At 45.2% G+C, this 57,671-nt stretch carries 51 protein-coding genes and 1 tRNA gene (2 of these 52 cut by a window edge); 25 read left to right on the top strand and 27 right to left on the bottom strand.

Features of this window, described 5'->3' with window-relative positions:
* Nucleotides 1-106: the end of a sigma-54-dependent transcriptional regulator gene (locus AC4IE7_RS19130; RefSeq protein ID WP_490778471.1), read on the top strand. The gene continues 1,232 nt to the left of window position 1, outside the view; 106 of the gene's 1,338 nt are visible here — the last part of the coding sequence; its start codon lies beyond the left edge, outside the window; the stop codon is at nt 104-106.
* A 10-nt stretch (nt 107-116) separates the two neighbouring features.
* Here AC4IE7_RS19130 and AC4IE7_RS19125 read toward each other — a convergent pair whose 3' ends face one another.
* Together AC4IE7_RS19125 and AC4IE7_RS19120 are read right to left on the bottom strand one after the other, a co-directional pair.
* Nucleotides 117-1,511, bottom strand: a complete 1,395-nt coding sequence (locus tag AC4IE7_RS19125) for a response regulator (RefSeq protein ID WP_490778470.1) — start codon at nt 1,509-1,511, stop codon at nt 117-119.
* Between the two features lie 111 nt (nt 1,512-1,622).
* Nucleotides 1,623-2,084, bottom strand: a complete 462-nt coding sequence (locus AC4IE7_RS19120; RefSeq protein WP_490778469.1) for a tellurite resistance TerB family protein — start codon at nt 2,082-2,084, stop codon at nt 1,623-1,625.
* 513 nt (nt 2,085-2,597) lie between these two features.
* On the opposite strand from AC4IE7_RS19120, the gene AC4IE7_RS19115 reads away from it, so the two are divergent.
* From AC4IE7_RS19115 to AC4IE7_RS19090, 6 genes are all read left to right on the top strand, one after another.
* Nucleotides 2,598-2,852, top strand: coding sequence for a DUF4212 domain-containing protein (locus tag AC4IE7_RS19115; RefSeq protein ID WP_068995522.1), 255 nt, complete (start codon nt 2,598-2,600; stop codon nt 2,850-2,852).
* Between the two features lie 16 nt (nt 2,853-2,868).
* Nucleotides 2,869-4,653, top strand: coding sequence for a sodium:solute symporter family protein (locus tag AC4IE7_RS19110; protein WP_490778468.1), 1,785 nt, complete (start codon nt 2,869-2,871; stop codon nt 4,651-4,653).
* A 156-nt stretch (nt 4,654-4,809) separates the two neighbouring features.
* Nucleotides 4,810-6,678, top strand: coding sequence for a putative nucleotidyltransferase substrate binding domain-containing protein (locus AC4IE7_RS19105; protein ID WP_490778467.1), 1,869 nt, complete (start codon nt 4,810-4,812; stop codon nt 6,676-6,678).
* A 2-nt stretch (nt 6,679-6,680) separates the two neighbouring features.
* Nucleotides 6,681-7,373, top strand: a complete 693-nt coding sequence (locus tag AC4IE7_RS19100) for an exonuclease domain-containing protein (RefSeq protein WP_490778466.1) — start codon at nt 6,681-6,683, stop codon at nt 7,371-7,373.
* A gap of 120 nt (nt 7,374-7,493) precedes the next feature.
* Entirely contained in the window at nt 7,494-9,440 is a 1,947-nt protein-coding gene (acs, locus tag AC4IE7_RS19095; protein ID WP_490778465.1) for an acetate--CoA ligase, read from the top strand.
* An 89-nt stretch (nt 9,441-9,529) separates the two neighbouring features.
* A complete protein-coding gene (locus AC4IE7_RS19090; RefSeq protein WP_490778464.1) occupies nt 9,530-10,099 on the top strand; it encodes a hypothetical protein in 570 nt (189 codons plus the stop codon).
* 408 nt (nt 10,100-10,507) lie between these two features.
* On the opposite strand, the gene AC4IE7_RS19085 is transcribed toward AC4IE7_RS19090, so the two are convergent.
* Nucleotides 10,508-10,726: a hypothetical protein gene (locus AC4IE7_RS19085; RefSeq protein WP_490778463.1), complete on the bottom strand. Its 219-nt coding sequence runs from the start codon at nt 10,724-10,726 to the stop codon at nt 10,508-10,510.
* 23 nt (nt 10,727-10,749) lie between these two features.
* Between AC4IE7_RS19085 and AC4IE7_RS19080 the strand changes: the two genes are divergently transcribed.
* Together AC4IE7_RS19080 and AC4IE7_RS19075 are read left to right on the top strand one after the other, a co-directional pair.
* Nucleotides 10,750-11,334 (top strand): DUF1521 domain-containing protein, encoded by a 585-nt coding sequence (locus AC4IE7_RS19080; RefSeq protein WP_490778462.1) that lies wholly within the window; start codon nt 10,750-10,752, stop codon nt 11,332-11,334.
* Between the two features lie 417 nt (nt 11,335-11,751).
* Complete coding sequence (locus AC4IE7_RS19075) at nt 11,752-13,218, top strand: GGDEF domain-containing protein (RefSeq protein WP_490778461.1); 1,467 nt, start codon at nt 11,752-11,754, stop codon at nt 13,216-13,218.
* A 505-nt stretch (nt 13,219-13,723) separates the two neighbouring features.
* Here the strand turns inward: AC4IE7_RS19075 and AC4IE7_RS19070 are convergent.
* The 4 genes from AC4IE7_RS19070 to AC4IE7_RS19055 form a co-directional block, all read right to left on the bottom strand.
* The gene (locus tag AC4IE7_RS19070) at nt 13,724-14,122 is read right to left on the bottom strand and encodes a hypothetical protein (RefSeq protein WP_490778460.1); all 399 of its coding nucleotides are present in this window, start codon (nt 14,120-14,122) and stop codon (nt 13,724-13,726) included.
* A 190-nt stretch (nt 14,123-14,312) separates the two neighbouring features.
* Nucleotides 14,313-14,771 carry a GNAT family N-acetyltransferase gene (locus AC4IE7_RS19065; RefSeq protein WP_490778459.1) on the bottom strand — a complete coding sequence of 153 codons (459 nt, stop codon included), beginning with the start codon at nt 14,769-14,771 and terminating at the stop codon, nt 14,313-14,315.
* A 182-nt stretch (nt 14,772-14,953) separates the two neighbouring features.
* Nucleotides 14,954-15,391, bottom strand: a complete 438-nt coding sequence (locus AC4IE7_RS19060) for a protease complex subunit PrcB family protein (protein ID WP_490778458.1) — start codon at nt 15,389-15,391, stop codon at nt 14,954-14,956.
* A gap of 67 nt (nt 15,392-15,458) precedes the next feature.
* On the bottom strand, nt 15,459-18,053 hold the full coding sequence (locus tag AC4IE7_RS19055; RefSeq protein ID WP_490778457.1) for a S8 family serine peptidase: 2,595 nt from the start codon (nt 18,051-18,053) through the stop codon (nt 15,459-15,461).
* A gap of 167 nt (nt 18,054-18,220) precedes the next feature.
* On the opposite strand from AC4IE7_RS19055, the gene greB reads away from it, so the two are divergent.
* On the top strand, nt 18,221-18,775 hold the full coding sequence (gene greB, locus AC4IE7_RS19050; RefSeq protein WP_490778456.1) for a transcription elongation factor GreB: 555 nt from the start codon (nt 18,221-18,223) through the stop codon (nt 18,773-18,775).
* A 125-nt stretch (nt 18,776-18,900) separates the two neighbouring features.
* On the opposite strand, the gene AC4IE7_RS19045 is transcribed toward greB, so the two are convergent.
* The 4 genes from AC4IE7_RS19045 to mtoX form a co-directional block, all read right to left on the bottom strand.
* Nucleotides 18,901-19,476, bottom strand: a complete 576-nt coding sequence (locus tag AC4IE7_RS19045; RefSeq protein WP_490778455.1) for a TlpA disulfide reductase family protein — start codon at nt 19,474-19,476, stop codon at nt 18,901-18,903.
* A gap of 114 nt (nt 19,477-19,590) precedes the next feature.
* Nucleotides 19,591-20,142, bottom strand: a complete 552-nt coding sequence (locus tag AC4IE7_RS19040) for an SCO family protein (protein ID WP_490778454.1) — start codon at nt 20,140-20,142, stop codon at nt 19,591-19,593.
* A gap of 177 nt (nt 20,143-20,319) precedes the next feature.
* Entirely contained in the window at nt 20,320-22,278 is a 1,959-nt protein-coding gene (locus tag AC4IE7_RS19035; protein WP_490778453.1) for a cytochrome c peroxidase, read from the bottom strand.
* 94 nt (nt 22,279-22,372) lie between these two features.
* Nucleotides 22,373-23,761, bottom strand: a complete 1,389-nt coding sequence (gene mtoX / locus AC4IE7_RS19030; RefSeq protein ID WP_490778452.1) for a methanethiol oxidase — start codon at nt 23,759-23,761, stop codon at nt 22,373-22,375.
* Nucleotides 23,762-24,062: 301 nt separating this feature from the next.
* Between mtoX and AC4IE7_RS19025 the strand changes: the two genes are divergently transcribed.
* Nucleotides 24,063-24,680 carry a TetR/AcrR family transcriptional regulator gene (locus tag AC4IE7_RS19025; RefSeq protein ID WP_490778451.1) on the top strand — a complete coding sequence of 206 codons (618 nt, stop codon included), beginning with the start codon at nt 24,063-24,065 and terminating at the stop codon, nt 24,678-24,680.
* 128 nt (nt 24,681-24,808) lie between these two features.
* Here AC4IE7_RS19025 and AC4IE7_RS19020 read toward each other — a convergent pair whose 3' ends face one another.
* Nucleotides 24,809-25,807: a serine/threonine protein kinase gene (locus tag AC4IE7_RS19020; RefSeq protein ID WP_490778450.1), complete on the bottom strand. Its 999-nt coding sequence runs from the start codon at nt 25,805-25,807 to the stop codon at nt 24,809-24,811.
* Between the two features lie 253 nt (nt 25,808-26,060).
* On the bottom strand, nt 26,061-26,975 hold the full coding sequence (locus tag AC4IE7_RS19015; RefSeq protein ID WP_490778449.1) for a class I SAM-dependent methyltransferase: 915 nt from the start codon (nt 26,973-26,975) through the stop codon (nt 26,061-26,063).
* A gap of 265 nt (nt 26,976-27,240) precedes the next feature.
* Between AC4IE7_RS19015 and AC4IE7_RS19010 the strand changes: the two genes are divergently transcribed.
* The 6 genes from AC4IE7_RS19010 (at nt 27,241) to AC4IE7_RS18985 (ending at nt 34,881) form a co-directional block, all read left to right on the top strand.
* The gene (locus tag AC4IE7_RS19010) at nt 27,241-27,933 is read left to right on the top strand and encodes a thiopurine S-methyltransferase (protein ID WP_490778448.1); all 693 of its coding nucleotides are present in this window, start codon (nt 27,241-27,243) and stop codon (nt 27,931-27,933) included.
* 285 nt (nt 27,934-28,218) lie between these two features.
* Nucleotides 28,219-28,308 (top strand) — tRNA-Ser (locus tag AC4IE7_RS19005).
* Nucleotides 28,309-28,475: 167 nt separating this feature from the next.
* Nucleotides 28,476-29,156: a hypothetical protein gene (locus AC4IE7_RS19000; protein WP_490778447.1), complete on the top strand. Its 681-nt coding sequence runs from the start codon at nt 28,476-28,478 to the stop codon at nt 29,154-29,156.
* Nucleotides 29,157-29,892: 736 nt separating this feature from the next.
* Nucleotides 29,893-32,421, top strand: a complete 2,529-nt coding sequence (locus tag AC4IE7_RS18995; RefSeq protein WP_490778446.1) for a bifunctional diguanylate cyclase/phosphodiesterase — start codon at nt 29,893-29,895, stop codon at nt 32,419-32,421.
* Between the two features lie 79 nt (nt 32,422-32,500).
* The gene (locus AC4IE7_RS18990) at nt 32,501-33,685 is read left to right on the top strand and encodes an extracellular solute-binding protein (protein WP_490778445.1); all 1,185 of its coding nucleotides are present in this window, start codon (nt 32,501-32,503) and stop codon (nt 33,683-33,685) included.
* Nucleotides 33,686-34,293: 608 nt separating this feature from the next.
* Nucleotides 34,294-34,881, top strand: coding sequence for a hypothetical protein (locus tag AC4IE7_RS18985; RefSeq protein WP_490778444.1), 588 nt, complete (start codon nt 34,294-34,296; stop codon nt 34,879-34,881).
* Nucleotides 34,882-35,371: 490 nt separating this feature from the next.
* On the opposite strand, the gene AC4IE7_RS18980 is transcribed toward AC4IE7_RS18985, so the two are convergent.
* From AC4IE7_RS18980 to arfB, 7 genes are all read right to left on the bottom strand, one after another.
* Nucleotides 35,372-37,258: an ammonium transporter gene (locus AC4IE7_RS18980; protein ID WP_490778443.1), complete on the bottom strand. Its 1,887-nt coding sequence runs from the start codon at nt 37,256-37,258 to the stop codon at nt 35,372-35,374.
* Nucleotides 37,259-37,696: 438 nt separating this feature from the next.
* Entirely contained in the window at nt 37,697-38,650 is a 954-nt protein-coding gene (locus tag AC4IE7_RS18975) for a permease (protein WP_490778442.1), read from the bottom strand.
* Between the two features lie 72 nt (nt 38,651-38,722).
* Nucleotides 38,723-38,959 carry a thioredoxin family protein gene (locus AC4IE7_RS18970; protein WP_490778441.1) on the bottom strand — a complete coding sequence of 79 codons (237 nt, stop codon included), beginning with the start codon at nt 38,957-38,959 and terminating at the stop codon, nt 38,723-38,725.
* Between the two features lie 3 nt (nt 38,960-38,962).
* Nucleotides 38,963-39,889, bottom strand: a complete 927-nt coding sequence (locus tag AC4IE7_RS18965) for an MBL fold metallo-hydrolase (protein ID WP_490778440.1) — start codon at nt 39,887-39,889, stop codon at nt 38,963-38,965.
* 87 nt (nt 39,890-39,976) lie between these two features.
* Entirely contained in the window at nt 39,977-40,330 is a 354-nt protein-coding gene (locus AC4IE7_RS18960; protein ID WP_490778439.1) for a metalloregulator ArsR/SmtB family transcription factor, read from the bottom strand.
* 227 nt (nt 40,331-40,557) lie between these two features.
* Nucleotides 40,558-41,094, bottom strand: coding sequence for a YaeQ family protein (locus tag AC4IE7_RS18955; RefSeq protein WP_490778438.1), 537 nt, complete (start codon nt 41,092-41,094; stop codon nt 40,558-40,560).
* 150 nt (nt 41,095-41,244) lie between these two features.
* Nucleotides 41,245-41,661 (bottom strand): alternative ribosome rescue aminoacyl-tRNA hydrolase ArfB, encoded by a 417-nt coding sequence (gene arfB / locus AC4IE7_RS18950; protein ID WP_490778437.1) that lies wholly within the window; start codon nt 41,659-41,661, stop codon nt 41,245-41,247.
* 182 nt (nt 41,662-41,843) lie between these two features.
* On the opposite strand from arfB, the gene AC4IE7_RS18945 reads away from it, so the two are divergent.
* Entirely contained in the window at nt 41,844-42,989 is a 1,146-nt protein-coding gene (locus AC4IE7_RS18945; RefSeq protein WP_490778436.1) for a PQQ-dependent sugar dehydrogenase, read from the top strand.
* Nucleotides 42,990-43,189: 200 nt separating this feature from the next.
* Here AC4IE7_RS18945 and AC4IE7_RS18940 read toward each other — a convergent pair whose 3' ends face one another.
* The gene (locus AC4IE7_RS18940; protein WP_490778435.1) at nt 43,190-43,837 is read right to left on the bottom strand and encodes a YdbL family probable chaperone protein; all 648 of its coding nucleotides are present in this window, start codon (nt 43,835-43,837) and stop codon (nt 43,190-43,192) included.
* Nucleotides 43,838-43,925: 88 nt separating this feature from the next.
* On the bottom strand, nt 43,926-46,037 hold the full coding sequence (locus AC4IE7_RS18935; protein ID WP_490778434.1) for a hypothetical protein: 2,112 nt from the start codon (nt 46,035-46,037) through the stop codon (nt 43,926-43,928).
* A gap of 529 nt (nt 46,038-46,566) precedes the next feature.
* On the opposite strand from AC4IE7_RS18935, the gene AC4IE7_RS18930 reads away from it, so the two are divergent.
* Nucleotides 46,567-48,108 (top strand): SPOR domain-containing protein, encoded by a 1,542-nt coding sequence (locus AC4IE7_RS18930; RefSeq protein ID WP_490778433.1) that lies wholly within the window; start codon nt 46,567-46,569, stop codon nt 48,106-48,108.
* Between the two features lie 8 nt (nt 48,109-48,116).
* Here AC4IE7_RS18930 and AC4IE7_RS18925 read toward each other — a convergent pair whose 3' ends face one another.
* On the bottom strand, nt 48,117-48,299 hold the full coding sequence (locus tag AC4IE7_RS18925; RefSeq protein ID WP_490778432.1) for a hypothetical protein: 183 nt from the start codon (nt 48,297-48,299) through the stop codon (nt 48,117-48,119).
* 233 nt (nt 48,300-48,532) lie between these two features.
* Here AC4IE7_RS18925 and AC4IE7_RS18920 point away from each other — a divergent pair, with 233 nt between their 5' ends.
* Together AC4IE7_RS18920 and AC4IE7_RS18915 are read left to right on the top strand one after the other, a co-directional pair.
* Entirely contained in the window at nt 48,533-49,444 is a 912-nt protein-coding gene (locus tag AC4IE7_RS18920) for a sulfurtransferase (protein ID WP_490778431.1), read from the top strand.
* 695 nt (nt 49,445-50,139) lie between these two features.
* The gene (locus AC4IE7_RS18915) at nt 50,140-50,562 is read left to right on the top strand and encodes a hypothetical protein (RefSeq protein WP_490778430.1); all 423 of its coding nucleotides are present in this window, start codon (nt 50,140-50,142) and stop codon (nt 50,560-50,562) included.
* 65 nt (nt 50,563-50,627) lie between these two features.
* Here AC4IE7_RS18915 and AC4IE7_RS18910 read toward each other — a convergent pair whose 3' ends face one another.
* Nucleotides 50,628-51,017 carry a group II truncated hemoglobin gene (locus AC4IE7_RS18910; protein WP_490778429.1) on the bottom strand — a complete coding sequence of 130 codons (390 nt, stop codon included), beginning with the start codon at nt 51,015-51,017 and terminating at the stop codon, nt 50,628-50,630.
* 333 nt (nt 51,018-51,350) lie between these two features.
* Between AC4IE7_RS18910 and AC4IE7_RS18905 the strand changes: the two genes are divergently transcribed.
* Genes AC4IE7_RS18905 through AC4IE7_RS18895 form a run of 3 tightly spaced genes read left to right on the top strand, consistent with a single transcriptional unit; the run spans nt 51,351 to nt 54,717 of the window.
* A complete protein-coding gene (locus AC4IE7_RS18905; RefSeq protein ID WP_490778428.1) occupies nt 51,351-52,283 on the top strand; it encodes a MerR family transcriptional regulator in 933 nt (310 codons plus the stop codon).
* Complete coding sequence (locus AC4IE7_RS18900) at nt 52,280-53,758, top strand: cryptochrome/photolyase family protein (RefSeq protein WP_490778427.1); 1,479 nt, start codon at nt 52,280-52,282, stop codon at nt 53,756-53,758. The genes AC4IE7_RS18905 and AC4IE7_RS18900 overlap by 4 nt, the downstream gene beginning before the upstream one ends.
* Nucleotides 53,755-54,717, top strand: a complete 963-nt coding sequence (locus tag AC4IE7_RS18895; protein ID WP_490778426.1) for a YbgA family protein — start codon at nt 53,755-53,757, stop codon at nt 54,715-54,717. The genes AC4IE7_RS18900 and AC4IE7_RS18895 overlap by 4 nt, the downstream gene beginning before the upstream one ends.
* Before the next feature lie 486 nt (nt 54,718-55,203).
* Here AC4IE7_RS18895 and AC4IE7_RS18890 read toward each other — a convergent pair whose 3' ends face one another.
* From AC4IE7_RS18890 to AC4IE7_RS18880, 3 genes are all read right to left on the bottom strand, one after another.
* Nucleotides 55,204-55,707, bottom strand: coding sequence for a Crp/Fnr family transcriptional regulator (locus AC4IE7_RS18890; RefSeq protein WP_490778425.1), 504 nt, complete (start codon nt 55,705-55,707; stop codon nt 55,204-55,206).
* A gap of 106 nt (nt 55,708-55,813) precedes the next feature.
* On the bottom strand, nt 55,814-56,251 hold the full coding sequence (locus AC4IE7_RS18885) for a nuclear transport factor 2 family protein (RefSeq protein WP_490778424.1): 438 nt from the start codon (nt 56,249-56,251) through the stop codon (nt 55,814-55,816).
* A complete protein-coding gene (locus AC4IE7_RS18880; protein ID WP_490778423.1) occupies nt 56,248-57,024 on the bottom strand; it encodes an SDR family NAD(P)-dependent oxidoreductase in 777 nt (258 codons plus the stop codon). Before AC4IE7_RS18880 ends, AC4IE7_RS18885 begins: the two co-directional genes overlap by 4 nt.
* A 198-nt stretch (nt 57,025-57,222) precedes the next feature.
* Here AC4IE7_RS18880 and AC4IE7_RS18875 point away from each other — a divergent pair, with 198 nt between their 5' ends.
* On the top strand, nt 57,223-57,671 hold the 5' portion of the coding sequence (locus tag AC4IE7_RS18875; protein ID WP_490778422.1) for an NAD(P)/FAD-dependent oxidoreductase. 901 nt of this gene lie beyond the right edge of the window; only the first 449 of its 1,350 coding nucleotides appear in the window; it begins with the start codon at nt 57,223-57,225; its stop codon lies off the right edge, out of view.

The following is a 57,671-nucleotide window of genomic DNA, read 5'->3' as shown; positions in this document are numbered from 1 at the left end:
GACTGAAACCGAACTGGCAAAAAAGCTGGGCATCAGTCGAAAAGCCCTATGGGAAAGACGTCAGCGGTTCGGGATACCACGAGAGAAGAAAGGGAAAAAGAGTTAGTCCCTGGTTATCAGGACTGGGATTTAATCAACTTGATCCAGTTCGAATTATGCAGGAGATGACGCTGTTTCGACTGCGTATTGAAACCATGATTGGTTTGAGCAAAACGGAGGAGATCCTCGGTACTCTCTGCATCATTTGGATAGATTGAAGTGCCAATACTCAATTGAGGCGATAGAGTTTGACCATTGATCACAACAGGCTTGCTGAGGCCAACCCGAATCTTCTCTGAGATGTGGATTACCGATTTATCCTGTTTGATGTAGGGTAGCAGCACAACAAACTCACTGCCATCGACCCGCGCGATGATATCACCCTTACGAACCAGCTGCTTAAGCCTGCTCGCAAGTGCCTGAAGATATGTATCCCCTACCCCATGACCGTATGATTCATTCACCTGCTTGAGATCCACAATCACAATATTCAGCAAACTTAAAAGGCCACTCTCCTGCTTTGCCTGAGTAAATGCGAAATTGAGGTAGTCATCGAACAGCACTCTGTTTGGCAGGCCGGTGAGGCTGTCATGAAACTCCTGATACTTGTTCAGCTCCTCAAGTTTGTTGTATTGAGTAATATCCCGAGCCACACCATAGGTACCAAAAAAGACTCTTTTATCACCACTGCGGGAGTAGAGTCTTTTTGATTGCATGGCCACCAGGATGCTTTTTGATTTCATCTCGGATTGACCCTCTGTACTTTCGCTACAGCGTAACCTCATCTCAACCTCAGGGAACCGCTCAGGACTACTGCGACGCTCCTCGAAAACATGGTGCATACGCTTTACCTCATCGGCCTCCACCAGGGCGCTCCAGTGCTTACCTAGAATCTCCTGTTTGGTGTAGCCAGTGACCTTGGTGAAAACACCATTCACCATCCGAAATTTACCTTTGGTATCGAGTAAAAATTGAATATTCGGAGCGACGTTGAACATCATGCGATGAAGACTGGACTGAATCTCAGCCTTTTTCTTCACCCGGTCGAGTTGCTCGTCCTTGACCTGCTTGCGTAAACTCTCATCGATTGCCTGCAACAGATCCACAGGTGTAACCGGTTTACGGATAAAGTGATCTGCCCCTTTTTTAAGGGATTGAATAGCATCATCAAGAGAGGGATCACCTGAAATAGTGATTATGCGGGTTGACAGCTGGCGCTTGCGAACAAAATCCATAACCTGAAAACCGTCGGCTACAGGCATATGCAGATCAAGCAGGATTAAATCGAAGTTACGAGTGACCAGTAAACCTGCAGCTTTGGCACCATCAGAAGCAGTTTCAACATCATACCCCCAACTCTCCACCATTGTTGCAAGACTCTCAGCATGACGGGTTTCGTCATCTACGATCAGCAAACGACCTTTATTGGAGGAAGTACCTTTACGGCCACCAGATTTACTCGGGTTAGACATAGTATAAACATCTTCAGGGTAGTTATATTAGGGCCTGTTAACACTAAGAGGAATATACCATGAACTATCGGAGACAATAGGAAAGGGAGTCACCAATCCGCCAATATTACTTCAACCACGTTCAGCCATTACCCGGTGCTTTGCAGCCAGAAAATCACTGTGTGAGACATAGATCAGATCAGCCAGTCGCCTTATGACATGCTCTTCATAGTGGTGTAGATGTTGATCGGCATAAGCAACTTGCCATAAAGCCTCGATAATCTTGACTTTTTTCTCCTGAGAATAGCTTTTATTGATCAATGATGTGAATTGAAAGTAGTCAGTGGATTGGGCATGCTCCTGTTCAGCGAGTTGCATCAATCTCTTTGATTCACTGGGATCAAGCTGAAACTGTTGTTCAATGGCTTCCAGTATGGCTGCTTTTTCCTCTGCTGCCTTCTCGAAATCGGACTCCGCAATCTCTATCAGCAGCACAGCTACAGCTAAGCGGGTCTGGGTCTCAAGATCCCCTTCATTACCACCAGAGACTGGAACCAAGTGGGTATTAAAATAGTCGAGTATGCTTTTTAGCATGCATTTCAGCCTGAATTAAATAGGTTGGCAAAAAGCGGCCAACCGTCACGCATCATTACCCTATAGACAAGAAACTAAGCGATCCGCCAATTAGGTAACCTTTTTTCTGCTAAGCCTATTCCGTCATCCATTATCAAGGGAAGAGAGCTAAAGAATCCTTGGAAACTGAATTCATCTAAAAAAAATATTTCTTACCAATAGAAACGTAACACGATTCAATCGGTAACGCCTAGCCCCTACAATGTTACGTCCGGTAACACTCATGCTGCCATGCAACATAAAGGGTCACATCTTAACTTATTGTTTTATTTGACTTTATAGACCATTGCGCCACAAAATAGTGCGATGTGTAACCCGTTTTTTCTGCGGTAACACACAAGTGGGTGTCTGCCCCGAAAAACCTGCTCGAATGGAAATATAAGAGCGCAGGAAGGCTCTGACAGGATGTCGACCAGGGAGCCAGATGCTTTAAATGATAAATACTTGAATAAATTACGGCGGAGTGATCATGACATGAACAAAACTGCTGAACAGTATTGGAAGGCCAATATTCGCCTGGTATCCATTCTATTGGTGATTTGGTTTGCCTGCTCGTTTCTTTTCGGCATCATTTTGGTTGAGCCTCTCAATACCATCAAAATCGGTGGTGTAGGGTTGGGTTTCTGGTTTGCGCAGAACGGCTCTATCTATACCTTTCTGGTGCTGATCTATGTATATACAAAACGTATGAACGCTCTGGATGTCGAATTCGATGTCCATGAGGATTAACGGGGGTAACTGATCCATGGATCTGCAAACATTAACTTATATTGTGGTGGGTTTTACATTTACCCTCTACATCGGCATCGCCTTCTGGGCACGTGCCGCAACAACCGGCGAGTTCTATGCTGCCGGCCGAGGCATCCATCCCGTTGCAAACGGTATGGCCACCGCCGCAGACTGGATGTCCGCCGCGTCATTCATCTCAATGGCTGGTCTGATCGCATTCAACGGTTACGGTGCTTCCGTCTTTCTTATGGGCTGGACCGGTGGTTATGTGCTTCTGGCACTGCTGCTGGCGCCATACCTGCGTAAGTTCGGTAAGTTCACCGTGCCTGAATTCATCGGTGATCGCTACTACTCTCGTACTGCCCGAATCGTGGCGGTTATCTGTCTGATTCTGGCATCGGTAACCTACGTTATCGGTCAGATGAAAGGTATCGGTGTAGCTTTCTCCCGCTTCCTTGAGACTGATTACGACACCGGCCTCTACATGGGCATGGGTATCGTCTTCATCTATGCAGTTATGGGCGGCATGAAAGGTATCACCTATACCCAGATCGCTCAGTACTGTGTATTGATCTTCGCCTATACCGTACCTGCTGTATTCGTCTCCCTGAATATCACCGGTAACCCTATTCCTCAGTTGGGCATAGGCAGCGCTATGGCGGATGGCTCAGGTACGTTCATGCTGGACAGACTCGATCAGGTTGTAACCGAGCTGGGCTTTAAGGAGTACACGACTCAGGTCATGGGCAGCAAACTCAACATGTTTGTCTACACCCTATCCCTGATGATCGGTACTGCAGGTCTACCTCACGTTATCATCCGTTTCTTCACTGTACCTAAGGTAAAAGACGCACGTTCTTCTGCCGGTTGGGCACTAGTCTTCATTGCCATCCTCTACACCACTGCACCTGCAGTTGGTTCCATGGCTCGTCTGAACCTGATGAATACCATTCAGACTGGTGAAGTAGGATCTGTCGAAGGCAATATTGAAATCGCGAATGTCCCTCAATGGATGCTGAACTGGGAAAAAACCGGTCTGCTGCAGTGGGAAGACAAGAACGGTGACGGCCGCATCCAGTACTACAACGACAAAAACGCTGAGTTTTCTGCCAAGGCTGAAGCCTGGGGTTGGAAAGGCAACGAGATGACCAAGGTTGACCGTGACATCATGGTTCTGGCCAATCCGGAAATCGCTAAGTTACCTAACTGGGTAATCGCACTGGTAGTTGCCGGTGGACTTGCAGCGGCGCTCTCTACAGCTGCTGGCCTGTTGCTTGCTATCGCATCATCCATCTCACATGATCTCCTGAAGGGCGTATTCATGCCCGATATCTCAGAGAAGAATGAGCTGATGGCTGGACGTATAGCAATGGCAGGTGCCATCGGTATGGCGGGTTACTTCGGTCTTCATCCACCAGATTTCGCAGCGGGTACTGTGGCTATCGCCTTTGGTCTGGCCGCGAGCTCCATCTTCCCTGCGCTGATGATGGGCATCTTCTATAAGAAGATGAACCGTGCCGGTGCAATCTGGGGCATGATCTCAGGTATCGGTGTCACCATGCTGTATGTATTCCAGCACAAAGGCATCATGTTCATACCAGGCACTTCATTCCTGGGTGACATGGGTCCCAGCTGGTTCCTCGGCATTTCACCAAACGCCTTTGGTGCAGTGGGTGCGCTGGTCAACTTTGCAGTTGCCATTATCGTATCCAAGGTTACGGCTCCACCACCAGATCACATTCAGCATCTGGTAGAGGATATTCGTGTACCTAAGGGTGCAGGTACTGCTACCGATCATTAATAATAATAAAGCAAGTCTGCATTGTGGCCCCGCTTCGGCGGGGCCTTTTTGCCTTATGAAAGAATTTCAACGTATTGGCTTAAGAATAGGTTATATTATTATCCCAATACGTTGATGTTCTTTGAACCATATTCATAATCACATAGAGTCAAAGGCATGGAAATCGAACTGGTCGAGATACGTGACTTTCTGGCTGCACGCCCACCATTCGACGTACTCACTGAGGCGCAGCTCGATCTACTTCCAAAACAACTTGAAATTCGTTACCTGCGTCGAGGTAGTGCATTTCCTCCTGTGGGAGCAACCAAGAGTGAACTCTACATTGTCCGCAGTGGCGCTATTGAGTTGCGCGACGATGACGATAACCTGGTTGAAAAGCTGGCAGAGGGCGGAATCTATACCACCCAATGCCAATTACTAGATATCAGTCGGGCCAAACAAGGTATCGCCACTGAGGATACCCTGCTCTACGCAATGTCTTGCAGCAATTTATGGACACTCCGACAGTCCGAACCCTCCTTTGACCAACACTTCAGTGAATCAATGCGGGATCGTCTGAAGCAAGCTGTCAGCATGCTGAAGGATAACAGCGCCAATAACACAATGGAGGTTCTGACCGGTGAGATTGCCGATCTACTGACCAAGTCTCCTGTCACAGCAGACGTCGACAGCACCATTCGTGAGACAGCAATGGTGATGAGTGAAAAGAATATCTCTTCGATGATGCTGATGAAGGATGAGAAACTGGTTGGCATGATCACAGACCGCGATCTGCGCAAACGCTGCGTCGCGGCAGGACTTTCACCAGATGCCCCAGTCAGCAGTATCATGACCAGCGATCTGGAAACTGTCCAGGAGGAGACTCTGATCATCCAGGCGTTGATGATTATGACCAAATTGAGGGTCCACCATCTTCCTGTGATGCGGGGCGACAAGGTTGTAGGTATGGTTACTGCAACAGATCTGGCCAGACACCAATCGACCAACTCAGCCTTTTTTGCTGCCGACATTCGCAAGGCTGAAACACTGGATGACCTGGTTAACATCAGTAAGCGCTTACCTGAACTTCAGTATCAGCTTGCAATATCCAGTGCAACTGCGCTGCATATTGGCGACGCCATCTCCTCGCTGACTGACTCAATCACCATACAACTGATAGAGATGGCTGAGGCCAATCTCGGACCAGCTCCGGTGCCCTATGTATGGTTATGTGGTGGATCCCAGGCGCGTCGAGAACAGACTTCTCACTCTGACCAGGATAATGCACTGCTGATTTCTGATGAGATGAAACCTGAGCACGCCCCCTACTTCGAGTCATTGGCAAAGTGGGTATGTGATGGCTTGAATGCTTGTGGATACGTCTATTGCCCTGGAGATGCAATGGCGATGAATCCAAAATGGCGTCAAACACTACGAGGCTGGAAAAAGTACTTCAATACATGGATCAACAAACCAGATCCAATGGCCCTGATGTTATCAAGTATCTTTTTCGATCTCAGGGCGGTTCATGGTGATAAGGAGCTGTTTGAAGAGTTACAATCTGAGATTCTGGACAAAACCCGTGGCAACGGTATCTTCACAGCCTATATGGCTTCTAATGCGCTACAGCATCGCCCACCACTTGGTTTCTTCCGCACTTTTGTACTGATCCACGGTGGCGCACATGACGACACCTTTGACATTAAACACAGGGGCATAGTACCCATCACTGATATCGCCCGGGTTTTTGCCCTGTCCAAAGGACTGAAACAGGTCAACACCACAAATCGGCTGAGAGCTGCGGCTGAGACATCGATCCTCAGCGAAGATATGGGTGAAAACCTTATTGATGCTCTGGAATTTATTGCCAGTATGCGTAGCAACCACCAGGCAAGACAGATACGCCTTGGTGTTAAGATGGATAACTATGTCTCTCCAGATGACCTATCGGAATTGGAGCGGAAACACCTTAAAGATGCATTCCGTGTCATACAGGACATGCAGGAAACTTTAGATACCCGCTATCAAGGCGGTCGATTCAGATAACCATGTTTGAACGATTTCTTAGCAAAGAGTCACAACGCAAACGTGCCTTGAGAAAGGTTGAGAGCGGCATTTTGCACGACTATCTCTCAACACCCATGGTAAATAAGAATACAGTATGTGAAGAGTTGGTGATCGTTTCGCTGGATCTGGAAACCACCGGACTAAATCCTAAAAAGGATAAGATACTCAGCTATGGGTTTGTTGAAATACAACATATGACCGTGAAACTCAACAGCTCACAGCATCAACTGATCTCCATAGACGATGAGATCCCCGAAGAGTCTGCCGTCATACATCAGATAACCGATGATCAGGCGGCTACGGGAATACCACTGGAAGAGGCTATGCCAATTTTGCTGAACCAACTGGCTGGCAAGGTGATGCTGGTTCACTATGCCTCGATTGAGCAAAATTTTATCGATGCGGCCTGTCGCAATATCTACGGCGCCCCATTTGTGATCCCGATTATAGATACCCTTGTATTAGCACGGCGTCTCTTTGAACGACGAAATCACACTATCCAGCCAGGTAATCTTCGACTTTTTAATCTGAGGCCGCAATACAATCTACCTAACTACAAGGCACACAATGCATTGAGTGATGCTGTCGCTACTGCAGAACTGTTTCTTGCCATGGCAGCAGATATGTTTCCTAATCCCAGTCAATGTCAACTGGACAGTTTTATAACGCAGTGACTGAGAATAGAATAATGGGTTGATATAAAGCAATGCCTTCAATAATAAGACATGTTTTAAATAGTAAGCTTTGGCCAACCCGGCAGTTGATAACGAAAAACCACCATTGAGGAGAAATCAATGTCTGAAAACAAGGTCTACCCCGTACCGGCTGATTTTGCAGCACAGGCCAACGTCAACGAGGCCCAATATAAAGAGATGTACGAGCAGTCCATAAAAGATCCAGAAGGATTCTGGTCAGAACAAGCTGATCAATACATCAGCTGGTTCAAAAAGTGGGATAAAGCGCTGGACTGGAGCTTCGGTAAAGACGATCTGCATATTGAGTGGTTCAAGGGTGCAAAGCTGAATGTCTCTTACAACTGTCTCGATCGCCATCTGGAGAGCCGGGGAGACCAGGTTGCCATCATTTGGGAAGGAGATAATCCAGATGAATCGCGCAATATCACCTATCGCGAGCTGCATCAGGAGGTTTGTAAATTTTCAAACGTCCTGAAATCCCGTGGGGTCGAGAAAGGAGACCGGGTCTCCCTCTATCTCCCAATGATCCCTGAGGCGGCGGTAGCCATGTTGGCCTGTACCCGCATCGGTGCTGTTCACTCCATAGTTTTCGGTGGTTTCTCTCCAGATGCACTGCGTGATCGTATCCTTGACTCAAACTGTAAGGTCGTAATCACATCGGATCAATCCATGCGCGGCGGCAAGAAAGTGCCACTAAAGGCCAATGCCGACAAATCAGTGGCTCAATGCCCCAATGTTCATACCTGCATCGTGGTTCAACGTGGTGGTGACCCGGTTGAGTGGGACAACGATCGTGATGTCTGGTATCACGAGGCGATGGCCGACGCATCTGACGATTGCCCAGCCGAAGAGATGGATGCCGATGACCCATTGTTCATTCTCTATACCTCTGGCTCTACGGGAAAACCCAAAGGCGTACTCCACTCCACTGGCGGCTACCTGCTACAAGCGGCAATGACTCATAAGCTGGTATTCGACTACAAAGATGGCGAAGTCTACTGGTGTACCGCTGATGTGGGTTGGGTAACTGGCCATACCTATATCGTCTATGGCCCCCTTACCAATGGTGCGATAACACTGATGTTTGAGGGCATTCCTACCTACCCGGATATCTCTCGCTTCTGGCAGGTCTGTGACAAACATAATGTAGCCACCTTCTATACCGCGCCTACCGCAATCCGCTCTCTTATGGGCGCAGGTGAAGAACCGGTGAAGAAAACCAGCCGAAACAGCTTACGTCTGCTCGGTACTGTAGGTGAACCAATCAATCCTGAAGCCTGGGAGTGGTACTACCGAGTAGTCGGTGACGAGCGTTGCCCAATCGTGGACACATGGTGGCAGACTGAAACCGGAGCTCATATGCTGACCCCGCTGCCAGGTGCGACACCACTAAAACCGGGATCGGCAACACGCCCATTCTTCGGTGTTGACCCTGTATTGCTGGATGATCAAGGCATTGAGATTGAAGGCAACCCAGCTGAAGGCAACCTGGCTATCAAGCATCCATGGCCCTCCATGATGCGGACTGTGTATGGCGACCATAAGCGATTTTTTGAAACCTATTTCGCCATGTATCCAGGCTACTACTTCACCGGTGACGGCGCTCGCCGTGATGAGGATGGCTACTACTGGATCACCGGTCGGGTGGATGATGTTCTGAACGTCTCCGGCCATCGTCTGGGTACTGCTGAAATTGAGTCAGCCCTGGTATTACATGATTCGGTCGCTGAAGCAGCTGTGGTGGGTTATCCCCACGACCTTACCGGTCAAGGCATCTACGCCTACGTCACCCTCATGGCGGGTATAGAAGGCACTGATGAACTGAAAACCGAACTGGTTAAAACGGTACGTTCTGAAATTGGCCCCATCGCAAAGGTCAATCTGATTCAGTGGTCGCCAGGATTACCAAAAACCCGCTCTGGGAAGATCATGCGTCGTATATTGCGTAAGATTGCAGCCAATGAACTGGATACCCTTGGTGATACCTCTACCCTGGCTGATCCATCTGTAGTCGACAACCTGATAGATAACAGAGAAAACAAGTAAGCAGGTAGACTAAATGGAGGGCAGCAGTTAAACGCTGCCCTCTTTTCCCACCCCACTGTCAAGATTTCCTTGACTGAGCAAAAAACCTCATGAATTTAAAACTGCCACCGTTATATAAGCGCTTACTGGCATTTGTTGCTGTTATTGGGCCTATTTTTTGGTTGGTATTCACCGAAGATGGTCAACGCCGTACGGATACAGTAGTTCTCTCACTATGGGGCGAAGATGAAATCAAGTTAAATCTGCAAGCCCTTGACAATCAGGTGACAGAAAGCGAATTCATGCAAGTCTTTCCAGATATAACATGGCAATGTCAGGATGAAGTCGGCCCATTTGGCAACAGACTTTGCGCCTCACGCATCGGGATATTCAATGGAATTCCAGCCCAGTTCATTACGGTCTTCTTCCATGACAAGTGGGTCAATGGCGTAAAAATCGGCTATAGAAGAGAGTACCACGAACATCTGAAGCAGCAGCTTTGGCAACAAATGGGTAATCCTGTACCCAATAGCGTCACCCCTCAAACTACTGAGAACCGACCCTCTGTCCTGCACTGGACAACTGATAATGGACATGTGATTTTGAAGGACAGCCTGGAAACGAATGAGGAGGCCTCTTTGATGTGGCTCCCCTTCTCGATGCTACCCAGCAACCCTTAAGACAACCGACTCAGTGACTTAAGAAGCCTCTGATAACCGGCTGAGTGTTACCGAATTCAGCCAACGGTCTACTAGGGTTAACTCTAATAGGGAAATTCCCAGCTTGTTGGTATGAGTTAGAAATGTTCAATTAGGCGCATATTTTTTATGTTTCCTAACCAACAAGGAGTGTGGATATGACCTCATTACCCTCGATGAATGGAATCGTGAGCGCGGCTCTCAACCCCCTGTCGACAAAGAGTGGATCCGCCAAATGTTCCCTGCCATCTCTATTCAAAATACGCTGTAGCCAGCTTCCAATGCCAAGGCCACATATGCCTCAACTACCTGGTGGAAGGCCTGGAGGTCACTTTCTGCCACATCCACACATGCCTCAATTACCATTACCATTTCCATGCCCTCCTGGGCCTACCCCGCCATGTCCTCATGAGCCAGGGCCAGCGCCCTGTCCTCAAGAGCCAGCACCTCCAGAGCCTTGTCCGCCTGAACCAGCACCAGAGCCTTGTCCGCCTGAACCAGCACCAGAGCCTTGTCCTCCTGAGCCAGCACCGGAGCCTTGTCCTCCTGAACCAGCGCCAGAGCCATGCCCTCCTGAACCAGCGCCAGAGCCTTGTCCTCCCGAGCCATGTCCTGTAGACCAGGAGTGGACTGTGACGCAGCAATGCGATGGTAAAGCCACCATTGACCTTGGCGATAAGTATGAACTGGTGTTAAACGAGAATAAATCTCAGATCATCATCAAAAACAAGGAGACAGGAGAAGAGACAAACATTTGGGGTGACCCTCATGTTGACTGGAATGGTGATGGAAAAACAGACGTTAACTTCTGGGAGAAATCAACATTTCAACTGGAAGACGGCACTAAAATCACCATTGATACTGAAAAGTTCAAAAACAATGAGATGTATGTTGCCAATGACATAACCATTACTAAAGGCGACAAAGTGATCCAGGTAACTGGACTGAGCCAGAATGAAAAGGGTGACATGGAGATCAACCAGAGCAACCGTGGTGGATACCTGATGGATATGTTGGTCACCGATGGCTTCGTGGTTCAAGAAAATGGTGATGGAGAGGGTTGGATTAATCCTGAAACAGGTGAACAGGTAACTCAAGAGGAGTTTGATGTTACCAAGCCTGGCGCTGAGAAACCCTATGAGTTCTGCCAGGATTTTGGCCGCGCACTCGGTCTGTTTCTGACATCTGGTTTCATGAACTGGAATTGGGATCGTTAAAATTCAATGCCTCCTGTGACTTGAACAACCAGTTCAAGTCATCCTTTGATCTACTTAGGATACGTCAATGTTTTCGACGTATCCTAAGCCCCCTTCTATTTTCCACATCCGATGAATTTGTTGATCATTGGATATCACCTGACCTAAATTGCTAACCACTTTCCAGATACCAATCGACGGCATGTGGATATCAGATTCATGACTATGGGAATCTGTGGCAGAAACTTGGAAAATTATTAGTAATTAACCAATTTTCCTGGCCACTATCGCTAAGCATTCTACTAGGGCCTGTTTGCACTAATGATTACGATCCCTTTAAATTAAGGAAACAAATCTTTATTAAACAATGCTATTATCGGAGAGCATCCCAATATCGCTTAGTCTTTCTGAATAAGTTGAACAATTAAGCTGAACACTATGACCGACATAAAAGATACCAAGCCCACAACTCCTGCAATAACACTTGAAGAAATTAACTTTCAAACACTTGCTGAAGATGCCCCCGTCTCTCTCTGGCTTACTGATACCAGTGGCAATGTCATTTTCACAAGTAACCAATACAAGAACTTCATTGGCCGTGACAAAGTTGAAAAGTTAGGTGGCGATGCTTGGTTTAATGCGCTTCACCCTGATGACAGAGATTACTGTCTGACTGTATTTGAAGATGCGTTTATTGCTTATAAGCCCTTTAGCATGGAGTATCGACTCAGAAGGCGCGATGGCAAATATCGATATTTCATTGACCGCGGCATTCCTTATATCAACGATCAAGGTAAGTTTTCAGGTTTTGTAGGCTCATCAACCGACATCTCTGAGCAAAAATCATCAGAAGACCAGCTGATTAAATCTCATAAAGAGTTAACTCAATACAATTATGAGATGCATCTCATAAACCAACTGAACTCATATTTACAAGTATGTCGCACAACTGAAGAGACCTACCCTATTGTTTCCTACTATTCAGAACAAATATTCCCTGATTGCGCTGGTGCCCTCTACCTTTTTAACGATAAAAAGTCACTCGTCGAATCCAAAGCAACCTGGGGAAATATTGAACTAATGAGTTCACCCATTATTGTGCCTGATGACTGCTGGTCACTGCGACAGGGTAAAGAGCATGTTATTTTGCACAACGATGAGCGCCTGCGTTGCAAACACGTTGGTGAAGGTGTAAATAATTACATTTGTGAACCCATTATTGCCCAAGGTGATATGTTGGGTATGCTTCATATTGAATTCAAATCCTCTGACGAATCCACTGATGAGGAAAAAGAGCACTACATAAATTCCAGAAAACGGCTTATAAAAATCACAGCGGATAATTTGGCCCTCTCCCTGGTGAGCTTAAAATTACGTGAAGCCCTGCAATCACAATCGGTCCGGGATCCTTTAACACATCTATTCAACCGCCGACACATGGAAGAGAGTCTTGAGCGGGAGATACATCGTTGCGCAAGAGCAAAAAGTGGTCTTGGCATCATTATGTGTGATGCGGATCATTTTAAATCGATTAATGACAATTTTGGTCATGATGTCGGAGATGTTGTACTCCTAGAGTTTGCAAAATTATTCAAAAATAGTGTACGAACAAGCGACATTGTCTGTCGCTATGGCGGCGAAGAGTTCATCATCATCATGCCCGACACCACTAAGGAAGCCGTTATTTCACGGGCAGATAAAATATGCCGACAGATAGGGGAGTTAAAACTCATCCATGATGGCAAACCCTTACCACAAATCACTGCCTCATTCGGCGTTTCCTTTATGGATGGCGTATTAGTAGATAAATCCGCACTGATAAGAGCTGCAGATCTCGCACTCTATAAGGCTAAGGAAAGTGGGCGTAATCAGGTTGTATTGTCGGAAACCGAGTTCAAAAAGTAGTATCTCTTCCCACTGCTGCCCCATTAACTTTCAATCTTCTCAGAACAACTCTGAAAGCCCCTCTCCCTTTACGGGAGAGGGGTTGGGGAGAGGGTGTACGCGAAGCGTTTCATATCGTTGAAAGAGAAAAACTGCATTGATCGTTCATATTTATCTTGCTGATTGTTTGGAAAAAATAGGGCGTTCATTCTCCCCCCTCTCCCGCGAGGGGAGAGGGGAGTTTCTCTCCACACCTATTTAAGATACTGATGACTTGTAAGTTTTTTCTAGCCGTGACCCTCTTGCTTTACGATGCTTTTTCATGTCTCAAACAGTGATCTCTTCCATATAACCATCAAATAAGTGTTGGCCATCTAGATTAACCTCAAGGTATTTGTACCCAAGTATGGGCAAACATTTTGGCTGCTACTGTTGATCACCATTTTTTGGGAGAACAGTAGAGTTTAGCGAATAATATCGGCCCATAAACCATTCAATCCAGGAACAGTTTGGAAGCTCTCACATATCAGGCATTCATAGAGCCGGAAAAATCGCTGAACCCACTCAGCGATTCTGCGAGAAAACGTTGGAAGTGGCTCATAACCTGTTTTGGAACACGTCGTTCAGCATTCAATCGAAGATCACGTACTTTTTGAACCATTTGATTATCTCGTTGTAACCTGGCCTTTTCAATCGTCTGATGGACATCCCCACCAAAAATCAATCCAGGGCGATCTTTTACAACAGAGTAGATAGCCATCACAGCCAACTGATCTTCCAGACCCAGCTTGCAATGATTATCGAGGATGGCCAACATTTGTGCGGTTATACAATCAACCTGGAGTGGATCCAACGAGACACGCTCAACCCATAATGCGGCTGGGTGAGGGGCATTCAAGTCCACATGAGCATTTTTTAATAACATACCACTACCTTTAGAGTCCCTAGTAGTCTGGATTGAAATATTCCTGGCCAATTCTTAAGGGCACCTCTATTAACTGCTTGTGCTCTTAAGATCAGAATTGGGTCGAAATCCGTAAATCAAAACAGAGTGCATCCCTGCAAAAAAACAATTATCAACAACTATTGACAGTTGTGCAATAGATAACGTTTTTTTACTTTTGTCTAAATACCACTAATTTTGTTTTTAGCCAATTCTGCTGAGAGTAGAAATTCAGGGCAGGTTGATTACCCCTATCGGCCACCAATTGCAGCCTTTTAATCTCTCTAGCCTCAGCCCACTCCCTAATATGCTTTAGTAGAGAATGTCCTATCCCCTGCCCACGATGAGACTCATCAACAACAACATCCTCAAGCCACGCCACTAGTCCACCTTCGGCAGTGGAAACGACCATCTGCAGGCTTGCCATAGCAACGACTACTTTTTTGACATCTTCAACAACAAACAGCTGAGCATTCTCTGATTCCATAAGCAGTTCCAGGCCAGCTATCTGCTTGGCAGAATCAACTTCAAAATCCTCCTCAATTGAGAAAAGTTGTTCAAGAAGTTTCGCCATTTTCGCAAGATCTGAGATCATAGCGTAACGAATTGAATAGCACTTTGAATTGGTCATCTGCTAACCGCTGAGTTAAGGAGATTTAAATTGATAGCACAATGAATGGGGACGCAGAGTAGTTGGTGAGTAGTTTATCTCTGTTCTAAAAAACATCTAAAACAGGTTTAATGCGGTTCAATGGTGTAAATCTAAATTGTACTGACGGCACATCCAATGTGCCGTCAGTATCTACGCGCTGGTTAAGGAAGATCCAGGCCGAGTTTTACTGTCCCCTCTTCGTCTACGACTTCCAAACGAGCGTAGTCTCCCTTAGCAACCTTTAGATAGAGACAAGGGTATGTCAGCATCTGCATTTGAACCGAACCGGCTTCAGGTTTGGCCCATTGCAGTGCAAAACTAGCTGTCTGATCCTTGATTGCCAATTTGTCAGACATCAACTTTAAACCATATCCGCCACTGGGTTGTTGCCCCATATCCACTCTCACTAACCAGAATGAATCATCGTCACTCTTCTCATCATCCTTTGGGTCAAGGGACTTGCTACTCAAAATAACGCCCCCACCAGTGTTTTTGATCGAAGGACCTTTGACCAGGTGCATACCAGCCGCCTGATTCTGACTGCAAGCACCATCTTCAACAACTGAAACAGAATTTGAAACAGTATTACATGCACTCATAACAATACACAGTGAACATAGGCCAAGCCATTTTAATGGGTTAAGATTTTTCATACTAATACCTCACTTAATCCAAACGTGGATAGACCATCAATTCCTGCACACCTTCTGTAGAGAGTGAGCTGGGCGTTTGATACTCATAAGATGTTGAAAAGTCGAGACCACTGACAGCGCCTGAGCCAACTGTGATCACAACGGGTTGTGAAAGCGTCGAGTAGGCACCGCAGGATTCACCGGCATCACAAATCAGGTTATCCATATCCATGTCCGATCCAGCGACAACAACATAGTCACCTGACGGCACACTACTGAAGCTATAACTAGCAGTCCCAGTATTGGTATTCACAGCATCCTGCTGAACAGCAGCACCCGTTGCATTATTGACAAGCAACACATAATGACGGCCAGCATTCCCTGCAATAGAGGTATCCGTTACCTGCATGATAACTTCTACATTTGCACTGGAGGTACCAGCTGATACCTGAAAGGTTCCGCTATAGGTGGCAGGAGTCAGACCAGTTCGATCGACAGTGACTGTATAGCTACCCATGCCCGATGCATTGACCTGATTGGGTGCTACTGACAGCCAACTGATATTCTCGGTCACCTGCACAGTGCCGACAGTGCCTCCAACCTCTTCAATGTATAGCGTCGATGATTGAAGTGTATTTGAGAAGTTCAGATTCTGTGGGCTCACGCTCAGGGTTGGATCTGTGGGGGTATTGCCCCCTCCTCTCTGCTGTGCAGCTTGCACGGCCTTATAGGCATCAATCAGACCATGACCATAGAGATCATCCCGTCCGGTATTACCGATATCATTCGTCAAGTCACCTGCCGAGAGCATACTGTCGAATTCAGCTGGTGTCAGGCCGGAATAGACCGATTGCATAAGTGCGGCCACGCCAGCCACATGTGGTGCAGCCATCGAGGTGCCGTTATAGAAGTTATAACTGAACTCAATAGTTCCGGATGAGTCATCAGCGGCAGTACTCAGTACGCCATCAGGTCGTCCATCACCATTTAGGTCAGCTTGGGTATCACCGCCAGGCGCTGCAACATCGATCGCACTACCAAAATTGGAATAAGGCGCCCTTTCACGATTCAAATCAACGGCACTGACTGACACCACACCGTCGTATGAAGCAGGATAGGAGAGTTGTGAGGTATTCTCGTTCCCTGCTGCAGCAATTATAATCACGCCTGCACTGCGCGCTGCTGTAACGGCGTTAAGTGTTGCCTGATCGGGAGAACCGCCCCCAAGACTCATGTTGATGATATCTGCTCTTTGCGCAGGCAGTGTACCCGAGTCGTTGGTCAGACCGGCAGAATAGAGAATCCCTTGGGTGATATCGTAGGAGGTTCCACCACCCTTGCCCAGTACACGGATCGGCATAATTCTGGCGCCCCAGGCCACCCCTGCAACACCATTGGAATTATTACTTGCGGCTGCAATCGTTCCTGCCACATGGGAGCCGTGAAATGAAGAGCTGCCACCTTGAACCGCATCACCCACATCATCAGGATTGTTATCGATACCATCTCCATCTCCAGAGATATCGGTACTTGAGATGAAATCATAACCAGCCACCAGTTGACCTGCGAGATCAGGATGACTCAACAACACACCTGTATCGATAACCGAAACGATAACACTGTTATCACCTGTTGTTATATCCCAGGCTTGAGGCAGGTTGATCTGAGGATAGTGCCACTGATAGTTGTAGTACTGGTCGTTTGGCACCGCGCTGGGTTGATAGATATAGTTTGGTTGAGCATAGACCACATCACCACGACTGGAGAGGGATTTGATCGCCATCAATGTATCAAGCTTGAGCTGCTCATCATCGCTCAGGGGAACACTGGTGTCAGTGCGTGCAGCAACCTTTGCATACTGTTCGTTGATAGTCAGCAATTGAACACCGGCACCATTACCTGGTGTCTGCTGGAAATTGAACTGATTCAGTGTAGGATCCTGGGATTTAGCCTGAAATGAGTCAGTATCAAATTTGACTATTACCTCTCCAGGGACAAACTGATCTGACATCCGCAACGCACCTGGTGGCAATGCAGAAGATGGGGTTAAGCCCAGAGACAACAGATAGTTGGAGGCGCCACTGAAAGCGTAGACATTGACGTAATACTGTCCATCGCTAGGTACTATCAATGACTCAAATTGGGAGGTACCGATTGAACGATCAACCAATGCACCATTGGAGTCATAGAGATAGAGGTCCAGATCCACACCAGCAGTACCTATATCACCAATATTCAGCAACAGGGTCTGTCCAGCGGACATATCGACCAGAAAATAGTCATCCCGGTCTCCAGCACTAAAGGAGTTACCAGAATCACCTGCGCCAGCCACATTGACGTAGCCTCCAATATTCACAGGATTTGGGACAGTTTGAGCATTATTGGCAGGATGATTTGCAACCGATGAGGTTTCAGTGTCATTCACATCACTATCGGTGACCACATATGAAGGCACCGTTAAGCGGCCACTAACGCTGCCACTACCTGTTTGTGACCCATCACCGCCACCATCACCATCGTCTCCCCCATCATCACCACCACCACCACCTCCACAGGCAGCGATAATGCCTGCAAAGAATAAGGTCAATATTATTTTTGTTAGTTTTTCAGCAAACTTGAGCCTATTCACACCAATCTCCCTTTAAGAAATCTTAGTTTCACCGCGTTCAGATGATTCTAGAGTAATCGAAAACCTTTTCAACGGTGATATTTAACTAATTTTAAGGATTATACTTCTTTAAATGAGCTGTTAATTAGAATTAAGAGACTAGCCTAAATCACCATGAAATGCTGGATTTGGATTCTGTTACTGGTAATAATCCTTTCACAAAGCCACAATACCGCTCCATTATGGGACGCTACAGACCTCCATCACCCCCCAAATCGCCTTATATCACCGAATCCGGCTATGAGACCCTCAAGCAGGAGGCGCATGACTTATGGATTCGTCGACGGGATGTGACCAAAGCACTCGCTGCAGCTGCAGCAGAAGGTGACCGATCTGAGAATGCTGAATATATCTATCGTAAGAAAGAGTTGCGCGAAATTGACTATCGCATCAGATATTTACAGAAGAGGATTCCTATTCTAAAGGTCGTTAATCAACCTCCATCAAATCCAGATCAGGTCTTTTTCGCAGCCTGGGTACAACTTGAAACGGAGGACGGAGATGTGCGGGAGTATCGAATTGTTGGGCCGGATGAGTTAGACAGTGACCCCAAAAATATCAGTCTTGATTCACCTCTTGCCCAGGTTTTGCTCAAGCGCACTCTTGACGACCAGATAGAGGTTGAGACACCAGCAGGCATAACCCGATACTGGATTGTGGATGTACGGTATGAGCTACCCTGAATTAATCATGAAAAACCCAGCACCTTTGTAAAAGATTCAGACCAAAAAGATTGTAAATCAACGCTGAATAGTTAGTTTAAGGGCACCTCTGTTAATTGCTTGTGCCCTCTGGCTCTACGCCCAGTTCAGTATGAAATACCATCTCTGCTTAAGAGGCCCTCTATCTGTTTATGTATGACAGGATCATCCCACTCCCTTTCACCAACCACCTTGTATATAATTTTCCCTCGACGATTCAACACAAAGGTGGTGGGCATCCCTCTTACCCCCCAGCGTTGACTGATGCGTCCCTGGTAGTCCAAAAGCACTTGAAAATCGATGGGGTAGTCGTTTAGAAATGCATTAACTGCCTCTGCCTCCTCTCCAAGATTTATTGCCAACATAGCGACGCTTTTAGACTTTAATCGATCCCAGGCTCGATTCATTGAGGGTAACTCGTTTCTACAAGGATGACACCAACTCGCCCAGAAGTTGACGATAACAACCCTGCCCCGATAGTCATGGAGCTGGTGAAACTCTCCTTCAAGGTCTTTCAATCTAAAAGGTAGTGCGAGGAGCGGCTTCGCTTCAGACAAAAGCCTTTGATCTGCTGAAATCGCTTTCGGGAGTGATAGCCACAATATAAATAAAAACAGGATCGACCAAGCCAGGCTGGAACGACTGTACCCGAGGCGGTAAGCAGGTCTCAAACTTAAGTTCATAGCAGAGTTCCCACAGTCAGAAACCAGACAGCCCAATTGGTCGAACCCGAAAAACAGCATCGAAAGTAATACAATTTCCAAGCAGGTTTTGTGACATGACTTTGATTAAATATCTCACCCCTCCTCTGCCAACATGCCCTGAACCAGATCCAGTACATGCTCTGGCGGCATGCCATAAGGCACTACAGCAGTGAGTCTTCCTTCACCGTTTATCACGTAGAGGTTTGCTGAATGGTCAATACTATAACCTCCCCCCTTCTTTTCATGGCGCTGATATTGAACACGATATTGTCGGGCCACTTTGGCCACTTCATCTTTGCTTCCAGTTAAGCCGAGCAGTCCATCACTGAAGTAATCCACGTAGTTATGCAACACCTCAGGAGTATCTCGTTCAGGGTCCAGTGAGATAAACAAGCCTTGCACTCGATCTGCCTGAGACTTCAAGCCATCGAAAACCATAGCCAGATTCGCCAGTTCGGTGGGACAAATATCAGGACAATAGGTATAGCCGAAAAAAAGCAGTACCAGCTTACCTTTCAGTTGATCAAGTTTAAAAGTTGTATTGTTATGGTCAGTCAAACTGAAATCACCACCTATCTCCTCGCTACTGACTGTTGCCGTTGTTACAGCCAGTATGAAGAAAAGGATCAGAGTTAGTCGCTTCATATTCAGGGACACTTTAAATGAGTCTGAAACATACAGAGGAACGGACAAACAGCGATTCATTAAACTGCGGTTTCTGTTTAATGAACCGCCATGGCGAAAACCAGAAAAGTAAAAGCAGTCTATCTTGGTAGCACGATATTGATTCATGACTTTTCAGACATTTCCTCGCTTCACCATCTATTGCACTTCGACTTCAGTACCATGCACCCAACTGGGATCGCCCTTACCCACATCGCCAATGGGAGCAGCAAATGCATCGGCTACCAGAGTATCCACATTGCTGCCTGTCAGGGACTGCAAGAAGACAACTAGATCCTCCTTCTCCAATTCAGTCAGGCCCAGCGGCCTGATCAATGGATCCAACAGTTCATTTGGCACACCACCCAAGTCATAGAAATCAACCACATCCTTCAATGTGCTGAGTGATCCGTTGTGCATATAGGGTGCAGTCAGTGCTATGTTGCGCAGACTGGGTGTCTTGTATTTCCAGCGGTCGTAAGGATTCTCAGTCACCTCATATTGACCCACATCTGTGGGTGGCTTCTCCCCCACAGATTCGATCACAGAACGATCTATATCGAGTGTCACACCGGGAGCAATCGTTACCCGTTCTTTCTCAGGAAAGATACCCATCGACTCCCGAAAACCAATACCGGTATTGTGCATCTGATCATCAAAAAAGAGAGCGAAGCTATCTCCTATCAGGTGGCAGGAAGCACAGCCTGCTTTGCTGGTAAAGAGTGCAAAGCCCCGTTTTGCTGGTGTTGGTATTGCCACTTCATCTCTTCCGTAATACCAACGGTCGAATGGAGAATCTCCTGAAATCAGAGTTCTCTGATAACTGGCCAGCGCCATACCCAAAGTCTCCATCGAAACCCCCTTACCATCGAAAGCCCGCTCAAAAAGACCCTGGTACCCTTTGATCTGACGTATCTTACTCAACACCTGTCCAACTGAAGGATTACCCATCTCATTTTTAGCCAGTAGTGGGCCCCAAACCTGCTGCTCTAAACTCTCTTCACGTCCATCGTGAAAAAGAAGTGAAGCATAGGCAGCATTGTAAATGGTAGGTGAATTGCGGCGCACACTTCGACCTTCGATACCAACTGCCATGGCCAGTTCATTACTGGTGAATCCTTGTTCAGGCACATGGCACATAGCGCAGGAGAAGGTGTCGTTTAACGACAATCTACGATCGTAGAATAGTTTTCTTCCAAGCTCGATTTTCTCTCTTGATAGCGGATTATCTGTCGGCACCGGCACGGGTGGCAGTCCCAGTGGTGGCTTTTCAGCTATGGCGATCAGATCAGCTGCCTCCCCCTGTCTCAACTCCAGATCAAGGGAACGAGTAACATAGTTCTCTGTCTCATATCCCTGTTTATCATCGCCAGGTTTCGAGAGCTGCGAAGGCTGATCCAGATTTAGTGCAACCTTAAAATTTTTCTTCTCACCCTGTTGCTGATGAATAAGTGTCTTCAGATCATTAATGATCAGGTCGTGATGGAGGAAATCGACACTGTAGATATTGCGTATCTTCTTTTCCGGGTCGATAAGAAACACCCGTAAAACGTGGCTGTAACCAACGCTTGTTTTTCCACTACTGTCGACCTCCCGTAGAATCACCTGATTGTATGACTCCAATATGGGCTGTAATTGTTGGTGTGAATCGGTTGTTATGAACTGCCACTCTCCAGCACTACCAGCATATCGAAAATTATTACTATAGAGTTTCATCACCGCTGGTGTATCGACTTCAGGGTCAAAACTAAGACTGATCAATTTCAATTCATTGGCTAATACCCTATCCCTTTTCATTGCCGATTTGATCTTATAAAAAACATGAGATGTGAGAGGGCATCCGTTGAGATCGCTACAGGTACTGTAGATAAAAGCAAGCAGTACATATTGACTGCCAAAGAGATCATAAAGGTTCTTACGTTCCCCACTGCTAATGACCACCTCGCCATTAGCAGCATCACCCAGGGAAGGTAGTGTATAGCTGCCTACATCTGGCAGGGAGTAGCCCAGCTCACCATAGCCAGGCGCATAATCAGATGGCTGGTTCACTGATTCAGCAGCTACCGTAGAGACCAGTACTGCAGTAATTGAAAGCAAAGGGATAAGCAAACGGTACATAGAGACTCCAAGGCACTAACAATCCTGGCTGGCATATGCCAGACCAGGATTGTTATCCTCCGAATGTCAGTTAGAGATCCATAAGTGCCAAGTGTTACTTACTAATCGATTCCAGTGCGGCTACAGAGAGATCCTTATCCTCTGGCCTGACTGCACCATACAGTGAGTAAGCACCAAAACGCATCTGGTGAGCCCGACCCAATTTCAGTTCATTGAAGTCTATTGCAAACTTCTCTACCAGCTTGCTGCCGTCCCAGACATAGCTCTTGAAGTACTGATCGTTGTCCCCACCCTTCTTATCCCAGTTTGCCAATAGAGAAGAAGTATAGTAGATACGGGTGCTATCCCAACTGGACGATGCCATGTTGACCTGACGTCCAATCACCTTCTCATAAACCTGCTTCGGCTGATGTGGATTACTCATATCGAAGAGACGGGTCTTGCCGTCCATGAAAGTGTTGACCCAGAGTCGACTGTCATCAGAACTGATGGATATATCCACAGGCAAGGGTACTTTAGAAGCATCACCTATATCTGCCACAGCCTTGGACTGCCATTCACCCTGCTCATCTTCATAGATCAACCAGATTTTTGAAGTCAGTGCAGTGGTTGTCACACACCAGTTATTGTTTGGTTGCCAGGCACAACGTATCTCCAGGGGCGCACCTGGAACATCAAACACTTTTTTCGGTTTCTTGCTGTGTAAATCCCACAACACCACTGTATTGCCAAAACGCTTCATCGCCTCTTTATCCTGCAGCATCTTGCCAAAATCCATCATGTAGTTGGACCAACCCGTGAAGGAGGAGGTAAGCATGATGTTCCGTCGAGGTAATACACGTAAATCGTAGTTATAACCATCTGCGTATTTACCGGTTTTTTCCGCACCCCGCAGATTCTGATCAGTGGGCATCCAGTGTGTCGCAACATATTCCCCCTCATTGGTATATTCCACCAACGCAGTACGACCACCGTGGTCCTTGTTGTTGGATAGACCGGTGATCATGATACGACCTGGTAGTGCATAGGTTGTATGTGGGCCGACAACGCCTCCGCTTTTCTCTACAAAGTCGGTGACAACCTTGTGTAACTTTGGTTTTGCCGGATCGCTATGGACATCGAAAATAAAGAGCTTGTTGGTGTCAAGACCACCCGCCCAGAGATAGTGTCTGTCATCAGAAAAACCTGAGTGGTGAGCTTCATTCCGTCCACCGACGGAAAGCGTATTTATCACCTCTCCATATTTTGATGATTTTGGATTGACGTCAATCGTCACCAGCTTATCCTGCCCATCACCCAAACCTTCGACACCGAGGGTCCAGACGTAGACAAAATCTTCCTGGCCAACAATTTTGGCCATATAGGGTGATTGGCAGGTTTCATCCGCTTGTACGGGGAGAATTGCACCAAACAGCGTGGTAGCCAGAGCCAGGGCGGATGCCAAGGCAAGGGATTTGGCGGGCTTATTTTTAAACAGCCTCATAGTTAGGCCTCCTGTGGTATTAATATTTTTACTATTTCGCGCTACCTCAGCCCTCCTACTGCAGTTGGCCATGTTTGAGTGGCAGAAAGATCCACCCAGTCCATAAACTACTCGATACTGTTGATTGCCGAAGATCTATCGGCATGAAAACCGTCTTGACCCTCCTTAGTCCTGCTGCGATACAGCTGGCAGTGAGGTAAGCGGCTATAGAGAAAATAGAATGAATATTCATTCTTGTCAAATATTATACTATGCTGGGTATAATCCCTGACAATCAGATATTCAGTTTCCGGAAACCAGTATGCTCCATTTAAAAAAAGCCCCCTCGGCTAACGCACCAGTCGACAGTCGCATCCTGAGTACCGCACTCGATCTCTTTGTCGAACGCGGCTTTCATAACGTCTCAATACATGACATCCAGAAACAGTCGAATGTCAGTATAGGCTCAATCTACAACCATTTTGGAGGTAAAGAAGGGGTTGCCAAAGCCCTCTACTACCATTTGATCAAAGAGATGGAGGAGTTGGTGGAAGAGGTTATCGCTGAGGGACTGGGCTTTCGGGAGAGCTGTAATCGGATCATCTATCTCCTTTTTGAGTACACAGAGACAAAACGAAATATCATCGCTTATGTGCTGCATGCCAAGCATCAGGAGTTCCTGCCGGATGAGCCCCCGATCTGCAGTGCTACTCCCTTTAAGAGAATGCGCAGTATTGTGCAGCAAGGAATAGATTCAGGGGAGATCCGTGATGGTGACCCCTGGGTTATCGCCTCTACGGTTTTCGGTGGCGCTATCCGTTTGATCCATTTACGACTGGATGGCGTGCTTGGCGTGCCTCTGCCCACACTCTACGATGAGCTTATCGACTGCACTTGGCAAGGAATGATGCCGACATCTATTCATGAGAGTGTGGCGTGACAGACTGACGCCTACTACACTACTCAGCCACCATGAGCATGCCCTATGAGGCAACTCAACCTGTAGCAGGGCAATCTCTGTAGAACGGCATGGGTCGAACAATCTCAATATTCAATTTGTAGAAAAATCTAACAAACCAGAGGCGGCTCATCCATTTTTGCAATCTGCTCGCGAAGCGTGAGGATATGATCTTCCCAGAACCGAACTGAATCAAACCAGGGAAATGCCGCAGGAAAAGCTGGATCGTCCCAGCGCTTGGCAAGCCAACCTGCATAGTGAACCAATCTCAAACTGCGTAGTGCTTCCAAGAGGTGTAACTCAGAGGGATTAAAGTCATAAAACTGAGTATAGCCCTCCAGTAAGTCCCCCAGCCGTTCGGTCATGAAACGTCGATCCCCTGAGAGAAACATCCATAGATCCTGCAGTGCAGGCCCTGTTCTGGTGTCATCGAAATCCACAATCTGGGGGCCATCATCCCGCCAAAGGATATTTCCAGGGTGACAATCTCCATGTAGACGAATCATGTTAATACTCCCTGCCCTGCTATAACAGGCCTTGATTCGGCTTTCCAGGTCTACCAGCACACTCTTATAAGCGGTCAACAGGTGGTCAGGAATAAAGTCATGGTCCAACAGATAACTACTGGGCCGATGTAGATAGCTCTCGATATCAAGTTTAGGTCGGTGTTTAAATGAGTCGCTCGCACCAAGAAGATGGATTCTTGCGATGAATCGCCCGAGCTGTTCAAGCTGATCCGGATCATCCAACTCCGGGGCGCGGCCACCACGACAGGGGAAGAGAGAGAATCTCACCCCGTTGAAATGGTGCAATGTGAGACCATCAACATCGATTGATGGAGAAATTACCGGTATTTCCTGTTGCGATAAGGCCAGTGTGAACTGGTGCTCTTCAATAATCGCTTCATCACTCCAGCGATCAGGGCGATAGAACTTTGCCACCAGCGGTGCCCCTTCCTCAATACCAATCTGGAAAACGCGGTTCTCGTAGCTGTTCAACGCAAGAAAATGGCCGCTACAAACCACCCCAGTCGATTCAATGGCATCAAGTATGGTATCAGGGGTCAGAACAGCAAAGGCGTGTTGATATGAGAAATCAGAGTCAGTCATAAAAACAAACTACCAGACAATTACCCCTGCAACCAGATAGTTTGCTTTCGATCTCAGAGATAATGCCTGCAGCAAGAGATCAAAATGCCGCTGAAGATGTTCTACAGCAGGTTTTGATAACCAAGTCTGCAGGCAGGCTCAATGCAGCCTGTCTCTATAATAATCATAATCTTAGTGGCTTTAAGGCCTGAAAGATAATTATCTGGTTGTCGGGTAAATAACCACAAGATTTCTCATAACATCTGAGATTCCACTACTCAGCCGGCGCTTCAGTTGCCTGTTCCCGTTTACGAGCCAGAATATAGCGAATAGGCATACCGACTTCATCCAAAACCAGATCAAAACCATGCATGTCAAACAGACTTTTCAGATCGCAGTTATGCCATGTATCCAGAAACGGCTCATGAATGGTCTTGGCAAACCAGCTGAAATAGAGCCCTTTTATTCCATAGCGACGAGTCATTTCCCAATATCCACTATAGGCCTGAGTCGGAGACGGCTCTCCGATTGCAAGTAAACTTCCCGGTTCAAGGATACGGTTGATCTCTTTCAGGCTTTTTTCAACATATTTGATCGGCATCTCATGAAACAGAAAACAGGCTGTAGCACCATCAAATCGCCTGTCTGGAAATCCTGTTTCTTCTGCAATGCCCTGGATAAATTTGATATTCGGATACTCTTCTGCACCAGACTTAAGGAGATAGGGCGAGGGATCAATACCCCATACATCGTCGACACCGACCGCTGCCAGTTCTGCAGCAACGCCACCTCCGGAACATCCCACATCAAGAACTCGCGCCACATCTTTGAATTCCGAGGCCAAACGTTTTCTCAGTTTTTTGATCTCTCCCAGCATGAATCGGTCAAAGTTATTGATATAACGTTGCGTCATCACTTTTGAGTAGTTGCCATTGGGAAAGTTATGAAACTCACGCAGAATATATTTTGGGATCATATCCCGCCCCGGCATCTCCTCCGGCAGCACAACTGTAGGCCGCTTTTTCGCTGCCACCAGCTTAAGAAAAGACCAGATTGCAGCAGGACTCTTCAGTACCAGCTGATCTGGCCAGGCATCGGGAATTTCGACTGCCTCCCAATCTGGAACTCGTGGATCCTGAATACTCTGGGAACCAAACTCATGAAGCGATTTATCTATTGTCATGCTCATTTTCAGCCTCCTTGCTATAACCTCTTGCGATCATAAGACACGTACATCATGAACGTATATCATCAACTGGCTCGAATTATACTCAACAGACTCATCAGCAAGCAATTCTCTACGTCGATTTATTACCAAAAAAAGCAAATATGATAAGCAGTTAGGTAATTCTATCCAAGAATCGTTCTTATTTAGTTGAGGCAAGTCACTTGCCATGAAGATAAAACAAAAACATACTCTCGCCGGAGTAAAGACAATATTGACAGGCTGACTCATGACTAAACTCACTTCAGAGCTGCGAGCGCCCAACGAAAACTGGTTGAAGCGTTGGCAAGAGAACAACATAGGCTGGCACCATGTCTCATTCAACCAGCATCTACTGAATCACTGGCACGCCCTTTTTCTGCCATCAGATTCACTGGTACTGGCTCCTCTATGTGGTAAAAGCAAGGATATGTTCTGGTTAGCAGAACAAGGGTATAGAATTCGTGGAGTAGAATTGAGCCGGCTGGCGATTGAGCACTTTTTCACAGAGCACAGCCTACAACCCTCTATTAAGGCATCGGAGCACTATGAGCACTGGACTCAGGGACCATATGAACTACTTTGCGGAGATATATTCGATCTATCGCATCTAGATAACAGTGATGTCGATGCAGTATATGACAGAGCCTCATTGGTTGCCCTTAACCCAGAACAGAGAGCCCAGTTCGTCCGCACACTCATAGAGGTCTTGCCAAAACGGGCAAAAATTCTACTGGTGACGCTGGAGTACCCACAACAAGAGATGGCCGGACCGCCCTATAGTGTCCATGAGGAGGAGGTCAGGTCACTATTCATGCCCCACTACACCATCAACTTATTACATACACTTGATCTGCTCAAAGATACCGATCGATACCGTGAACATGGCGTTAGCGAAATGGTGGAGAAGATCTATCTTCTGAAGCCATCCGATCATCCCTGAAAAGAGATAAAAATTAGTAGTAACCAATCTCTGCTACAGGTGTTGATGCTCAACTCTAACAGTTTGTTGCTCATAGCCCAGTCAAACCAGCCCTCCCTGGATGTGACCTGCAGTTGCATATTATGCTGAGCCAGATCTTGTAGTAGACCACCATCGACTGTAGATAGCCTAATAACAGACCAATAGGTGAATCAGTAATCTAAATTGGCAACCTTGGCATTGATTTAGGTAATCAGCTGGATTTATGCTCAAATTACCCTTTACCATTCAATATCGAGACAGATCGGAGAGGTGCCAGAGTGGCCGAATGGGCCTGACTCGAAATCAGGTGATCCCTTACGGGATCCGAGGGTTCGAATCCCTCCCTCTCCGCCATATTTCAACCTTATAAACTTGATATTATGATATTTTCCAATCTATCACTTGAAGGGAGTGAGCAATCAAATTCTATAAGTCATATAACTCAAGTGTTTGTTAAACCAGTCGTTGACTAAGCGGTATATTTTAATATTTACAAACAAAATAAAGCAGCAGAAAGAATATTGCCTATATGGATAGGTAACAATCAAGCTAAATACCGACAAGCCTATGATGAAGGAATAAAAGAGTCAGTAAAACTAATTGACAGAATTCTGACAGAACGACTTGATTATAATAAATTAAATAATGAAGACTCTTACATATTTTACAGTTATTCAGAGAAGAAGAATGTAAGAGGGAAAGTACTATTTACTGACGACATATACAGAAAAATTGTAATGGGTATATTTGGAAATTATTATTCCATACCCACCAAGGAGCCAACCTATAAAACATTAGCCGATAAACTGAGTAAAATACCATCAAATATGGCAAGCGTTTTTATATATTGCGCTGTCGGTGATTGCGGATTAGTAATACAACCAAAATTATTAGTAGATGGTAAAGATGCACACTACATTTACAAAGAGGGATTTTTCTATATAGACCTAAAGCCAGGCCAACACACTCTTACTTTTGAGTATGATGGAGATCGTCTGCTATCAGACCTCATAAGTTCTCAAGTAAAATCAGCAGGCCCTGTATCATTAAATGTCAAAAATAATCAGCAATATTTTATTAAGTTCCAACATCCAGGATTGGTAACTATCGGCTACAGTGCTGATATTGTTGAAAAGGATGAAGCATTAAAAGCAATCAGTGAATTACAATACAAAGGCACGAGGCATGGACCTGGGTTATGAATCAGGAGATAGGTTAGCACCCCTCTATTAGGGGGGTATCAATAAATTCGGCAGTCCTGTAGGGGCTGGCCTCAGTCCTGTGGAGGTCGCTCACTATGTCATATAGCCGAAGAGTAAATAGTGACAGTTCTAGATAGTTCGCCTTGGGTCCACTGTCGCTGAGTACCCAAGCGAATTAGTTGTCATCCAAACATCTTGCTGACTGTATCGAACGTTATGTAAAGTCAGTCATACTCGGTGTCAGAATCAGTGTCCAGCTCACTGAATCAGTATATTCGAGTGTTTTGCTTATATATATGGTCTATTTATTGATAAACACAAAGTACATGAACATAAAGTTGAGATGTCAGCGCTCCAGAATCCAATAATCCTAAATTGTAACTATATGATTTATATGTATTTTTTATTGAGTATGCCAGGTAATTCAATCTACTTTAGATTAACTTAAGCTCAAAAATGTTGTGAAGTTTTGAATAAAGTGTGCTTTTTTGTGCCTAAAGCATGCGTAAAAGCAATGAAGCAAGACGAACGTGAACTATATATGGATAATAGAAGATAAGGTTAAAAAACCAAGTATATGACTCGGTTTTTCATAGGTTTCTGAAATAAGATATTTAATATAAAGAGTCATTTTTGTTTTGAATTATTTTCACTCAAGATGATTAGGTTCTATGTTCCATCAAAAACAAAGCACGGATTGCTTATGTAATCTTAAAACAAACATAGGTGAGTTTAGTTGACAGATCTTGACAATAGAAAATTACTAAACTTAATCCGATATGCGCCGGTTGCTGTAGTTTTTGTATTTGCTTTAGCTGTGAATATTATTGCAATTCAGGATAAGCGAGCGCAAGCTGCTTTGAGTATAGAAAACCTTCGTGAAGAGCTTATATTTCAACAGAAAGAGATGATACGCTCCGAAGTTTCTCAAGCCTACAAACAGGTCATTCTAAAAAAATACCAATTAGAAAGTGATTTAAAAGAGAGCGCAAAACAGCGCGTTTATGAAGCCTATGGAATCGCGAATTACGTATATGCACGTAATATTGGTAAATCTAGGGCTGAAATAGAAAAGCTGATCAGAGAATCGCTCCGGCCAATTCGTTTTTTTGATGGAAGAGGCTACTATTTCATTCTGGATATGAATGGAAATACCATCATGAATGCCGGTAATCCTGAAATGGAGGGGAGACTAAATTGGGAGTCACGAGATGAAAAAGGTAATTATATATTCAATGGAATGCTGGATATAGCAGAGGAGCATCGAGAAGGCGCTTTTCACTGGCTCTTTAAAAAACCTGGCGGGCCCGCTGAGAAGAAATTTGACAAGGTCGGCTATGTTAAACGATTCGAACCCTTTGACCTGTTGATTGGTACTGGCGAGTACCTATCTGACTTTGAAGAAAGCGTTAAAGAAGACCTACTTGATTGGTTTTCAGAATATGAGTATGGAGAAGGTGGTTATTTTTTTGTATTAGATAAGAATGGAATTCTGCTAGCGCACCATCGGCATGATTTTCTAGGTTTGAATATAAATACTGGAACCCCCCTTCAAGAAAATTATTTTAACAATATTATGCAACAAGTGCGTAATGGGGGGGGTTATGTTGATTACTCTAAACCTCTTACACTGAGTGGAACAGTTAAGTTAAAACAAATCAACTATGTAAAGAAAATAAAAGGTTGGGATTGGATTATTGGTACAGGATTCAGCGCCCAAAGTTTTGAAAGGCGTTTAAAGATAAAAGAAGAAGCACTTGTCAGGGCCAACCAACAAAGTTTAACCAATCTGATCTACCTCACTATAGCTTCTATGTTATTACTTACTGGCAGTTCTTTATATGTTGGTAATTTAATAGCCAGGCGCTTCGAGGTCTTTCAAAAAAAGATACGTGAGGATTTTGACGAACTTGATGAAACAAAAAACAAGATGGAGTACATGGCGCTACATGATGACTTAACAAATTTACCCAATCGCGTTCATATGCTAAAGAATATTCAAAAGCATATTGAACTAAGCCAAACAGACAACAAAATACTAGCAGTTATGTTTGTTGATTTGGATAACTTTAAAAATATCAATGATATATATGGCCATCAGGTTGGTGATCAATTACTTGGAGTAGTTAGCAGAAAGTTTGAGCTATTGACAGGTTGTAGTGAAAGCGTATCTCGATTTGGTGGTGATGAGTTTATGTTTTGTTATCCAAACTTGAATGATACAGAAGATGCTAAAGATAAAGCATCCCTCATACATGAAACATTGTCTGGCCCCATTGATATAGACGGTCGAACGCTCACTATTGGTTGTAGTATTGGCGTTTCAATCTACCCAGATAACAGCACAGACGCTGAAGGCCTTATAAACCAGGCGTACACAGTTCTTTATAAATCTAAATCTCAAAGAAAGGGGCAGTCTCTTTTTTATAGTAGTTCTATTACTGAGCAGATTAAACGTCGAGCAGTAATTGAGCATGAGTTAGCTCTCGCAACAAAGGACAATGGATTTACGGTTTTCTACCAGCCACAATCAAGTTTCCATAACAAGAATATTCTTAGTGTCGAGGCACTGGCTAGATGGAATCACCCTGCTTTGGGTATTATTTCACCAACAGAATTTATCGCTATAGCAGAGGAAGCAGGATTAATTAATGAACTCGGTATATTAATATTTAGACGTGCTTGTGAAGATATTTACGAGCTTTCACCTAATGGAAAAGATGCACTTAAACTATCAGTTAATATCTCTCCTGTTCAGCTCATGGACCCAGAGCTGGGTCACAGCTTATTGGAAATTTGTGCTGAAATAGGTATTGACCCGAAGCGGATCACTTTAGAAGTCACAGAAAACATTTGCATCCAAGACTTAGATGCAGTAAGGCTACTATTGACACAATTAAGAGAGCAAGGCTTTGGCTTGTCACTGGATGATTTTGGTACAGGTTATTCGTCTCTCAACTATATCACTAGTTTACCGCTAACCGAATTAAAAATAGATCGTTGTTTTATAAATCGATTCATAGGCAATCACCAAAGTGACATGCTTGTTCGTATGATTATAGGAACTGGTCGTCTGTGTGGGCTAGTTGTTGTAGCAGAGGGTGTTGAAACAAGCTCTCAGTTCAAAAAGTTACTCAATTATGAGTGTGACATATGCCAAGGTTACTATCTTGATAAACCTTTAAATATAGGGCAATTGTCTAAGAGAATCGTGAAAAGTAAACCTGTAAACAACACTGATACTACCCTGCCTGGTTCCCAATAAAACTGAGATGAAGCATTTAACGATTATATTGATCCTACTAGGTTGTTATCCCTTTAGTTCATTCGGTGATCCGAAAATAGTGAAACTTTGGCGTCATGACGCGAGAGAGATTGAAATTACAGCGTCGTTTGCCTCAATAAAAAGATTTAATGAGAGTCAAAGTCAATGGAAAATCGTACCTGATCTTATTCCCGAGGCTTCCTATACCTTATCTACTACGGCCGCAGCACAAGCTGGTCTACTTCCTTGCGTGATTGAAATAGACCAGCCTCTAGTACCAAGTTTTGCCTGGAAGGGATATATACGACCTTTAGATGAGCTCATTGATGAGGAGATGTTGCAGTCAGTAAATACAACTGCAAAAGGGATTTACAATGGTAAAGTCTATTCAATCGGTCCACTAGATGTCTCATTAGCTCTGTTCACAAGAAAGTCGCTAATCAATCAAATAAAAGCTCGCTATCCGACTCTAGAGCATCCATGGAGTAGAGATGAATTTATGGCGATCCTAAAGGCTGTGAAAGCAACAGGAGAATATAAATATCCATTTGATATAAGAGCACATGACACAACGGAATGGATTCCTTATGCATGGGCTCCTATGATGCTTTCCTGGGGAGCGGATCTAATAGATCGCAGCAATAATATAACAGTAGATGGCTTTTTGAACTCAGACAATGCAATTAAGTTTGGGGAATGGATACAATATTTGGTACAGGAACAATATATTGACCCTACCCCCCCAAATGACGAAGGCTTCATTAGAGGAACTATTGCTGTTCAATATGGTGGTTCCTGGGCTTTAAGTAGTTACTACAATGCTTTTAAAGAGGATTTAGCAGTATTGCCAGTTCCAGATTTTGGAAATGGATCTTTTGTCGGTGGTGGCACCTGGCACTGGGCAATAACGGAAAGTTGCCAACATCCAGAAGCGGCTGTCGAGTTAATTACTTTTTTAATGACAGCAGAGGAAACCCTTGCAAGCTCCAGTGTAATGGGGATATTTCCGACTAACAGCCATACTGCTGATTTGAGCGAAGATTATGGCGTACAAGGTAAATGGCGAATTCTTTATGAATTGTCGACCCGTACCGCCAGATTTAGGCCAGCGACTCCTGCGTATTCAGTTATATCCTCCAGCTACATAAAAGCCATGAGTGATATCGTAAATGGTATGCCACCAGCTATCGCCCTGGATCTGGCTGTTGAGAATATTAACGCCGCTTTTGATAGACATCAAAACTATATTACGCCCTACAGGTAGGAAGTATTAGAATACAAGAACAAAAGATGGATCTATATACGCATACAATAAGGTTATTACCATATTAAGGCTGTATCTCACGCTTTCAACTAAAAAACAGTCAATTTAATTACACTTTGTATAAATAGTTTTTTCCAAAAAAAGAATATAAATCCTATTGACCGTGCTGCTTATTCAAATACAATGCAGTGCGCTAGGAACTAAACTACTAAAGAGTGGTTTTGATCTTAGGGCTTAGGCTAAGCGTAAAGGTCTGTGATGTATTCATAATGGATGTCTGTAATGGAAGAGATAGTTACTACCCTGATCTCTATTATTTATGACAGATTGTTAACAACCGACTTTCGGAACTAAATTACAATTTAGAATAATACAAATTTTGTTGTGCTGAAATAGTATCAACTAAGACTTTACCTTCAATTACATACTATCTAAAACGTCGCAGTCTTGCGCGTAATCTGAGTGATCAGATTATGTCACAAGGGACGAGGTCGCTGTTGATTTAAATTACAGTAGCCTCAGGAATAATTAATAATCAGTATGGAGATTTATAAAAAATGATTTCGTCTCGGCTATCATTTCTTTCGCTAGCGTTTATAACACCCTGCATGGTAAATGCAGCAACTCTACAATTTGACTTCAGTGCAACACAGGATATTTTTGGTAATAATGTAGGCGTTCAACCGGGAAGCTATTTTTTAATTGACACTACAGTAGTAAATACATCATCTACCGCAGGGGCTGGTCTGTTTGATAGTGCAGTCAATGGTGGGCATATCGATGTGGTTGATCTGAATGGTCCAGCCAGCTATGAGCTGACCGACGCTGTACCTATTACGACAAGCACGAGTAGTAATGGTCTAAACACTGTCTGGACTATAGGGGCCGCAACTGGTCCTCAACCTGCACAGATAGAGCTGACGTTCAGTGGGCTTGATTTAATCACTGACTTATCTGATGACTTCAGTATCTATAACGACAGTTTTCTTGGTGGAAACGTCACAACCACTGACTCCAATCCTCTTATTGGGGAAACGACAATAAACATTGGAAGTGATTTTCTGGTTTCCGATGTTTCTGATCTTGCTCCAGTTCCTCTACCTCCTACATTTTACTTGATGGCTTCTTCTCTCATCATGTTGCTGTGGCGAAGTAATCTCTCTTTTTCGAGCGCTAAAACGTTAATGACCAGCTAGGTAATCGACGATGTTGGCCCGGTAGTTGAAAGGGTTCTTATATATACTGATGTTGATGGCTATCAGGGTTTAGTATATCTCGGTATCATATTCAATATACCGGGCTAACATTTTGACACGGCCATACTAAAACAGGTGGGTGGTCGAGGGGCAGCATCAGCTGCCTGCGGAATCAGCAGCTCGAGAAGTCATTGGGGTCACCGGGTTTTAACAGCTTTAGCTGGCTCGCGAAGCTGTAGAGTATCAGTGACGATATGAGCAAATTGAGTCAGGTTTACTCTTGACTTGGGCACCAGCGCGGCAGTTGACCCGCATGCGCTATATCGAGTGGAATCCAGTGTGTGCTGAGATGGTGGATTCACCCTGGCATTACCGCTGGTCGAACTACCGCTGCATTGGTCAGGGCAGAGCCTCTATACTAGTCATAATTTAATCCATAGGGTCATACTAAGCCGAAGCCCCTCATCAGAGGCCGCTGACACAGTTTGATTTAGTCAATAGATTCATAAACTCGATAGGTACCCTTACCCGCCATCTTCGCCTCATACATAGCATGGTCTGCATTTCTAATCAGTGTCTTGACTTCCAAATAATTATCATAGTGATAAACTGCAATACCAATAGAGATACCAATAAAACAGGTCTCGCCTTGGCAGTCATAGGACTCTTCAACACGCTCAAGGATTTTACTGGCCACCTGAATAGCATTTTCTCTGGGAAGCTTTGCGTCTTCAATGAGTAGCGCAAACTCATCACCACCCAGACGCCCTAAAATATCGTTTTCCCTAACACTCTGGGCAAGTCTCAATGCGGTCTCTTTCAAAATCCGATCTCCGGCTTCATGACCGAAGCTGTCGTTGATGATTTTAAAACCATCCAGATCAAAATATAACACTGCACCACTGGACTTGTTTCGACGGGCTCGAATTAATGCACGCCTCACTGACTCATAAAAAAATCTACGATTAACCAAACCGGTAAGAGGGTCATAATTGGCCATCTGATTGAGCTTCTGCATCGCCGTCTGCCGACGACTTGTCTCCATCATGAATTTCTCAAGCACCGCATTATAAAAGGCGGCAATAGGTGCAGCATCAGTTTCTGGTTCAATATCGACAGGTCTGGAAAAATTACCGCTACGGGCTTGTTCATCCATCTGAGTAATTAGATCCAAAATTGAGGTACCGGCCCCATGCTCGGAAATATTCAATCCAATCCGTTCATCCATAGCACTAACTCGCAGAGGCACCAGCTTGTTCAGTAACCACAGCAGGGAGAAACCGAAACCAAAACTGTAGAGACCGATGGAAGTAACTCCAAGCAGTTGAATCCAGAAAAAATCCAATCGAGTCAACTCACTGCCCCAACTACCATCCGGAGCAAACAGGGCTACAGCCAAGGTACCCCAGATACCGGCTACCAGATGAACAGAGACCGCACCTATGGCATCGTCGATTTTCCAACGCTCCAGCATGGGTGTGCTATAGACAACGATAAAACCACTAATTAAGCCGATGAGCATAGCACTGACCGGTTCCACCAGATTACAACCTGCCGTTATACCGACCAATCCGGCAATAACCCCATTCATTACCCGGTCCACCAAGGGTTGCCCATCACGTAGCCAACTGGCAGTCAATGCACTGATACCACCCACAGCACCTGCCATCGCAGTGTTGACTATGATCAGCGGTATATCGTTTGACAGGCGCAGGGTGGAACCGCCATTGAATCCAAACCAGCCGAACCAGAGCAGAAAAACCCCAACAGTGGCGATTGGCAGAGAGTGACCCTCTACAGGTCGTCCATTTTCACCGAATCGGCCGATCCTGGGGCCGATAATAATCAGCGCAGCCAAGGCAATCCAACCACCGACAGAGTGAACCACAGAGGATCCGGCAAAATCTTTGAAGCCCATTTGGCCAAGCCACCCTGTCATCTCTCCAGCCTCATTCATGGCCCATGCCCAATGGCCGACAATAGGATATATGGTGCCGGCCAGAACGACTGTTGTAAGGATATACCCAAGAAAGCGCATTCGTTCCGCCACAGCACCGGAAACGATGGTTGCTGCCGTTCCACAAAAAACCGCCTCGAAGAAGAAAAAGCTTAAGTCATGTCCACTTGTACCATTTCCAACCATAAAATGATCAGTACCCAACAAACCCCATTGGCTGGTACCGAACATGAGGCCAAAACCAAACAGAGCATATAGCGATAGGGAAATACAGAAATCGACCAGATTTTTGATGGCGACATTGATGCTGTTTTTAGAGCGGACCAGTCCACTTTCAAGGCAGGTAAATCCTCCCTGCATCAAGGTAACTAAAAACCCACAGGTCAAGATCCATAACATGTCACTGCTAATTGCATCCACTTCGTTCTGCTCTCCGATTCAAACAAGTTTGGTTAAGTGTGTAACTGGTCAAAACAACCGAACCTGAACACTGTGCAATTTATATTCCATAATCATGGGTAAACATATCTCACTGTATTTCTTCGTCTTTTTTTGCTATTGAGTAACGCCCCCGTTGTCATGTTTCGAACATTTCGAGTGTATAGCCACAATCCCCAACAATGCAGCCACCAAAGAATTTCTGAAAAATACCAAGAATTAGAATCTTACCGGTTATCTCGGTCTGTTCTGGGTGTGGAGAAAAAAGCTAAGCATGCATCTAAAAACAACAGGCAACTTCAGACTTTGATGTGGTAAGTAACATCGCCTTACCACATATCTATTTAAGTCGGACAAAAATTATGGAGGGATAAGCAGCAACCATGACATGCAGAATATAGATAATGTTTTAAAAACCTTTCACACAATCCCGTTAAAGAGCCAGCCGACAAAAATAAATGAAACCGCCAGAACGAGTGCGAATATCGCCAGTGCCTGCCATTTGATTACCTTTCTCAGGATGAGTATCTCAGGCAGTGACAAGGCTGCAACGCTCATCATCAGTGCCAGTGTCGTACCTATAGCAACGCCTTTCCCAAGCATAGCCTCAGCTACGGGGATTATGCCGGTGGCATTGGAATAGAGCGGTATCCCCAGCAGAACGGCTGTAGGTACGTCATACCAATTACCGGAAGCAAGATGGGAACTAACCCAACCCTCGGGAACAAAGCCATGGAAAAGAGCACCCACGCCTACACCAAGCAGTACCCACTTCCAGATTCTTCTGACAATCTCTCTAACTTCCCCCATTGCGTATTGGTGTCGCCCCTTGAGAGAGGTATTGATTCTGGGCTGGGCCACTTTGCCCATTTGGATATCCCACACGTACTCCTCTACCCAGCGCTCGGTTTTCAGCCACTTCATTGCCAATCCGCCAAACCACGCCACCAGCAATCCAGCAGTCACATAGAGCAGGGTGAGTTTCCAGCCAAGAATACCGATAAGAATCACAACGGCGACTTCATTGATCATTGGTGAAGCGATTAGAAACGAGAATGTGACCCCAAGGGGAATACCTGCTTCAACAAAACCGATAAACAGGGGCACAGATGAACAGGAGCAAAAGGGTGTAACCGCACCTAAAGTGACGGCCATCCCTCTTGCCTGCCAATCCGGCCGATTTTGTACATATTCTCGCACCCGCTCAGGTGAAAGAAATGCACGCAACAGTCCCATTACATAGATGATGACAACCAGGAGAAAAAAGATTTTCGCCACATCCATGACGAAAAAATGCAAAGCGGCTCCAAGCTGTGTATCCGCTGATACGTTGAGCAGCTGAAAAACGACTATTTTCGCAAAAGCATCGAACAACGGGATTCTCTCCTAATTCCTGGCAAGAACCTGATCTCCTTATCAGTTCATAGTGGGATCGAATTAGGTTTTTTAATCTGAAACCCATTGACGCACCAGGTCAGGCCCAGGCAATCCTCCTGCGTGGACGACCTCACCATCGACTACCACGCCGGGTGTGGACATCACACCGTAGCTCATGATTTGAGCCATATCGGTGACTTTTTCCAGTTCAATCTCTACACCTGCCTGTTCTGCAGCAAGGGTGATCAATTTGGCAGTGGTCTCACAGTTCTTGCATCCTGTCCCCAGTACTTTAATGACTTTCATCTCTTATTCCCTCATGGCTTCAAATTGTAAGTAAGTCTGGTGGATATTTCGTTTGTGCCAGCTTTTGTAGAATTTCAGGTGGGTAAAATCAGGCGCATTCGCCAATACTTCCAACGTGTCGCTCAGTTCCTGCCACTCATCCAGCGCTTTGCCAACCTGCACTACAAGCCAGTCAAGATAGTTACCGGTATCGCGACGAGCTTTGTCGAGATCTGCGGGATGGCCATGGCCAGGCACAACATGCAGAGGCTCCAGTTGTTCAATGACATGGAACGAATTCTGCCATTTGGCAACAGGTGTGGAGGGATGGATACCTAGCATACGGTCATTGAATACAAAATCGCCGCTGAACAGGGTGCTTGTCTCAGCAATCCACAACACGGCATCGCCAGTAAAATGACCGTCACCTGGCCAAATCAGATTGAAAGTAACCTCGCCAATTGTGAAAACCTGCTGGTCGGCATCCACTACCTCTGAGGCAAACACTGGTGTAACGGTGTCGGTCCTATCACCAACCTGGGCTTTAAGTCGTGCGAGTTGTGCATCAACTTGCTGCTGCTGACTCTCTACAGTCCTTCTAAGCGCCTTGATGGTGATTCCTTTGTCAGCAAAGTAGCTGTTACCCAGCCAGTGATGATCTTGAACCCCAATATTAACGACCAGTCGAATCGGTTTATTGGTCACACTTGCGACCGCCTTTTCGATCAACTCTGCACCTGCAGGCAATGCGCCTGAGCCAACAAGGACAACACCGTCACTGGTCACCACAAAACCAAGTGTATTGTTCAGGGCATGGTTTTCGGGTGTGCGGGGGCCAATCTCACCGACTATTGCGTAACTATTTTTACTGACAGGTTCAACTGCCAGCTCAAAGGCATCTGTCCCGAAAGAGATGAGAACGAGCCAGATAAACAGGGTAGAGCGAATCATAAATCAAACTCCACCATGGATGGTTTGTTGGCCTTGTACATCATGGCTGTATCTCTTGATTGAATATTTGATGTTTGCAGATGAGGGTTATGCACATCTGGGTGAGCCCAGCCTGCTGGGCATCACGGCGAGCGTGTCAGCATCCTGCTTAAAAGGCGGTTCCTGCTTAATGCCGTGCAGGGTTTCAGACAGAACACCCATAACCCAAGAGGGAAGATCGGGGTTGATCCGGTAGTGAATCCAAAGCCCATCTCGGCGGTCAAGGATCACTCCGGCTTCTCGTAGCTGTGCCAGATGACGGGAGATATGGGGCTGTGCAGCACCAATTGCATGGGTTAACTCACAGACACATAGCTCTTCGTGTTGAAGTAGTAAAGAGATGCAACGTATTCTGGTCTCGTGAGAGAGACTGGAAAATAACTCTTTTGGATTTATATTCATGCAGCATAATATACGGAAAACGGTATATACGATCAAGCATATATAGTTGAGGTGGTCTCAGAGCACTATTCGAGCCGCACTACACCGTCAACTTATTGCATACACTTGATCTGCTCAAAGAGTGATCGATACCGTGAACAGGGAGTTAGCAAAAAGGTGGAAAAGACCTATCTACTGAAGTCGGTAGATCACCCCTGAAAAGAGATGAAATCAGTAGTAACCAGCCACTACTGCAACTGATGAAGCTCAACCATAACCGTTTGTTGCTCATCACCCAGCCACACCTGCCCTTCCTGAATGGTGACATGCAGATGCATATTACGCTGAGCCAGATCTTGCAGTAGACCATCATCGACCGCAGATAGCCTGAGAACAGACAAATTGGTGAAACGACTTACTACGTCTCGCATCTGCTCCCACCAGACACCTGCACTACGCTCGGCATAGGGATATACCGTCACCTTCCTGGCACGACCGCACGCTCGGCGAATCCTTTTTTCATCGGGTTGTCCTAACTCGATCCAAAGCTCTATCTCGTCACTCAGGCTTTTCAACCAGAGATCAGGCTCATCTTCAGTGCTGATGCCCTTGGTAAAACTCAATAGCTCATCTGCATTCAGGGCAAATGCAACCAAACGCAGCATCATACGTTGATCAGTTTCTGAAGGGTGCCTTGCCAGAGTCAGGTTATAGGTAGCGTAATGTTGCTGATCCATATTGGAGACCTGCAGTTCCGCCTTGAAGATGGTTGCTTTTAAAGCCACAACAGTAGTCTACCTCGTGATTGGTTAGTGATCTTACAATGGACCAGGGAAATCCCTCATCAATGCCGCAATGATACGAACCTTGCTGCCTGATTGCCAAAAACCGCAAAGATTTTGCTAAGAAATGGTCTGTACTGAACAGATTGAGTGTCAGTCTATTACTTTTCGTCGCAACGTCTTCTGCTGAGCACGCCGGTTCTTTGCATCGAGCCGACGCCGTACTGACGATTTTGTTGGCCGGGTTGGTTTACGTTTTTTCTGAGCAACAACAGCGAGTTCCACCATTGAGCGAAGCCTCTGCAGTGCGTCATGGCGATTTTTATCCTGATCCCGATAACGTTGAGCCTTAATCACAATGATGCCGTCTCGACTGATTCTGTTGTCTGACAGCTTAAGAAGACGCTCTTTTATCAGCCCTGGCAAGGATGAAGCATGGATATCAAAGCGTAGATGGATAGCCGATGAGACTTTATTGACATTTTGCCCCCCCGCACCTTGGGCTCGTATCGCATTAAATTCAACCTCATTTTCTGGAATTGATATCTGTTTGGTTATCGATAGAGACATTGAACTATATTTCATACAGTAGGAATCAGAGCTTCCTTAAATATACCAGGGTTGCAGATCTGCTTCGATAGATTCATCTTGATATAGAGGTTTTCTTTAAAAGCCTCTAATTAAGGACACCGCTATTAATTATGCCAAAACAGTTAACCCTTAGCTGAATCAACACTGCGAAGGAGCTTGATGTGCACAAGACAATCAGTAAAAGAACCATATATTCGTTAGCACTTATAGTGTTGTTTCCCTGTCAGATAGTAGTGGCCTCGCAAGTCATCGAGACAGAAAAGCTCAGTATTCGTTATGAGATCCTCACTGAGGAGCTCTCCCACCCCTGGTCCCTGGCTTTCCTGCCTGAGGGTGACATGCTGATCACAGAGCGGCCAGGAAAATTACGTTACTTAGACGCCAATGGCAATCTCGATCCCAAACCAATCGGCGGTCTCCCGGCTATTCGTCAACATGGGCAGGGTGGCCTACTCGATTTAGTGCTTCATCCACAATTCGAAAAGAATCGATATATCTACTTCTCTTTTGCCGAAAAGTCTGATGATGGCTATGGTACTGCAGTAGCCAGGGGGAAATTGAATAATCACCGCCTTAATGAGATAGAGATAATTTTTCGATTATCGAACAAGAATAACTCCAGACACCATTTTGGCTCGCGCCTGGTTTTTAACAAAAGAGGCGAGCTGTTTATCACCCTCGGTGACCGGGGCGATAAATCCAGAGCACAAGATCTGTCGGATCATGCTGGCTCTGTGATCCGTTTGCATGATGATGGCAGCATCCCCAAAGACAATCCTTTTGTAGCGCATAAAAACGCGAGACCCGAGATCTACAGTTATGGGCACAGAAATATCCAGGGCGCTGCACTTCAGCCTTCGACCGGTCTGTTATGGACCCATGAACATGGCCCTCAGGGTGGTGATGAGATAAACATCCCAAAAGCAGGTCACAACTATGGCTGGCCTACTATCACCTATGGCGTCAACTATGTGATTGGAACAAAAATAGGCGAAGGCACTCATAAAGCAGGAATGGAACAGCCTCTACACACCTGGATACCATCGATAGCGCCATCAGGCATGGCCTTTTATACCGGTAACCAACTTCCACCTTGGCGGGGCAATCTGTTAGTAGGCTCTTTGAAATTTCAGCAATTAGTCAGATTGGAGCTGGAGGGTGACAAAATTGTCCATGAAGAGAGAATATTGACTAACAAACTGGGAAGAGTTAGGGATGTGCGCCAGGGCCCTGATGGATCGATCTATTTGCTGATCGATGAGCAACAAGGCAAATTAGTGAAGATTATGGCCAGTGGCAGTGACTAAGTATGTCGCATTCAACCACGGTGTGCAGGCCTGCAGCAAAGCGCCAAAGTGCCGCTGCAGCCCCCTCACAAGTTTTGATAACGAACTCTGCAGGAAAAGAGATATAAGCTGCCTGCCCTAGATTAATTCAGTATTCACTATATCCCCCACGCCCCAGAGCCTGAGAGGCCAATAGTGCTTGACTCACACTACTGTAATATTTACTTGTTCACCCAACTACCCTTACTGTTCTGATACCAATAGCCTTTCGGTGCCTCTTCAACCCAGACCCGGGCAAATATATCTCGAATACTCTTCTCCCATTCAGGGTGACCATTCGCCCTGGCAATCTCAGCATAGAGCGCTTTACGATCCCCGTTCTCATCAACAACCAACTTCTTTACCTTGTTTCTATCGCGCAAGGGTATTTTTTTCAATTCGCGCACAGATACCAAGCCACTATTGGTAAACCCCAGTGCGCCAGAACGGTAGTAGGAGGTCAAGTTAGACTGCCTGTCTGACATAGCAGCGCGTAATTTGCGAATGGATGGTGAGGAAATATCTATATTAGGTTGTTCCGCCCTGGCTACAGGCACTACAAAATTCAACACAGCCTCAGCAACGTACGAAAACTTATTTAAAGTTGAGTCGTGAGAGGATTGATCATCCCCCTCTTGAGTCTCTGCAGGAGGCGTTTGGTTCTCAGGTGGTGCAGCCTCTTCACCAAGAACATCCCTCACAATTGTTCTCGCAGCGTCTTCTGCTGCGGCAGCAGGAAAATATATATTGATGGTCACACAAGCTGCCAGTGTCAACACCATCAATGAATATCCCAGAAAAGATTTCAACATACCAGATTCCTTAATCATGAAAGGTTATCCTCATCTTTTGCTTTGTTACTATGCAAACCAATTTAACTGTTTTAAAGGCAATACTGGATGTAGCATTGCAATATACTCAACGTACTTCCATGCCTTCGACACGTATATTTTTCAGGCGTTCCACCAGACTCTTCCAGGCTACACGACGATTGCGCGCAATGACATCAATTCTAGGCAGGCCAGCACCCTTTACCAGATAATAGCCTCCATCCGGATGATCTATACCATCCAGCTCGGCCAAGGCTCCCTCTAACTTCGCACTCAGTTGTATACGATTGTAGCGAAACTCCTTAAATATCCCTAAAAAGGTATTCTGCAATCCACTTCCCATACCATTACCGATCGAGGTGAGGTTGTCCACAGCCCGCTGACTGATTCGATGAGGCAGATCATCATCTTCCGGAGAGTGAAAAAGTGCATCAAACGCAACTGGTTCCCAGTTAAGTAGATGAAGCCCTCTGACCCAGCCATCCAATCCACCCTCAATATGTCCAAATGAGAATGTTTGGGTGATCTGCTCAAGATCCAGATTATTTAATTCAGCAGCAGCAAACATCTCTGGAACTCTTCCCAGCGGTTGCTTGACCACCAGCTGATCCACCCTGATACGACCACCGAAAATATCAATCAGCAAAGCACCATCGAGATTCAATGTTTGATCCTGGTAGCGCATGGAAGGAAGCTCACCATTGAGTTCTCCAGACATAACAGGCCATTCAAAAGCCGTGGCGAGTTCCTGCAAGGATAGGTTGTCTACCTTGGCACTGGTCTCCCAAACTGGTGCGGCAGCGAGTAAGTTTTGGCTCTCGAACTGTGCGATATGAATATATCCACCCAAAAGTGGTATATCGATTGGCTTGAGAAGCACAACCCCACTCTCTTGTGCTTGCGCATGAACGGAAATTGAAGCGTAGGGTATTTGATAGATATGGCCCCTATTTATCTCTATTTGACTGGCTTCCACTTCACCATGATTTGACCAGGACAACGATCCAGACAATCCATGCATTGCGAAGAGACCTCGCTTGTCATCGAGGCTAACAGATTTCAGGATTGCCTGAAGCTGATCCAGTTTTCCATCTGTCAACTCGATTTCAGCCTGCACCTCGCCAGACACAGTCAGCTCATCCACCATAGTGCCAATCAGAATTGATTGTAGGAGTGTTTCGTATAGTGTATCTAGTCGGGCAGTTTCAGCTCTTAGCTTGGCCTGTTTCAATACAAACCCGGACAGGTCAATCAAGGCCTCTCCTTCAACTTCAAGTGCAGGTGGCAGATCTAACCGGATGTGCTCTAGAAGAACTATATTTTTTTCTGGCGACCATTCACCATTGAGCTTTAGATGAAGTGGTGTTGGATTAAGATCCAGGTAGTAGGGGTCGGAGTAAAACTGGCCACTTTTCATATTAGCTGTGACCGTACCGAACCACATCCCCTCCTTTTGCCTGGCAGACACATCAAAGTCACCAGTGCCATCTTCAGCAACCTGCAGCCCCTCTTGATCCGAATAATTGAGGTGTGCAATATCAGCTGTCATGTCAATGCGTTGAAGCCCCTGATCAGAACCTGACAGCTCAGCCATAAGGGATAACTCGCCTGTCAATTGCCAATCTTTCGGTGGAATATCGAGATCAAGATTTTCTCTTACTGTTTTCAGGGCGACTTGTTTTGCATCCATTTTTAACTGCCATGCCCCAGAGTCCATTTCTAACGATAGACTCAGCACACCTTCTGCAACTCTAAGATCTTCTATACTGAGTGAAAAGTTTTCCGCGTCATAGTAGCTTAGTCTGACCACCCCGCGCAGGGGACCGTAGGGAGAATCTGCGATCAGTAGACGCCCCTGACCGCAATGATAGGCATCTATATCATCCTGTAACTGAGGGCAGTGAAAATCAATACCACCTAAGACTGCAGACAAAGATTCATGCTCAAATCTAGTGATATTGAGTTTCAGTTCAAGCCCCTGCTCTGTTGGATTCATGGATAATCTGATCCCTTTCGCTGACCAGTCATCTGAAGATATCTTATCGGCAGTCAGAGTAATCTCAGTTACTGCTGCTGCGCTCAGGGTTATCAATAGAAAATATACCGACAGCAATAATCGGGCATTGGATTTAAACTGCTTCAAGCAACCTTTAAAAAAAGCAGGTTTTGGAAATCGACAAAACGAATTCATTTGGGGCATGATGGTATACAGGTAAATCATTCTTTTAATTAAGTATCGGCTGAATGCCAACTGGTGTTTACCGAAAGGTTATATCCTGAAATATTCATAGCTTCTTTATATACTACGCCATATGATCACACCCAAAACTGTTAGTGTTATTTTAATATTGATCTTGATCACCGCATTGGCCTTCTGGTCCAAGCTCAGATTCGTCGATCCTGGTGACCACCAGGAGCAACGCTGGCGCATAGATCAGTACCCAGGCTTCGATAAAACCAAGGAAAACCACAAGCCTCGCAATCACTTGATAAGATGAAGTGGCTGAATGTCACACTTTCACAAAAGAACACTGCCCCTCAAATAATTATTATTCCCATAAAAACAGCACCTTATTGTTACTTTTATAGACCTGTGTAAAAGCCTCAAATAAATACAATTATATTTGTATATTACTATTTGCTAATTTACGCCTCTGGGGATTCTTATTCTTATAATAATTTGCGCTACGACAGTTCCTGGGCGCAAGAGAGTAGTGAGGGGTTTTATCATGTCCAATTCCAAACAAGCAAAGAGTCGATCCAATCACCCGGATGAGGTAACAATTTCCAGCGACAAAAAAAACCTGGTTAATTTTGAATCTGCTAGTTCATCGACAGCCTTACCTACTGAACTTAACCGAAAAATCGGTCTGATCGATGCAGATCTCGATGATCTCAAAACAGATTTAAGAGAAGCCAACAAGGGTGTAAAAACAAAACTGCAGGATCTCAGCGAAAAAGAGAGTGACCTCACGAGTCGGGTATCTGAAGCCTACCAACAACTTGGTGATTTAGACCAGGCATATCAATCTCTGGTAAAAAAATCATCTCTGATCAGCAAAGAGATCAAAACAGTTTCAAAGCAGTTGGTTGAGGTAACAGATAAAACAGAGTCTGAAATGGGCTCCCTGAATAGTGACGTGCAAACCCTGATTGAACGCACCGAGGAACTCTCTGAAAAATCAAGACAGACAACTAGAGTCTTAAATAAAAGCATAAAAGATAATGCAAAAGTATTAAGAGAACTGGAGAGCCAGTTATTAACAGAGATAAACGCCTTGGCTGCAGATAGTCAGCAACGGGATGAGACTCTGGACAACAAGACCGATAAGATCGGTAGTGACCTTGTAAGGGCTGAAGAGGAGATCAAATCCAGCCAGGCTCGTTTAATTAAGATGCAGGCAGTCGACCAGGCCTTGGAAAAACGCGTTGCGAATATTGACGTAACCGCTGATGAATTGACAAAAAAAAGTCGCGAACTCTCCCGCTCTACAACCACGCTGAACAAACGCACTTCCGAACTATCCTCAGCAATCGAAGAGTTGAGAAATAAAACTGAAGAACACAGTGGTTTGATCACTGATCTACAAGACCGCTCTGAGCACACCGACAGGGCGCTCTTCAGCCTGATTATGGTGGAAAAGAAACACTATCGCACCTTGGGTATAGCCACAGCATTACTACTCATAGGAATGTTAGGTTTTTTTCTCTACGACAATGCAAACTGGAGAGCAGAAGAGCAACAAAATCTGCAATTACAAAGTGGAGTTAGCAACAACGCACAACAGATCGCCGATAGTCAGGAGCAAATGGTAGAGCTTGGTAGTAAAAGCTTACAAACAGATAAGATTATTCAGAAAGAGATCACAACCCTCAACAAGCAGTTGACACAAATAGAAGATCAGGTCGAAAGCTTGGATGGCAGGGTCAGCAACATACGCCCCAACACAACATTTGGTAAAGGAAATGTGATTCACAGTGATCAATGGCTATCACAGCAACCTGCCAAAAACTATACGATCCACTTGACCACTGTGAAAGAAAAAAAGCAGCTCTATAAAATAGCTGGGCGTTATCATAATCAATTACAGGACGAACTGGCGTATCTTCCGGTCACCGTTAACCAGAGCCGACAATATGCATTGGTATATGGTAACTACTCTTCCCGTGAGGAAGCTGATCGTAATCTGAGTGCTCTTCCAAGATATGTCGAGCGTAAAATGCCAACAGTTCACTCAATGCAACAGGTTCAATCCTATATAGCAAATTAAGGGCACCTCTAATAACTGCTTGTGCCCTCTAGCTTTACACCCCGTTTAGATTCAAGGCGCGCTTGTTGCCTGTCGAAAAAGTGCAACGCAGAGTCTGAACGGGTCGTAAAGCCCCGTCGGGCGCGACCTGAAGCATGCATCTGCTGGGTATGCACTCTATTCACTGCGTTGCACATCAACCATTGGGCCATGCTATAAATTCGGTAGCGCTCAGCTATCCAAGCCCCCTCTCTATTACCTGGACGCCCTAAGAACTGGAGACATATTTCAGGGTATAGACCACCCAATTCAGGTTTTTACCCTTTCTTAAACCACAAATCCTTTCTGATAAGTTTAATTTCCATAGGTTATGTCTATACTATGGATTCAATTTTCGATCCAAATCCAAAATATACAACAAACTTTATTAAAGCCATATTTGAATATGAAAAAAACTATACTGCTCATAATACTCTACCTTATTACCACCAACTGTCTGGCTGAAGCAGAATTCCTTGTCGAATCCGACTGGTTATCTGAACACATTGATGATGATAATCTGGTCATACTCGAAGTGCGCTATCATCCCCATCGCTACTACACTATTGGCCATATACCCGGGGCAATACAAGTACAACGCTTTAAGGACTTGGGAGATAATCAGGGTTATCCTTTAATGCGATTTCCATCACGTGAACAATTCCAGTCAAAACTTCGTGAATGGGGTGTCAACAATGACTCAACATTGGTTTTATACGATGACTCTAACACTGCTCTGACTACACGCATCTACTATCTATTGGAGCTTTATGGCTTTAAAACACAACAGATAAAGATTCTTAACGGCGGAACAGTAGAGTGGAGCGCGTTCGAAGAGATGACCACTGACGCCACACCTCAACCAAAACCAGGCAAAGTGACCCTAAAACCTGCAAACCCTGAGATGTTTGTAGAATGGACTGATGTTTATGACGACGTTGTCTCCCGACGGGACCCGAATATAATATTACTCGATGCCCGGCCCCATGCCATGTATACAGGAAAGGAAGTCAAACACTCCATATCAGCTGGCCACATCCCTGGAGCAATTAATATTGTAAGCCTGGATGGAACCAGTACACAGAAATGGCGTTCTGAATCAGAGCTTTCAGATCTTTACAATGAGATAGCAAAAGATAAGACAATTTATGTATATTGTCATGATGGCTTTCGTATGAGCCTTGCCTACTTGCAGCTGAAATATCTCGGCTACAAAGATATCAGGCTCTATAATGGAGGCTGGTCACACTGGGGGAATCGCTTGACGCTTCCCGTTGTTGAGGGTGAAGAGGCTTACGGCGGAGACTATGCACTGTAAACAGTGGAACGCTGATGTATAGCATGAGAACTTTAGGGTACCTCTATTAATTGCTTGTGCCCTTAATATATCGGGTCCAGCCGTAGCATAATGGCCCATGCAAGGGATCGAGTAGTCACCCTACCCTCCTCCGCTTAGTTTACGTAACTGATTGGCCTGTTTACTACGTCCTCTTTACAAATCATTGAGGGGTTTCTGTGAAATTATGATGATGCTGGTTCTGCCATTTTGCCTATCCTTGGCGGCATACCAGCCTCGATCAGAAATCACTTTTAAACCCTGAACCCGATATATTAAGTTGTCGCACTTACTAACCTGGCGACTTTATCGCGGACACAACCTATTTCTACGCAAAATCCAGTAGAGTGTATATACGAAATTACCCTAGTGGGCCGCGCGGTAAGTTCGGTACCCCGCTACGGGGCCAAGGCAAGGCGCACTTCGTGGGGAATGGCATGCCCTTTTCAAGAAGTGCAATGCAGCACTGGCCCCGTAGTGGGGCTCTCTTCGGGCCAACCCGCCAGCATCTATAGCCACGCCAACCAAGATTGCAGATAAACCATACCGGCAGACCACCTGTTAGGGCCTGTTAACACTAATATCTATTAACCACTGAATATGCTCAGATTTGTATGAGGATTATCATTGATACTCCTTTTTACCCTTCGTATTCTGTCACTTTCAGGAGTGGCACAATGAATCTAGATAGAGGTACAAAAATCTATGCCGGTATTCTTGGCAGTGTAGTAGCATTAGGACTACTTGCATGGGTATCTACGCTCGATTTTCGTTTAAGTGAGATTGATTCTATGCTGGAAAAGGATGCTGAACTTTCCGCCTATCCCTACCGCTTCAAAGCATTTGAGATCCGAGGGACTACTGCCATTATATCCACGCCAAGAACCAACGCTGTACCTGCGGTAAAATTTCTGGCAATGATCAATCCAGGTCTCAGTCAGAAAAGTGAGCAGGATCCGGAAATGATTGCGGCGCAAAAGCGACTGGGAGCCATTCAAGGCAAGGTTCGTAAGTTAGTGCTCAGTCGTGATGACATAGACAAGGTCACTTGGCGTATCGATAAAGCATGGTACTCTCAAAAAGGTGTCTGGATAAATTGATTAGGATTTAAAGATCCTGCTATTAATATATGACACTGAGATTCAAAGTATCAGTAGATACGACTCTATTCAGAACGATTCCGCATAAAGTCTGCAGTGTTTGAAAATGCCTGGAACAACTCCTTTTGGAACTTCTCATCCAGTCCCATCTGCGCCATGGCTGATTTCATGCAGTTGAGCCACTGATCCCTCTCCACTATACCAATACTAAAAGGCAGATGCCTTGCCCTAAGCCTGGGGTGGCCATATTTCTGAACATAGAGATTAGGCCCACCGAGCCAGCCTGACAGGAAAAGAAACAGTTTCTCCCTCGACATTCTAAGACTTTTAGCATGCAGTTCACGCAATGTAGTGAGATCCTCCTGCTCATCCATAATGTCATAGAATCGATCTACCAGTTCACGCACGGCTTTTTCACCACCTATTTTTTCATAGGGCGTTGTTACGGAATGCATGACTTAAAACACCTTCTAAAAATATCCCAAAAGAAACATTTCCAGCCACATTGGCCGGAATGGCAAATAGAACAGAGAAGCCAAACTGATACAAGAAGAATCATCAATTTTGATTTAATGACATCTTGTGATAGTGATGCCTGATGAATAGTTTATACGTCTTGAAATGACCATTCTTGGTTTTTGAGCTAATCCCTGGCAATGATTAATAAAAAGTAGTGGTTCTTTATCTGTCTGAACAAAGCCCCTATTTCTTAGTGTAATTATTTAGCTACTATTCCACAAATAATATTGTACACTATGTACAACTATTTTAGATAATGTGTAATGTTCATGAAAGAACAACCCTCATATACCAGCGGTTATTACCCAATTCGCAAGGTGTCCGAACTTACGGGCATCAATCCAGTGACTCTTCGAGCATGGGAGCGTCGCTATGGATTGATAAAGCCAGAAAGAACCCCGAAAGGTCACAGGCTCTATACGGATGAACATATCCAGCTGATACGCCGGATTATAGGTCTTATCGACAAGGGCATATCAATAGGTCAGGTCAGGCACATGCTTGCTGATAGCACCTCTCCTCTTCTAGCCCTGGAGCCCGTAAAAACTGAAGAGCGTGATGCGTGGAGCAGTTATCGCAGCAGAATGCTTCAGGCTATTGCTGAGTTTGATGAGATCGTATTGGATAACAGTTACAACGATGCCCTCTCCCTCTACCCTATCGAACTGGTAACGCGACTGCTTATTCAGCCACTACTTCACGAACTTCGCCAAAGACGAAACAGTGAGCCCTTAGGAGAGGTGGAAATTCGCTTTTTTGAAACCTATTTACGCAATAAGCTGGGGGCGCGTTTTCATCACCAGGTGACAAATAGCCATGGAAAAAGGGTGCTTGGTGCCTGCTTGCCGAACGAATTCAGCGAAGTCGAATTACTGCTGTTCAGTTTAAAAGCAATGACTCAGGGTTATAGGCCAATACTGCTTGGCCCCAACATGGCCCTGGAGCAGATACCGCTTGTAGTAGACCGGTCTCATTGTAGTGCATTGGTCCTCTACGGCAGTTTAGAACCACCATCCGCTCTATTACAAACAGATTTGCCTGGGTTGGTTCAAAAATTGGCTGAACCGGTGTTTGTCGGGGGAACTATTGCTCAAACGCATCAAACTGAAATTCTAGAGGCTGGCGCTATACCTTTGGTAGCAGATTTAGCGGCAGCCGTTAATCAGATCAGCGATAGAGTGCCAGAAGAACCATCCTCATGACCGTTGCCATACTCTGGTTCAGAAGGGATCTTAGACTGACAGACAATCCAGCCTTACAAGCAGCATTAGAACACGCCAACGAGTTGATACCGGTCTATATACATACCCCTGGTGAAGAGGCTCCCTGGAGCCCTGGTGCTGCTTCAAACTGGTGGTTGCATGAAAGTCTTACTGCACTCGACTCATCACTTCGACAGCGAGGTTCAAATCTGATAATCGCACGGGGAAAGAGCCAAACCGTCTTAAAAAAACTGGCTATTACCCATGCTTCTAAAGAGATCTTCTTCAATAGCTTACCTGAGCCGATAGCTATACAACGGGACAACCGGGTCAGTAAGCATCTATCTAAATCAGGGATTAACTGCACTATCTTCAATAATAGCCAACTGACAGATGGCCCTCCGATACGTCGTCTCGATGGAGGCTGCTATCGTCTTTTCACTCCATTCTGGCGTGCTGTTCTGAAACAGGGATTGTCGACAAGAGCTCCATTACCAGCCCCAAAAAAGATCCCACCCCCACCAAAGCTGATTAAGTCAATATCACTGCAAAGCTTGGGGCTTTTGCCTGAAGTTCAATGGTATGAGCATTTCAAGGATTATTGGGAACCCGGTGAACACGGGGCCTTGAAGCAGATTCAGCACTTCCTTGATAAGTCGATCAACAGCTACGCTGAGGGACGTAACAGGCCAGACCTTGAAGAGACGTCCCGCCTCTCACCCCATCTCCATTTCGGTGAAATTGGCCCACTACAGATCATCAATGGGATAGAAAGCAGATTTGAAACTGACCCTACAAGCCACGCTGATAGTAGCCCCGGACAATATATTCGTCAGCTGGTATGGCGTGAATTCGCTCAAAACCTGCTTATACACTTCCCTGATACCGATCTACACCCTTTTGATCCACGCTTCCAAAACTACCCGTGGCGAAAGGGCAAGCGAGCCGAAAAATTATTACAGTACTGGCAGCAGGGAAAGACCGGCATCCCCATTGTGGACGCAGGTATGCGTGAACTTTGGCAAACAGGCTGGATGCACAATCGGGTTCGCATGATCGTTGCCTCGTTTCTGACTAAAAATTTAGGCATACACTGGCTGCAAGGCGCAAGGTGGTTCTGGGATACACTGGTGGATGCTGATTGCGCGAATAACTCCTTTGGGTGGCAATGGTGCGCAGGGTCTGGCACAGATGCCGCACCCTATTTTCGAATATTCAACCCGGTGCGTCAGTCACAACGTTTCGATCCCCAGGGAGAGTACATACGGCGTTGGCTCCCTGAATTGAGTTTATTACCTAATAAATATTTAAATGCGCCTTGGGAGGCAGATATGTCAGTACTACTCAATGCAGAGATCCGACTTGGCAAAACCTACCCTAAGCCTATAGTTGACTTACAACTATCCAGAAAAGAGGCTTTACAACGTTGGGAAACGATTAAAAATCTCAGCAGCAAGAGATATGCACGAAAATGAATGAGCCGATACCAAAAAAACCGACTATCGGTGTAAGCGCCTGCTTATTGGGACATCAAGTCCGCTATGATGGTGGCCACAAACGAGATAATTTCATTGTTAGCAATCTACAGGAACATGTCGATTATCTACCTATTTGCCCAGAAACAGGAATTGGTCTTGGTGTCCCACGCCCCACAATTCGCTTGGTAGGTGAACCTGAAAACCCTCGCCTTGTCGGGGTTAAAGACCCAAGTATAGAATTGACTGATAAGATGCAAGTTTATGCCCTGGAACAGACCAGGCACCTTCACCATTTGAGTGGCTATGTTCTAAAAAAGAGCTCACCGAGTTGCGGAATGTCTCGGGTTAAGGTCTATGCAGAAAAAGGAACGCACTCAGTTAGTAAAGGCGTCGGTATCTTTGCAAAAGTTCTGATCGACGAATTACCATTGTTACCAGTTGAAGAAGAGGGTCGGCTTAATGACCCGGTTCTACGCGAAAACTTTATCAATCGAATCTATGTCTATCACCATTGGCAATTACTACGCCAAAAGGGACTCACTGCTGCTGAACTGATTGCTTTTCATACCGACCATAAATATCTGGTTATGGCCCATTCACAAGCTTCATATCAGAGGCTCGGACAACTACTATCGAATTTCGCTGACAATGAACTGAATAATATTGCAGAATTGTATATCGAAGAGTTGATGCAAACCCTGAAACGGCGGGTCAATCGAAGTCGCCATGTGAATGTTTTGCAACATATCATGGGATATCTGAAAAAGCGTATCAGTTCTGAGGATAAAGTTGAGCTTATTGCTTGTATTGAAGCTTATCGTCGGCAAGAAACCCCATTGATCGTACCGATGACTCTGTTTAAGCACTATTTCAGATTACATCCCGACAACTATATGTCGAGACAAGTCTATCTGCAGCCACATCCTGAAAAACTTGGATTGCGAAATGGATTGTAGAGACTCTTTTAAAACCACCCTAAACCCGTTGTGACTGATTTCTCGTCGGGAAATTTTACACATTGTAGTTTTATGCCTTATTAAACACTGCACAGGTTATTGATTTCCAGACAGATATATTCTGTGGCACTTTACTTGCAGCTAATTTCTAAGAGAAGCGTATCGAGACATCGTTAACCTAGTGTGGTGCGTCACACTAGAGAGGCCTAAACGTCTAATATGGGCTACTTTCGCAATTTCATCTTATTTCTCATCTTAATAACCAGTGCTTCTGGCATGGCACAGAGCGGCCATCTAATAGACAATCAACCTATCCCGCAAGCAGATCCATCCCTGCTGTATGAGGGTACAATTCAGTATTTTTCAATCCTTTCAAAGACCGCACTAAAGAGTAGCGAATGCAAAACACCCCTCCAAGCAGACAAAAAGTGTATAACTCTTTTCCGAGATAAAAATAACGGTGCTTTGGTGCAACCTCTATTGCTGTTACTGATGGCCCTGGGCTTGATCGGGCTTGGCATCGCTACACGAATCAAGTGAGAATCGATTGATAAAAAGCCTGTGGTCCGCTTCACTCAAACGGCGGCACACCTCACGCCCCAGATTCATATAGATCAACAGATACTGTTCATGATCCATACCGTAAAGCTCAGCCAGTTGAGCTGCCTTGATCTGAATCGCACGGCAACTTTCCAAGGCCTTGACGGCAGCGCTGCGTGGTTTGCAATCCATCAATGCCATTTCACCAAAACAGTCACCCAAACTAAGCTCTCTCAGCATATAGAGCTTATCTCGCCAGGTTCTATAGATAGCAACACGTCCCTGCTCCAGGATATAGATCGAATTATCGAGATCTCCCTCTTCGAAAAAATAGTGCTCTTTTTCGAGCTCAATTAGAGAGGCGTTTTTAAGTAAAAAATCCAGCGTGGACTCACTAACCCCACCAAAGATAGGCATACTCTGAAGCATGCTGATTCTCGATTGATGCATATGCCGCCCCATTGCTTTGACAATATATCATTAGTTTAGATGGAATTAGATAAACTATTAACCCGGCACCTTAATATAAGGCATCAAAGTAAAAAAATGACTGAATTCAAGAAGCACGAAGATAACGATTACGCAACTTATTCAGCACCCAACCGATAACAGGGAGGTTTTCATACACATACTCACCCGAATCCCAATAATCTATATGTTCAATCACCTCTCCCTTAGGATTGAATTTCACCTCACTCAGACCTTCAATTCTTTGCTGCACCAATTTGCCTTTCACAAGGTAGTGAAAAGTCCAGGAGATATAACCCACATCACCATGTCCGCAATAGTTATGAATTTCGAAACGGCTCGTTTCACAAACATTAAACATGTGTTGAAATACTCTTTTTACACCTGCAACTCCTCTGACATCATTGAATGGATCTTTAAATCTTACCTGATCACTGAACAGGCGATCACAGTCCTTCAATCCATCATTATCTATATGTTCAAAGAATTCCTTATATCGAGAAAGCCAATCTTCAATGTCACTCATTTCAAGAGCCTCCGCATAAGCAGAAAATAGAGTGAATAGGGTAGAAACTTTAAAAAATTCATAATAAGTGCAAAACCAGTAGGAAATCTGATTTCAAAGTTACCTGATGGAAGGTTTTTCATAATCGCCTTTGCTGCTTCTTCAGGAGTAATCAAAAGTGGCATTTTAAAACGATTCTTGTCTGTTAACTCGGTGGCCACAAACCCCGGATTTATCAAACGTAAAGAGACACCTTCCCTGATCAATTCCGGATGAAGAGATTCAGCTAAACTGATCAATGCTGCCTTACTGGCTCCATAGGGAGCTGCCCCCGGCAGACCGCAATAGCCTGACAAGCTTGCGGTAATCAGTATTTCACCTCTATGTTGCCTGCGCATATCAGGCAGCAGCGCTGAAAGACAATTTACCACACCAAGATAGTTGACATTGATTAGCTTATGAAAAAGATCCAAATCAAAATCTTCAAGCTTCATGGGCGAATAGTCACCTGCATTCAGAAAGGCTAGATCAATCTGCCCATACTCTTTCTGGATAGAGTCAACAACTTGCTTGACTGCACCCTTGTTGGTTACATCCAGAGGAATTAGATGCATATTGTCTCCACCTGACTCCTTGACTGTTTCAATTAGCCGCTCACTATTTCTCCCTGAGATCAACACCTCCCATCCTAAATCTTTCAATGCAAAAGCAAGGGAACGACCAATACCACTCCCCCCCCCGGTGACCCAGGCAACTTTAGGTGTTGATCTGCTGTATTCAGGACTACCTTGCATAACTTAACCTCAGCTTTCGATACAACTAAAACTACAAATTATCAGTGGGATTAATCTTATATATCTGTTTTTACTGAATATTTATTGTTTTTATCACTTAAAGGCACCCGCCAATATCACTCTTGTACAACTATTGTAGTTGATAATTGACTTTTTTTGTACAACACTTGTACACAAATACAAATCGGGATGACAGACGTGACTCAGACAACCACTCATCGAATAGGCATTGTAGGTAGCGGGATTGCAGGATTAAGTGCAGCCTGGCTGCTCAGAAACAAGTATCAAGTTGATCTATATGAGCAGAATGATTATGTCGGGGGGCATACTCACACAGTCGAAGTAGAAGAGGATGGAAAGATCATACCTGTTGATACCGGTTTTATAGTCTACAACGAACCCAACTATCCTCTGCTAACACAACTTTTCAGATATATGGATGTTGAAACCCAAAACACTGATATGTCATTTGCCGTTTCAGTCGACAAAGGAAGACTAGAGTATGCAGGAGACAATCTTGGTAAATTGTTTGCACAGAAACGGAATATCATCGATATTAAATTTTTATCAATGTTAAGGGAGATAGTGCGTTTTAATCGTGATTGTCTGGCATACATTGAAGATAACAATCACGACTTGAGTCTCGG

Source organism: Candidatus Thiodiazotropha sp. AKAK3 (assembly GCF_058244645.1).
The sequence above is the reverse complement of the archived record's forward strand: the minus strand, read 5'-3'. Positions and strand labels throughout refer to the sequence as shown.

What these genes read in the sequence shown, in the direction of transcription:
- AC4IE7_RS19010 (WP_490778448.1), top strand. Translation starts at nt 27,241, where the DNA reads ATGACTAAACTCACTTCAGAGCTGCGAGCGCCCAACGAAAACTGGTTG.
- AC4IE7_RS18930 (WP_490778433.1), top strand. Translation starts at nt 46,567, where the DNA reads ATGTCCAATTCCAAACAAGCAAAGAGTCGATCCAATCACCCGGATGAG.
- acs (WP_490778465.1), top strand. Translation starts at nt 7,494, where the DNA reads ATGTCTGAAAACAAGGTCTACCCCGTACCGGCTGATTTTGCAGCACAG.
- AC4IE7_RS19110 (WP_490778468.1), top strand. Translation starts at nt 2,869, where the DNA reads ATGGATCTGCAAACATTAACTTATATTGTGGTGGGTTTTACATTTACC.
- AC4IE7_RS19100 (WP_490778466.1), top strand. Translation starts at nt 6,681, where the DNA reads ATGTTTGAACGATTTCTTAGCAAAGAGTCACAACGCAAACGTGCCTTG.
- AC4IE7_RS18920 (WP_490778431.1), top strand. Translation starts at nt 48,533, where the DNA reads ATGAAAAAAACTATACTGCTCATAATACTCTACCTTATTACCACCAAC.
- AC4IE7_RS18940 (WP_490778435.1), bottom strand. Translation starts at nt 43,837, where the DNA reads ATGATTAAGGAATCTGGTATGTTGAAATCTTTTCTGGGATATTCATTG.
- AC4IE7_RS18985 (WP_490778444.1), top strand. Translation starts at nt 34,294, where the DNA reads ATGGTAAATGCAGCAACTCTACAATTTGACTTCAGTGCAACACAGGAT.
- AC4IE7_RS19065 (WP_490778459.1), bottom strand. Translation starts at nt 14,771, where the DNA reads ATGACCAATTCAAAGTGCTATTCAATTCGTTACGCTATGATCTCAGAT.
- AC4IE7_RS19025 (WP_490778451.1), top strand. Translation starts at nt 24,063, where the DNA reads ATGCTCCATTTAAAAAAAGCCCCCTCGGCTAACGCACCAGTCGACAGT.
- AC4IE7_RS19040 (WP_490778454.1), bottom strand. Translation starts at nt 20,142, where the DNA reads ATGAAGCGACTAACTCTGATCCTTTTCTTCATACTGGCTGTAACAACG.
- AC4IE7_RS19045 (WP_490778455.1), bottom strand. Translation starts at nt 19,476, where the DNA reads ATGAACTTAAGTTTGAGACCTGCTTACCGCCTCGGGTACAGTCGTTCC.
- AC4IE7_RS18880 (WP_490778423.1), bottom strand. Translation starts at nt 57,024, where the DNA reads ATGCAAGGTAGTCCTGAATACAGCAGATCAACACCTAAAGTTGCCTGG.
- AC4IE7_RS18890 (WP_490778425.1), bottom strand. Translation starts at nt 55,707, where the DNA reads ATGCATCAATCGAGAATCAGCATGCTTCAGAGTATGCCTATCTTTGGT.
- AC4IE7_RS19060 (WP_490778458.1), bottom strand. Translation starts at nt 15,391, where the DNA reads ATGAGTGCATGTAATACTGTTTCAAATTCTGTTTCAGTTGTTGAAGAT.
- mtoX (WP_490778452.1), bottom strand. Translation starts at nt 23,761, where the DNA reads ATGAGGCTGTTTAAAAATAAGCCCGCCAAATCCCTTGCCTTGGCATCC.
- AC4IE7_RS18895 (WP_490778426.1), top strand. Translation starts at nt 53,755, where the DNA reads ATGAATGAGCCGATACCAAAAAAACCGACTATCGGTGTAAGCGCCTGC.
- AC4IE7_RS18970 (WP_490778441.1), bottom strand. Translation starts at nt 38,959, where the DNA reads ATGAAAGTCATTAAAGTACTGGGGACAGGATGCAAGAACTGTGAGACC.
- AC4IE7_RS19035 (WP_490778453.1), bottom strand. Translation starts at nt 22,278, where the DNA reads ATGTACCGTTTGCTTATCCCTTTGCTTTCAATTACTGCAGTACTGGTC.
- AC4IE7_RS18935 (WP_490778434.1), bottom strand. Translation starts at nt 46,037, where the DNA reads ATGCCCCAAATGAATTCGTTTTGTCGATTTCCAAAACCTGCTTTTTTT.
- AC4IE7_RS19020 (WP_490778450.1), bottom strand. Translation starts at nt 25,807, where the DNA reads ATGACTGACTCTGATTTCTCATATCAACACGCCTTTGCTGTTCTGACC.
- AC4IE7_RS18925 (WP_490778432.1), bottom strand. Translation starts at nt 48,299, where the DNA reads ATGGCCCAATGGTTGATGTGCAACGCAGTGAATAGAGTGCATACCCAG.
- AC4IE7_RS19075 (WP_490778461.1), top strand. Translation starts at nt 11,752, where the DNA reads ATGACCGACATAAAAGATACCAAGCCCACAACTCCTGCAATAACACTT.
- AC4IE7_RS19015 (WP_490778449.1), bottom strand. Translation starts at nt 26,975, where the DNA reads ATGAGCATGACAATAGATAAATCGCTTCATGAGTTTGGTTCCCAGAGT.
- AC4IE7_RS18910 (WP_490778429.1), bottom strand. Translation starts at nt 51,017, where the DNA reads ATGCATTCCGTAACAACGCCCTATGAAAAAATAGGTGGTGAAAAAGCC.
- arfB (WP_490778437.1), bottom strand. Translation starts at nt 41,661, where the DNA reads ATGTCTCTATCGATAACCAAACAGATATCAATTCCAGAAAATGAGGTT.
- AC4IE7_RS19090 (WP_490778464.1), top strand. Translation starts at nt 9,530, where the DNA reads ATGAATTTAAAACTGCCACCGTTATATAAGCGCTTACTGGCATTTGTT.
- AC4IE7_RS19105 (WP_490778467.1), top strand. Translation starts at nt 4,810, where the DNA reads ATGGAAATCGAACTGGTCGAGATACGTGACTTTCTGGCTGCACGCCCA.
- AC4IE7_RS19120 (WP_490778469.1), bottom strand. Translation starts at nt 2,084, where the DNA reads ATGCTAAAAAGCATACTCGACTATTTTAATACCCACTTGGTTCCAGTC.
- AC4IE7_RS19070 (WP_490778460.1), bottom strand. Translation starts at nt 14,122, where the DNA reads ATGTTATTAAAAAATGCTCATGTGGACTTGAATGCCCCTCACCCAGCC.
- AC4IE7_RS19085 (WP_490778463.1), bottom strand. Translation starts at nt 10,726, where the DNA reads ATGGCTCGGGAGGACAAGGCTCTGGCGCTGGTTCAGGAGGGCATGGCT.
- AC4IE7_RS18960 (WP_490778439.1), bottom strand. Translation starts at nt 40,330, where the DNA reads ATGAATATAAATCCAAAAGAGTTATTTTCCAGTCTCTCTCACGAGACC.
- AC4IE7_RS18885 (WP_490778424.1), bottom strand. Translation starts at nt 56,251, where the DNA reads ATGAGTGACATTGAAGATTGGCTTTCTCGATATAAGGAATTCTTTGAA.
- AC4IE7_RS18905 (WP_490778428.1), top strand. Translation starts at nt 51,351, where the DNA reads ATGAAAGAACAACCCTCATATACCAGCGGTTATTACCCAATTCGCAAG.
- AC4IE7_RS19125 (WP_490778470.1), bottom strand. Translation starts at nt 1,511, where the DNA reads ATGTCTAACCCGAGTAAATCTGGTGGCCGTAAAGGTACTTCCTCCAAT.
- AC4IE7_RS18900 (WP_490778427.1), top strand. Translation starts at nt 52,280, where the DNA reads ATGACCGTTGCCATACTCTGGTTCAGAAGGGATCTTAGACTGACAGAC.
- AC4IE7_RS18965 (WP_490778440.1), bottom strand. Translation starts at nt 39,889, where the DNA reads ATGATTCGCTCTACCCTGTTTATCTGGCTCGTTCTCATCTCTTTCGGG.
- AC4IE7_RS18915 (WP_490778430.1), top strand. Translation starts at nt 50,140, where the DNA reads ATGAATCTAGATAGAGGTACAAAAATCTATGCCGGTATTCTTGGCAGT.
- AC4IE7_RS19115 (WP_068995522.1), top strand. Translation starts at nt 2,598, where the DNA reads ATGAACAAAACTGCTGAACAGTATTGGAAGGCCAATATTCGCCTGGTA.